This is a genomic window from Cognatundibacterium oligocarboniphilum, from assembly GCF_013377855.1.
Lineage (GTDB): Bacteria > Pseudomonadota > Gammaproteobacteria > Burkholderiales > Burkholderiaceae_D > Undibacterium > Undibacterium oligocarboniphilum.
The window spans coordinates 57,672-115,342 of sequence record NZ_JABXYJ010000007.1 but is presented as its reverse complement, the minus strand read 5'-3'; the positions used below and the strand labels follow the sequence as shown (position 1 = coordinate 115,342).

The 57,671-nt window shown below is 50.1% G+C and carries 54 protein-coding genes and 11 tRNA genes (2 of these 65 cut by a window edge); 20 read left to right on the top strand and 45 right to left on the bottom strand.

All coding sequences use genetic code 11. From position 1 onward, the window contains the following. Positions 1-192 carry the final stretch of an elongation factor P maturation arginine rhamnosyltransferase EarP gene (gene earP, locus HV832_RS13700; protein WP_176804405.1) on the top strand. It extends 1,011 nt beyond the left edge of the window, so the window shows 192 of its 1,203 coding nt (coding positions 1,012-1,203); its start codon lies off the left edge, out of view; the stop codon is at positions 190-192. A 116-nt stretch (positions 193-308) separates the two neighbouring features. Further along, entirely contained in the window at positions 309-884 is a 576-nt protein-coding gene (locus tag HV832_RS13695) for an elongation factor P (protein WP_176804404.1), read from the top strand. A 125-nt stretch (positions 885-1,009) separates the two neighbouring features. On the opposite strand, the gene HV832_RS13690 is transcribed toward HV832_RS13695, so the two are convergent. The 4 genes from HV832_RS13690 to HV832_RS13675 form a co-directional block, all read right to left on the bottom strand. Continuing rightward, on the bottom strand, positions 1,010-1,822 hold the full coding sequence (locus tag HV832_RS13690) for a MetQ/NlpA family ABC transporter substrate-binding protein (protein WP_176804403.1): 813 nt from the start codon (positions 1,820-1,822) through the stop codon (positions 1,010-1,012). A 31-nt stretch (positions 1,823-1,853) separates the two neighbouring features. After that, positions 1,854-2,513: a methionine ABC transporter permease gene (locus HV832_RS13685; RefSeq protein ID WP_176804402.1), complete on the bottom strand. Its 660-nt coding sequence runs from the start codon at positions 2,511-2,513 to the stop codon at positions 1,854-1,856. After that, entirely contained in the window at positions 2,513-3,544 is a 1,032-nt protein-coding gene (locus HV832_RS13680) for a methionine ABC transporter ATP-binding protein (protein WP_176804401.1), read from the bottom strand. Before HV832_RS13680 ends, HV832_RS13685 begins: the two co-directional genes overlap by 1 nt. A gap of 222 nt (positions 3,545-3,766) precedes the next feature. After that, entirely contained in the window at positions 3,767-5,329 is a 1,563-nt protein-coding gene (locus HV832_RS13675; protein WP_176804400.1) for a thioredoxin family protein, read from the bottom strand. A gap of 259 nt (positions 5,330-5,588) precedes the next feature. On the opposite strand from HV832_RS13675, the gene HV832_RS13670 reads away from it, so the two are divergent. Next, positions 5,589-6,629: a sulfate ABC transporter substrate-binding protein gene (locus HV832_RS13670; RefSeq protein WP_176804399.1), complete on the top strand. Its 1,041-nt coding sequence runs from the start codon at positions 5,589-5,591 to the stop codon at positions 6,627-6,629. A gap of 223 nt (positions 6,630-6,852) precedes the next feature. On the opposite strand, the gene HV832_RS13665 is transcribed toward HV832_RS13670, so the two are convergent. From HV832_RS13665 to HV832_RS13575, 19 genes are all read right to left on the bottom strand, one after another. After that, positions 6,853-6,928, bottom strand: a tRNA-Glu gene (locus HV832_RS13665). Between the two features lie 55 nt (positions 6,929-6,983). Continuing rightward, a tRNA-Glu gene (locus tag HV832_RS13660) sits at positions 6,984-7,059 on the bottom strand. Positions 7,060-7,114: 55 nt separating this feature from the next. Beyond that, a tRNA-Glu gene (locus HV832_RS13655) sits at positions 7,115-7,190 on the bottom strand. A gap of 55 nt (positions 7,191-7,245) precedes the next feature. Continuing rightward, positions 7,246-7,321 (bottom strand) — tRNA-Glu (locus HV832_RS13650). 47 nt (positions 7,322-7,368) lie between these two features. Continuing rightward, a tRNA-Glu gene (locus HV832_RS13645) sits at positions 7,369-7,444 on the bottom strand. A gap of 47 nt (positions 7,445-7,491) precedes the next feature. Continuing rightward, positions 7,492-7,567, bottom strand: a tRNA-Glu gene (locus HV832_RS13640). 23 nt (positions 7,568-7,590) lie between these two features. Beyond that, positions 7,591-7,666, bottom strand: a tRNA-Ala gene (locus HV832_RS13635). A 68-nt stretch (positions 7,667-7,734) separates the two neighbouring features. Next, positions 7,735-9,129 carry a glutamate--tRNA ligase gene (gene gltX, locus HV832_RS13630; protein WP_176804398.1) on the bottom strand — a complete coding sequence of 465 codons (1,395 nt, stop codon included), beginning with the start codon at positions 9,127-9,129 and terminating at the stop codon, positions 7,735-7,737. 135 nt (positions 9,130-9,264) lie between these two features. Beyond that, positions 9,265-10,116, bottom strand: a complete 852-nt coding sequence (locus tag HV832_RS13625) for a formate dehydrogenase accessory sulfurtransferase FdhD (RefSeq protein WP_176804429.1) — start codon at positions 10,114-10,116, stop codon at positions 9,265-9,267. A gap of 172 nt (positions 10,117-10,288) precedes the next feature. After that, entirely contained in the window at positions 10,289-10,639 is a 351-nt protein-coding gene (locus HV832_RS13620) for a hypothetical protein (RefSeq protein WP_399311253.1), read from the bottom strand. A gap of 16 nt (positions 10,640-10,655) precedes the next feature. Beyond that, complete coding sequence (locus HV832_RS13615; RefSeq protein WP_223827338.1) at positions 10,656-11,813, bottom strand: formate dehydrogenase subunit gamma; 1,158 nt, start codon at positions 11,811-11,813, stop codon at positions 10,656-10,658. A 15-nt stretch (positions 11,814-11,828) separates the two neighbouring features. Further along, positions 11,829-12,062 carry a lipoprotein gene (locus HV832_RS13610; RefSeq protein ID WP_176804397.1) on the bottom strand — a complete coding sequence of 78 codons (234 nt, stop codon included), beginning with the start codon at positions 12,060-12,062 and terminating at the stop codon, positions 11,829-11,831. Between the two features lie 2 nt (positions 12,063-12,064). Further along, complete coding sequence (fdh3B, locus tag HV832_RS13605) at positions 12,065-12,700, bottom strand: formate dehydrogenase FDH3 subunit beta (RefSeq protein ID WP_176804396.1); 636 nt, start codon at positions 12,698-12,700, stop codon at positions 12,065-12,067. A 17-nt stretch (positions 12,701-12,717) separates the two neighbouring features. Further along, positions 12,718-15,684 carry a formate dehydrogenase subunit alpha gene (locus tag HV832_RS13600; protein ID WP_176804395.1) on the bottom strand — a complete coding sequence of 989 codons (2,967 nt, stop codon included), beginning with the start codon at positions 15,682-15,684 and terminating at the stop codon, positions 12,718-12,720. A gap of 14 nt (positions 15,685-15,698) precedes the next feature. Beyond that, complete coding sequence (locus HV832_RS13595; protein WP_176804394.1) at positions 15,699-15,887, bottom strand: hypothetical protein; 189 nt, start codon at positions 15,885-15,887, stop codon at positions 15,699-15,701. A 236-nt stretch (positions 15,888-16,123) separates the two neighbouring features. Beyond that, complete coding sequence (locus HV832_RS13590) at positions 16,124-16,738, bottom strand: TorD/DmsD family molecular chaperone (protein WP_176804393.1); 615 nt, start codon at positions 16,736-16,738, stop codon at positions 16,124-16,126. Between the two features lie 44 nt (positions 16,739-16,782). After that, positions 16,783-18,855 carry a 4Fe-4S dicluster domain-containing protein gene (locus HV832_RS13585; protein WP_176804392.1) on the bottom strand — a complete coding sequence of 691 codons (2,073 nt, stop codon included), beginning with the start codon at positions 18,853-18,855 and terminating at the stop codon, positions 16,783-16,785. Then, positions 18,830-19,462, bottom strand: coding sequence for a DUF3306 domain-containing protein (locus HV832_RS13580; RefSeq protein ID WP_176804391.1), 633 nt, complete (start codon positions 19,460-19,462; stop codon positions 18,830-18,832). The genes HV832_RS13585 and HV832_RS13580 overlap by 26 nt, the downstream gene beginning before the upstream one ends. Further along, entirely contained in the window at positions 19,452-20,009 is a 558-nt protein-coding gene (locus HV832_RS13575; RefSeq protein WP_223827337.1) for a DUF3305 domain-containing protein, read from the bottom strand. Before HV832_RS13575 ends, HV832_RS13580 begins: the two co-directional genes overlap by 11 nt. Positions 20,010-20,063: 54 nt before the next feature. On the opposite strand from HV832_RS13575, the gene HV832_RS13570 reads away from it, so the two are divergent. The 6 genes from HV832_RS13570 (at position 20,064) to HV832_RS13545 (ending at position 21,815) form a co-directional block, all read left to right on the top strand. Then, positions 20,064-20,999 (top strand): pseudouridine synthase, encoded by a 936-nt coding sequence (locus HV832_RS13570; protein WP_176804390.1) that lies wholly within the window; start codon positions 20,064-20,066, stop codon positions 20,997-20,999. A 21-nt stretch (positions 21,000-21,020) separates the two neighbouring features. Then, positions 21,021-21,097 (top strand) — tRNA-Pro (locus tag HV832_RS13565). Positions 21,098-21,175: 78 nt separating this feature from the next. Then, positions 21,176-21,252 (top strand) — tRNA-Pro (locus tag HV832_RS13560). Positions 21,253-21,352: 100 nt separating this feature from the next. After that, positions 21,353-21,562 (top strand): pseudouridine synthase family protein, encoded by a 210-nt coding sequence (locus HV832_RS13555; RefSeq protein WP_176804389.1) that lies wholly within the window; start codon positions 21,353-21,355, stop codon positions 21,560-21,562. Between the two features lie 21 nt (positions 21,563-21,583). Beyond that, positions 21,584-21,660 (top strand) — tRNA-Pro (locus tag HV832_RS13550). Between the two features lie 78 nt (positions 21,661-21,738). Continuing rightward, positions 21,739-21,815, top strand: a tRNA-Pro gene (locus HV832_RS13545). Between the two features lie 97 nt (positions 21,816-21,912). Here the strand turns inward: HV832_RS13545 and ribD are convergent. Then, complete coding sequence (gene ribD, locus HV832_RS13540) at positions 21,913-23,016, bottom strand: bifunctional diaminohydroxyphosphoribosylaminopyrimidine deaminase/5-amino-6-(5-phosphoribosylamino)uracil reductase RibD (protein WP_176804388.1); 1,104 nt, start codon at positions 23,014-23,016, stop codon at positions 21,913-21,915. 1 nt (position 23,017) lies between these two features. Then, positions 23,018-24,106, bottom strand: a complete 1,089-nt coding sequence (gene apbC / locus HV832_RS13535; protein WP_176804387.1) for an iron-sulfur cluster carrier protein ApbC — start codon at positions 24,104-24,106, stop codon at positions 23,018-23,020. A 353-nt stretch (positions 24,107-24,459) separates the two neighbouring features. Between apbC and HV832_RS13530 the strand changes: the two genes are divergently transcribed. Continuing rightward, positions 24,460-24,765 carry a hypothetical protein gene (locus tag HV832_RS13530; protein ID WP_176804386.1) on the top strand — a complete coding sequence of 102 codons (306 nt, stop codon included), beginning with the start codon at positions 24,460-24,462 and terminating at the stop codon, positions 24,763-24,765. A gap of 72 nt (positions 24,766-24,837) precedes the next feature. Here HV832_RS13530 and HV832_RS13525 read toward each other — a convergent pair whose 3' ends face one another. Beyond that, a complete protein-coding gene (locus tag HV832_RS13525; protein ID WP_176804385.1) occupies positions 24,838-25,824 on the bottom strand; it encodes a glycosyltransferase family 2 protein in 987 nt (328 codons plus the stop codon). Between the two features lie 179 nt (positions 25,825-26,003). Then, entirely contained in the window at positions 26,004-27,245 is a 1,242-nt protein-coding gene (locus tag HV832_RS13520) for a flippase (RefSeq protein WP_176804384.1), read from the bottom strand. A 254-nt stretch (positions 27,246-27,499) separates the two neighbouring features. On the opposite strand from HV832_RS13520, the gene HV832_RS13515 reads away from it, so the two are divergent. The 4 genes from HV832_RS13515 to HV832_RS13500 all read left to right on the top strand — a co-directional run bounded on the left by HV832_RS13515 (position 27,500) and on the right by HV832_RS13500 (position 33,362). Then, positions 27,500-28,558, top strand: coding sequence for a M29 family metallopeptidase (locus HV832_RS13515; protein ID WP_176804383.1), 1,059 nt, complete (start codon positions 27,500-27,502; stop codon positions 28,556-28,558). 232 nt (positions 28,559-28,790) lie between these two features. Further along, positions 28,791-30,941, top strand: coding sequence for a methionine--tRNA ligase (gene metG / locus HV832_RS13510; RefSeq protein ID WP_176804382.1), 2,151 nt, complete (start codon positions 28,791-28,793; stop codon positions 30,939-30,941). 25 nt (positions 30,942-30,966) lie between these two features. Continuing rightward, complete coding sequence (locus tag HV832_RS13505) at positions 30,967-31,446, top strand: GNAT family N-acetyltransferase (protein ID WP_176804381.1); 480 nt, start codon at positions 30,967-30,969, stop codon at positions 31,444-31,446. A gap of 92 nt (positions 31,447-31,538) precedes the next feature. After that, the gene (locus tag HV832_RS13500; RefSeq protein WP_176804380.1) at positions 31,539-33,362 is read left to right on the top strand and encodes an aminopeptidase P family protein; all 1,824 of its coding nucleotides are present in this window, start codon (positions 31,539-31,541) and stop codon (positions 33,360-33,362) included. Positions 33,363-33,395: 33 nt separating this feature from the next. On the opposite strand, the gene HV832_RS13495 is transcribed toward HV832_RS13500, so the two are convergent. Then, positions 33,396-34,310, bottom strand: coding sequence for a LysR family transcriptional regulator (locus tag HV832_RS13495; protein WP_176804379.1), 915 nt, complete (start codon positions 34,308-34,310; stop codon positions 33,396-33,398). Between the two features lie 122 nt (positions 34,311-34,432). On the opposite strand from HV832_RS13495, the gene HV832_RS13490 reads away from it, so the two are divergent. Further along, complete coding sequence (locus tag HV832_RS13490; protein WP_176804378.1) at positions 34,433-35,485, top strand: YeiH family protein; 1,053 nt, start codon at positions 34,433-34,435, stop codon at positions 35,483-35,485. A 59-nt stretch (positions 35,486-35,544) separates the two neighbouring features. Here HV832_RS13490 and HV832_RS13485 read toward each other — a convergent pair whose 3' ends face one another. From HV832_RS13485 to pstS (HV832_RS13440), 10 genes are all read right to left on the bottom strand, one after another. Further along, on the bottom strand, positions 35,545-35,940 hold the full coding sequence (locus HV832_RS13485; protein ID WP_176804377.1) for an Hpt domain-containing protein: 396 nt from the start codon (positions 35,938-35,940) through the stop codon (positions 35,545-35,547). Between the two features lie 838 nt (positions 35,941-36,778). Next, positions 36,779-37,843 (bottom strand): HD domain-containing phosphohydrolase, encoded by a 1,065-nt coding sequence (locus tag HV832_RS13480; RefSeq protein WP_317889339.1) that lies wholly within the window; start codon positions 37,841-37,843, stop codon positions 36,779-36,781. Between the two features lie 143 nt (positions 37,844-37,986). Next, positions 37,987-39,282: a phosphate regulon sensor histidine kinase PhoR gene (gene phoR / locus HV832_RS13475; protein WP_176804376.1), complete on the bottom strand. Its 1,296-nt coding sequence runs from the start codon at positions 39,280-39,282 to the stop codon at positions 37,987-37,989. A gap of 204 nt (positions 39,283-39,486) precedes the next feature. Further along, positions 39,487-40,173 (bottom strand): phosphate regulon transcriptional regulator PhoB, encoded by a 687-nt coding sequence (gene phoB, locus HV832_RS13470; RefSeq protein WP_176804375.1) that lies wholly within the window; start codon positions 40,171-40,173, stop codon positions 39,487-39,489. Positions 40,174-40,181: 8 nt separating this feature from the next. Continuing rightward, positions 40,182-40,892 (bottom strand): phosphate signaling complex protein PhoU, encoded by a 711-nt coding sequence (phoU, locus tag HV832_RS13465; protein WP_176804374.1) that lies wholly within the window; start codon positions 40,890-40,892, stop codon positions 40,182-40,184. A gap of 36 nt (positions 40,893-40,928) precedes the next feature. Then, positions 40,929-41,708 (bottom strand): phosphate ABC transporter ATP-binding protein PstB, encoded by a 780-nt coding sequence (gene pstB, locus HV832_RS13460; protein WP_176804373.1) that lies wholly within the window; start codon positions 41,706-41,708, stop codon positions 40,929-40,931. A 13-nt stretch (positions 41,709-41,721) separates the two neighbouring features. Further along, positions 41,722-42,594, bottom strand: coding sequence for a phosphate ABC transporter permease PstA (pstA, locus tag HV832_RS13455; protein ID WP_176804372.1), 873 nt, complete (start codon positions 42,592-42,594; stop codon positions 41,722-41,724). Continuing rightward, positions 42,594-43,526 (bottom strand): phosphate ABC transporter permease subunit PstC, encoded by a 933-nt coding sequence (pstC, locus tag HV832_RS13450; protein ID WP_399311236.1) that lies wholly within the window; start codon positions 43,524-43,526, stop codon positions 42,594-42,596. The genes pstA and pstC overlap by 1 nt, the downstream gene beginning before the upstream one ends. Before the next feature lie 52 nt (positions 43,527-43,578). After that, positions 43,579-43,737, bottom strand: a complete 159-nt coding sequence (locus HV832_RS13445; protein WP_176804317.1) for a hypothetical protein — start codon at positions 43,735-43,737, stop codon at positions 43,579-43,581. Between the two features lie 19 nt (positions 43,738-43,756). After that, positions 43,757-44,800: a phosphate ABC transporter substrate-binding protein PstS gene (gene pstS, locus HV832_RS13440; protein ID WP_176804371.1), complete on the bottom strand. Its 1,044-nt coding sequence runs from the start codon at positions 44,798-44,800 to the stop codon at positions 43,757-43,759. Between the two features lie 198 nt (positions 44,801-44,998). Here pstS (HV832_RS13440) and ppk1 point away from each other — a divergent pair, with 198 nt between their 5' ends. Further along, the gene (gene ppk1 / locus HV832_RS13435; protein ID WP_223827336.1) at positions 44,999-47,215 is read left to right on the top strand and encodes a polyphosphate kinase 1; all 2,217 of its coding nucleotides are present in this window, start codon (positions 44,999-45,001) and stop codon (positions 47,213-47,215) included. Continuing rightward, positions 47,215-47,694, top strand: a complete 480-nt coding sequence (locus HV832_RS13430; RefSeq protein ID WP_176804370.1) for a SixA phosphatase family protein — start codon at positions 47,215-47,217, stop codon at positions 47,692-47,694. The genes ppk1 and HV832_RS13430 overlap by 1 nt, the downstream gene beginning before the upstream one ends. A gap of 69 nt (positions 47,695-47,763) precedes the next feature. Here the strand turns inward: HV832_RS13430 and HV832_RS13425 are convergent, their stop codons facing one another. From HV832_RS13425 to HV832_RS13415, 3 genes are all read right to left on the bottom strand, one after another. Further along, positions 47,764-48,633 (bottom strand): UDP-2,3-diacylglucosamine diphosphatase, encoded by an 870-nt coding sequence (locus HV832_RS13425; RefSeq protein WP_176804369.1) that lies wholly within the window; start codon positions 48,631-48,633, stop codon positions 47,764-47,766. Between the two features lie 3 nt (positions 48,634-48,636). Continuing rightward, a complete protein-coding gene (locus HV832_RS13420; RefSeq protein WP_176804368.1) occupies positions 48,637-49,398 on the bottom strand; it encodes a GNAT family N-acetyltransferase in 762 nt (253 codons plus the stop codon). 177 nt (positions 49,399-49,575) lie between these two features. Beyond that, positions 49,576-50,004, bottom strand: a complete 429-nt coding sequence (locus HV832_RS13415; RefSeq protein ID WP_176804367.1) for a hypothetical protein — start codon at positions 50,002-50,004, stop codon at positions 49,576-49,578. Positions 50,005-50,186: 182 nt separating this feature from the next. Here HV832_RS13415 and pstS (HV832_RS13410) point away from each other — a divergent pair, with 182 nt between their 5' ends. Continuing rightward, positions 50,187-51,230 carry a phosphate ABC transporter substrate-binding protein PstS gene (gene pstS, locus HV832_RS13410; RefSeq protein ID WP_176804366.1) on the top strand — a complete coding sequence of 348 codons (1,044 nt, stop codon included), beginning with the start codon at positions 50,187-50,189 and terminating at the stop codon, positions 51,228-51,230. A gap of 26 nt (positions 51,231-51,256) precedes the next feature. Here the strand turns inward: pstS (HV832_RS13410) and HV832_RS13405 are convergent, their stop codons facing one another. Then, positions 51,257-52,159, bottom strand: coding sequence for a hypothetical protein (locus tag HV832_RS13405; protein WP_176804365.1), 903 nt, complete (start codon positions 52,157-52,159; stop codon positions 51,257-51,259). A gap of 618 nt (positions 52,160-52,777) precedes the next feature. Between HV832_RS13405 and rpoD the strand changes: the two genes are divergently transcribed. Then, positions 52,778-55,576: an RNA polymerase sigma factor RpoD gene (gene rpoD, locus HV832_RS13400; protein WP_176804364.1), complete on the top strand. Its 2,799-nt coding sequence runs from the start codon at positions 52,778-52,780 to the stop codon at positions 55,574-55,576. A gap of 90 nt (positions 55,577-55,666) precedes the next feature. Here rpoD and HV832_RS13395 read toward each other — a convergent pair whose 3' ends face one another. Together HV832_RS13395 and pnuC are read right to left on the bottom strand one after the other, a co-directional pair. Then, the gene (locus HV832_RS13395; RefSeq protein WP_176804363.1) at positions 55,667-56,188 is read right to left on the bottom strand and encodes an AAA family ATPase; all 522 of its coding nucleotides are present in this window, start codon (positions 56,186-56,188) and stop codon (positions 55,667-55,669) included. Next, positions 56,185-56,772 (bottom strand): nicotinamide riboside transporter PnuC, encoded by a 588-nt coding sequence (gene pnuC, locus HV832_RS13390; protein ID WP_176804362.1) that lies wholly within the window; start codon positions 56,770-56,772, stop codon positions 56,185-56,187. Before pnuC ends, HV832_RS13395 begins: the two co-directional genes overlap by 4 nt. A gap of 183 nt (positions 56,773-56,955) precedes the next feature. Between pnuC and HV832_RS13385 the strand changes: the two genes are divergently transcribed. Further along, positions 56,956-57,444: a pilin gene (locus HV832_RS13385; RefSeq protein WP_176804361.1), complete on the top strand. Its 489-nt coding sequence runs from the start codon at positions 56,956-56,958 to the stop codon at positions 57,442-57,444. Between the two features lie 80 nt (positions 57,445-57,524). Here HV832_RS13385 and HV832_RS13380 read toward each other — a convergent pair whose 3' ends face one another. Further along, a protein-coding gene (locus tag HV832_RS13380) for a TonB-dependent receptor plug domain-containing protein (protein ID WP_176804360.1) crosses the window boundary here: on the bottom strand, positions 57,525-57,671 show its 3' portion. The gene runs 1,971 nt beyond the window's last position; the window shows 147 of its 2,118 coding nt (coding positions 1,972-2,118); its start codon lies off the right edge, out of view; it ends in the stop codon at positions 57,525-57,527.

Sequence of the window (57,671 nt, the reverse complement as noted above, 5' to 3'; positions counted from 1 at the left end):
GCATGGAATGGTGTCACCCAGCCATCCGCTGCTGAATGGAAAAATTTGTGGCAAGAGATGGTGACCGCCGCTGCGCAATCCGGTATCAGCCTGCAGTGGAAGCAGGAGATCTTGAAACATGGTGATCTGTGCAGCAATCTTCTGCAGTTTGTCGCTGCCATTCAGGAAAAAACCGTCATTAATGCGGTATAATGCACGGTTATTTTTTCATGTGTTTTCAGATTCGATCAAACGTCGGCTTGCGTGGCTCTTAAAACCAACAGGCAACAGATGATCTTTATGCAACCACCTTTTTACGTATATTCGCTATGAAATTTGCAAAAGAAATTCGCGTTGGCAACATTATTATGGTTGATGGCAAGCCAATGATCGTATTGCGCTCCGATGTTAACGGCTCCAGCCGTACTGGCTTCACTTACAAATGGAAAATGAAAAACCTGCTGACTAACAGCCCGCAGGAAAACGTTTTCCGTGGCGACGACAAGTTTGACGTTGTTGTTCTGGATAAAAAACCAGTGACTTACTCTTACTTTGCTGACCCTCTGTTTGTTTTCATGGATGAAGAATACAACCAGTTTGAAATCGAAGAAGAAAACCTGGGTGATGCATTGCACTACCTGAAAGATGGCATGGAATGTGAAGCTGTGTTCTATGATGGCAAAGCAATCTCCGTCGAATTACCGACAACCATCGTCCGTCAGGTGATCTACTCCGAACCGGCAGTCAAAGGCAACACTTCCGGTAACGTACTGAAAGAAGCCAAAATTGAAAATGCGATTGAAGCCAATCGTCATATCGTTCAGGTACCGTTGTTCGTGAGCCAGGACGACATGATTGAAATCGATACCCGTACTAACGAATACAAGAAGGTCGTTCGCAACTGATCTGCCAAAGATCTTTTTCTGGCAGCGCAAAGCTGCGTGAACACTGTAAAAAAGACGCTGCCCGGTTAAATCCCGGCAGCGTTTTTTCTTGCCCGCTTTATTGTCACTGTTGCTGGTCAATACGCTCAGAAAGCAGGAACCACTGCACCTTTATATTTTTCCTCAATAAATTTCTTTACTTCCGGGGAATTCAACGCAGCAATCAGCTTTTTGAAAGCCGGACTGTTTTTATTATCTTCACGCGCCACCAGCAGATTAGCGTATGGCGAATGTGCGTCCTCAATAAACAAAGAGTCTTTTACCGGATTCAGCTTTGCCTCAATCGCATAATTAGTATTAATCAGAGCCAGATCAACCTGATTCAAAACCCGTGGCAATGTTGCCGCTTCGAGTTCTTTGAATTTCAGTTTTTTAGGATTATCGATAATATCTTTCTTCGTTGCCGAAATATTGTTGACATCTTTCAGCTTCAGCAATCCTTGTCTGGCGAGCAGCAGCAAAGCACGGCCGGAATTTGACGGATCGTTAGGAATAGCGACTGTTGCGCCTTCCGGAATATCCGCCACTTTTTTGTACCTGGTGGAATAGGCTGCAAATGGCTCAACATGTACCTTGGTAACAGGCACCTCAATATCGTTACTGTGACTCTTTTTAAACTCGTTCAAATACGGTTGATGCAAGAAGAAATTTCCATCCAGGTGCTTTTCATTGACCTGCACTGCAGGTTGCACGTAATCCGTAAATACTTTGATCTTGAGATCGATGCCCTCTTTTGCCAGCTGAGGCTTAATGAATTCCAGAATTTCCGCATGTGGAACCGGTGTCGCCGCAATCGTCAGCGTTTCTGCAGCCATGGCAGAGATACCGGGAACCAGTCCGGTCACGACCAACGCAGATGCCAATAATTGATGCAGTGTTTTTTTGAATTGAAATGCCATGTGAAATATCCTTAAGAGAAATGATATAAATTTATTTTCGGGAAAAATGAATGACGAGCCAGTCCCCGGCGTATTGCAGCAACTGCACCAGCAAAATCAGTATGGCAACCGTGACGATCATCACGTCGGTCTGGAAACGCTGATAACCATACCGCAATGCCAGATCGCCCAATCCGCCGCCGCCAATCACACCGGACATTGCGGCATACGACACCAGAGTAATTGTCGTGACCGTTGCGGCAGCCAGCAAACCGGGCAAGGCTTCAGGCAATAAAGCCTGCAAAATGATCTGATGCGTTTTGGCCCCCATCGCCTGACAAGCCTCAATAATGCCGCGATCAACTTCACGCAACACGTTTTCCACCAGACGGGCAAAAAAAGGTGTCGTCCCAATCACCAACGGCGGAATCGTACCTGCCACACCCAGTGAAGTGCCGACCAGCAGCAAGGTAAACGGGATCAGGACAATCAATAGAATGATGAATGGTACTGAACGCAAGACGTTCACCATCACAGACAGCACCGCATACACGCCACGCTGCTCCAGCACTTGTTTTTTACCTGTCATGAATAAAAATATCCCCAGCGGCAAGCCTAGCAGGATCGTGAAAAAAAGAGAAAAACCGGTCATGGTCAGTGTATCGAGCGTTGCCTGCGCAATATCCTGCCAGTCGATATGAGAGAAATCCATTACGCCACTCCTGTTTCAGTTTCGATGATGTCTGCCGTGACCTGCCAGCTCCGCAGCAAACTCAGCACCTGCGCCACCTGTTCCGGATTCGCTCTGAGTTCGATCAATAACTGTCCATATGGCGTGTCTTTGATACGGGAAATCGTCCCCTGCAAAATCGCAATCTGGGCACTGGTCTGTGCTGCAATGCGGCTGAGTATCGGCGCATAAGTAGCAGAGCCCACATAAGTAAGTCGCACCAGAACACTACCCGGGTCGCGCTCCATTTCGCGCAGAAAGCCGATATCCTGATCCTGATTTTCAGCCACCATGCTGCGCGTCACCGGGTGTTGCGGATGGAGAAAAACATCGATCACCAGACCATTTTCCACAATCTGCCCTGCATCAATCACCGCCACCTGATCGCAAATAGAACGGATCACCTGCATTTCATGCGTAATCAGCACGATCGTGAGTCCCAGCTTCTGATTAATCTCTGACAGCAGACGCAAAATGGACTGGGTTGTTTCCGGGTCCAGGGCAGAAGTTGCCTCATCACATAACAGTAAATGCGGATAATTGGCCAATGCACGGGCAATGCCGACGCGCTGTTTCTGTCCGCCGGAAAGCTGTGCCGGATATTGATGACGCTGCGCTGTCAGCCCGACCAGCTCAAGCAGTTCAGTGACGCGCTGCTGACGCTGCTCTTTGCTGTACTGCCCGGTCAGACGAAGGGGAAAATCGATATTTTCCGCAATCGTTTTGGCATACAGCAGATTAAAGTGCTGAAATACCATTCCGGTACGTTGCCGCAGTGCGTGTAATTGCCGGGAGTCATATTGCGTGATGTCTTCCCCCTCGATCAGAATTTTTCCGGCGGAAGGACGTTCAAGCAGATTCAGTGTCCGCAGCAGCGTGCTTTTGCCGGCTCCTGAACGACCGATAATACCGAAAATCTGCCCTTTCTGAATTTGCAGATGAATGTTCTGCAATGCGTGGATAGTGCGCCCGCCGGCATGGTAATGCTTTTCTAAATGTTCAATCTGAATCACTGCATACAATCGGTTGATTACTCAGCTTGCAATTCTAGCGAATCATGAAAATGCAATCCAATCATATAAAGTCAGTTACTTATACCAATATTATAATATGAAACCAATTCGCGATACGCTTGCACGACAAATCCGATGGGATAAAAAAATGCGGCAAAAAGCCGCATTTTTTGTTTCCGGACTGCTCCGCATACCGGCCAGCATGCCTGGACGATCAAGAATTCAGACCTTGCCCAGAACACCCTGACAGACAGCCTTCTGATCATCTGCTTCAGGCAATCTGGCACAAATACTATTTAACTGAGTGCGCAGCTTCTGGTACGCCGCCTGATGATTACCATCCTTATTCCAGTCGTTCAGCTTTTTACCCATTTTTTCAAGGTAAGCACGGTTGCGCTCATAAAATGCATGTTCAGTTTTGTCCAGCTCATCAAATATGGCAGATGTGACGCTGGAGATTTTCGCATCATCCGCCGGAGTCAGATCTACCAGATTCATCACATAACTGGAACCCCACTGCAGGCGGGTTGCAGGTCCCTTGGATGCCTGATAAGCCTGCTCATACCAATTGACTGCCGCTGTCTTATCGCCACGCTTCTTCGCATTACTCCCCAAGGACGACATGAAATAATAAGGTGAATGGGAACGTTTTAACTCGGCCTTCAACAACTGATCTGCATCGTTCAGCAAACCGGCGTCACTCAACGCATGGGCCGCTGAATTCACCACGGACTGGCGTTCATACGCATCTGTCGTTGCCTGTTCAATCTGATTAACACGTTTGCGGATCTCATTTTGCAGTGTGGCTTGTGGCTTCGCGCCATCCAGAGTAGCCAACGCGATCTTCGCATTCAGCGCCTCCAGTCGGTCAGTACGGGAAAGACGCTGATCATCAGCCAACCGGACCAAAGCGATATTCCATGCTGCAACAAGTTGATTACGCGGCGCTGACTTAGGCAAAGTCAGAAAACGGCTCAGATCAGCTGCGGCACCAGCCACCAGATCAAGATTGTCGCGCGCCATTTTTGCATCGTTCAGGATCTTAATCAGCCGTTGCGTCGCCACTGGCTTATCCAGTTCGGGCATGGTCTGACCGGGTTTAGCTGAAGCAATCGCCAGTAAAGCACGGAAATATAAACGCGCAGCATCCGGGCCCGCCGGGCTGAGTTCCGCCAGCCGATACAAGGTCTGGGGCACATCTTTCGGTGCCACCAGTTTTTGTTCAGGATCATCCCATGAATAGTCTGCCAACAAACTCCAGTCATCATGACGCAACGACTTCCCGCCGCCCAGCGCAATTTTTAACGTGTCATTCACAGACACCGAAGTATTCAGTGCCAGCGTCAGCACTTGCAGGTAACGTCCCGAGTCAACTTCACCCGGCAAACGCGTGATCTCAGTACCATCGGCTTTCAACAAAATCATAGTCGGATAGCCGCGAACCTTAAACTGCGCTCCCAGTTTCTGCGCGCCAGGACTATCGCCATCCAGATAAACCGGAACGAAGTGACGTGATTTATCGATAAATTCCTGTCGGTTAAAAATTGTTGCTTTTACCTGATTGCATGGAGGGCACCATGCAGCACCCCAATAAAGAAATAATGGTCGGCTGGATGCTTTTGCCTGTGCAAATGCTGCATCGAGATTATTATCTTTACGCCAATCTATGCCATCCGTATGCACTGCAGCGCTCGCTTTTTCAATCGCAAGTAAATCCGGGGATGCCACCAGGCCCAACACCAGACCGACCAGCGCAGGAATCAAGAGGAAATCGCTTGTCTTCATGGAATCTCAATTCATTAAATCAGAAGGGTGATCAGTGTAGCATTGATATATTAAGCAAAGCACGTCTGGCAGGTTTTGGATTCAGACTCTTTTCGAGGAAGCTTATACAGTGGGCGTTTTAGATTGCGAAACAGTTTTCCGGGAAAGATTTCAAGATTTCCAGCTCATATCAAAACGAGTCTAAATATAGAAAAATATTGTCGTTCTCCTTCCGAATCTTTTCCCGCAAGATATTCCCATTTTATTGACAGGAATCCATATGTCAGCACCTGCTATCTCTTCTTTCCAGTTGTCACGCTTTATTCCAGCGTACTTATTAGCGTTGACCCAGAGTTTTCTGATTGGTTTACTGCTGGCGCCCTTAGCACATGCTACAGAACCATTGCTCAATGCCTCCTATGATGTTACCCGAGAGTTATTTAAAGAAATCAATCCGGCGTTTATTGCCGACTGGAAGAAAAAGACCGGAGAAACTATTACTATTAACCAGTCCCACGGTGGATCCAGCAAACAGGCTCGTTCTGTGATTGATGGTCTCGCCGCATCAGTCGTCACCATGAATCAGGCAAATGATGTGGATATTCTCGCCGACAAAGGATTAATTCCTGGCGACTGGTCAAAACTATTCCCGAACAATTCAGCTCCTTTTTATTCGACGATGGTATTTCTGACCCGCAAAGGCAATCCCAAGCATATTGCTAACTGGGAGGATTTAGGAAAAGCAGACGTTAAAGTGATTATTCCGAATCCGAAAACCTCCGGAAATGGTCGCTATACCTATCTGGCAGCTTGGGGCAGCGTGATCAAGAGCGGCGGTTCCGAAGCACAAGCGCGGCAACTGGTAGATCATATTTTTAAAAACGTCCCAGTACTGGATGCTGGTGGGCGTGGTGCGACCACCACCTTCACACAGAGAGAAATAGGTGACGTGCTGGTTACATTTGAAAATGAGGTGCAACTGGTGAAGCAGGAATTTGGCAATCACTACGATGTGGTGTATCCCAAAATATCCATCCTGGCAGAATCACCGGTTGCGGTTGTCGATAAAGTCGTGGATAAACTCGGCAACCGCAAAGTTGCCACAGCATATCTGCAATTTTTATATTCGGAACAAGGTCAGGATATCGCAGCCAAACATTATTTCCGCCCCCGCTCAGAATCGGCAGCAAAGAAATACGCGATGAATTTCAAGCCCATCACTTTATTTAGCGTAAATGACGTTTTTGGTGACTGGAAACAAGCACAGAAAAAACATTTTGATGATGGTGGGGAATTTGATCGGCTTTATAGTAAAAAATAAAATTTGATCAATAATAAAAAGAACCGTAAGAAAACGGTTCTTTTTTACGCAGTATTTGAACGCAAAAAAGCCCGTCATAAACGGGCTTTTTCTTGGCATTNCGGCTTTATAGTAAAAAATAAAATTTGATCAATAATAAAAAGAACCGTAAGAAAACGGTTCTTTTTTACGCAGTATTTGAACGCAAAAAAGCCCGTCATAAACGGGCTTTTTCTTGGCATTCTGGCGTCCCCAAGGGGATTCGAACCCCTGTACTCACCGTGAAAGGGTGATGTCCTAGGCCTCTAGACGATGGGGACATATGTCCATTGGCAGTCTTATCTGTGGAATCGGATAAATGACTGATTTGAATCCTGGCGTCCCCAAGGGGATTCGAACCCCTGTACTCACCGTGAAAGGGAGATGTCCTAGGCCTCTAGACGATGGGGACATATGTCCATTGGCAGTCGTATCTGTGGAATCGGATAAATGACTGATTTGCATCCTGGCGTCCCCAAGGGGATTCGAACCCCTGTACTCACCGTGAAAGGGAGATGTCCTAGGCCTCTAGACGATGGGGACATATGTCCATTGGCAGTCGTATCTGTGGAATCGGATAAATGACTGATTTGCATCCTGGCGTCCCCAAGGGGATTCGAACCCCTGTACTCACCGTGAAAGGGTGATGTCCTAGGCCTCTAGACGATGGGGACATATTCTGTCCGTACTGACCTGCACTTGCTGTCCACAATAAATTTATTGGCGTCCCCAAGGGGATTCGAACCCCTGTACTCACCGTGAAAGGGTGATGTCCTAGGCCTCTAGACGATGGGGACATATTCTGTCCGTACTGACCTGCACTTGCTGTCCACAATAAATTTATTGGCGTCCCCAAGGGGATTCGAACCCCTGTACTCACCGTGAAAGGGTGATGTCCTAGGCCTCTAGACGATGGGGACAACAAGTGTTTGTTCTGTTTTTTTGGTGGAGGTAAGCGGGATCGAACCGCTGACCTCTTGCATGCCATGCAAGCGCTCTCCCAGCTGAGCTATACCCCCGGTGCAGAACAGAAGAAAGATTATAGGGGATAGGCGTTATATTGTAAAGCCCTCCCCGGTCAAAATGCTCAGTCGGCCGTATACGTCAGGCGAGCGAGAACCACGTCCCGGCCAAACAGTTCAATCACTGCATCAATCGATGGCGTCTGCAACTGTCCGGTCAACAGCAGACGCAGCGGCATCGCCAGTTGTGGCATTTTCAAACCATGCTCCGCCAGCACCTGCTTCAATGCAGCGGAAATTGCAGCCTTATTCCAATCGACGGTGCGGCACAACTCGATATATTGCGTCAGCGCCGGGCGGATAGCATCGGTCAGATGCTGCTGTAATAGCGTGGAATCAGGAGCCGGCTGTCGATAAAACAGCATTGCCGACTGCGCCAGCTCGACAGTGGTATTCGCTCTTTCCTTCAGTAAGGCGATCACTGCTGGCAATACCGGAGCACCGTCAAAAATAGCACCGTCTTTGAGCATGGCAGGTTGCACCAGATCCGCCAGACGCTGATTGTCTGCGGCTTTGATGTAGTGATTATTGATCCACGCCAGTTTTTCGGGATTGAATTGCGCTGCTGCACCAGATAAATGGGTCAGATCAAACCAGCTGCACATTTGCTCCATGGAGAAAATTTCATCATCTCCGTGGCTCCAACCCAGACGAGCCAGGTAGTTCAGCATGGCTTCCGGCAGATAACCTTTGTCGGAGTAATCCATGACACTGACAGCATCACGGCGCTTTGATAATTTCTGTCCATCGGTGCCGAGAATCATCGGCACGTGGCCATATTGCGGCAGCGTCGCACCGAGTGCATTAAGAATGTTGATCTGGCGTGGGGTGTTGTTCACATGATCATCGCCACGGATAACATGCGTGATCTGCATATCCCAGTCATCGACTGCAACGCAAAAATTGTAAGTCGGTGTGCCATCCGGACGGGCAATCACCAGATCGTCAAGCTCGCGGTTGTTAATGGTGATCTGTCCTTTGACGACATCATGCCAGGTCACATCACCATCCAGAGGATTTTTAAAGCGAATCACAGGTTTGCGGTCTACCGGAATCGCTGGCAGGGTTTTACCGGTTTCCGGACGCCAGGTACCATCATAACGGGGTTTTTCGCCGGCAGCCCGTTGACGCTCGCGCATGGCCTCAACTTCTTCCGGCGAAGAATAGCAATGGTACGCCGTACCTTGCGCCAGCATCTCCGCCAATACGGCACGGTAACGCTCCATACGCTGCATCTGGTAGAAAGGACCTTCGTCGTGCGCCAGCCCCAGCCAGCTCATACCGTCCAGAATTGCCTGTACCGCTTCCGGTGTGGAGCGCTCCAGATCGGTATCTTCGATACGCAGTACAAATGTGCCGCCATGATGACGGGCAAATGCCCAGCTGAACAAAGCGGTGCGGGCACCACCAACGTGGAGATAGCCGGTCGGGCTGGGAGCAAAACGGGTACGGACTGTCATGGAATGGAATGCGGGGTCTGACTGCGAAACAGAAGCAAGCGACCTGAGCATCAAGAAAAGTTAAAAGCGGTATTTTACCGTTTTCGCCCTCATCGGGATACCGGCAGCCAGCGCTAAGCTCGCCGGAACAATAAGTCAGACCCGCTCGGTGACCGTCATTACTTCGGCGAACAACTCTGGCTCAAACACCATCCGCTGCGCATGGGTCAGCAGCAGGAAGTGCCGGCCTGTGCACCGGGAAAACAAACTCATACCGACCTGCTCGGCAACCTGATGTCCCATTTCTGTGGTACCGGAACGGGACAACAGAATAGGGATGCCCATTTGCGCACCCTTGATCACCATTTCAGAAGTCAGTCGGCCCGTCGTGTAAAAAATTTTATCGCCGCCTTCCATGTCATCCAGCCACATCTTGCCGGCGATGGCATCGACCGCATTGTGGCGACCGACATCTTCGACGAAATACAGTAAGTCACCATGCTGAGAAAACAAGGCGCAGCCATGTACGGAACCCGCTTTTTTATAGACGGATTGCTGGGTGCGGATGGTATCGATGATCCGGTACAGTGCCGACTGCCGGATACGTGCCTGATCTGGCAGTACGATCTGATCAACTTCATCCATCAACCCGCCAAATACCGTGCCCTGACCACAGCCCGTGGTCACGACCCGCTTTGCCGTGCGCTCTTCAATACCGGCAACACCGTTTCGGGTCGTAACTGCCGCCGCGCCGACTTCCCAGTCCACCTGCACCGCTGCAATCTGATGAATATCCCTGACCAGACGCTGATTGCGCAGATAGCCAAGCACCAGTGCTTCAGGATTGCATCCCATGCTCATCAGCGTAACCAGTTCACGCTTATCCAGATACACGGTCAATGGTCTTTCTGCGGGAATCGAAATCAGGCTGGAACGACCACGCTCATCCGTCACCTGCACTTCTCTGGTGAATGCGATGGTCGACTGGCTTAGTTCCGGCAAAGGCAAGGTATCAGGCATGAGAAAAATATCTGCCAGCAGGCATAAAGGCACTAAAATATACTCCCCTGGAGTATGTTAAAAACCCTTTTATTCTCAATGATCTCAGGAATAAAAAAACGAAAATCAGGGGGAGTATGTGATTTAGCAGGTGATTTATAGCGTCAATACAGCTTTTACATTACTTTTTTTGAGCAACAGATGAAGGTACTGATGCAGACGTAACCGGAACTGGCGCTGCAGCGGCTTCTGGCGGAACATATGGTCCGGGATCAGCACAGGCCGGGGTCGTCACCGTGGCAGGTTTACTGTTTTTTTCTTTCTGATAATGGGCTGCGACACGATCTTGCGCTTTACACAGCTGAAATGCCGCCACCTTATCCGACCAGGCAGCTTTTGCCTTGGCTTCCTCCGCCTTTGCCTTAGCTTCAGGCGAAGGCTCTGGCAATTTTGCCTGTACGGCACCGCTGCCCACCAGCAGCAGCGTTGCGGCAGCACTCATCAGATGCGCCATATTTTGAGGTACATTCATCCTATTCTCCAAAAAATCAGGCACTGGCACCCGAGTGGGCAACCGGCTCAGGAATGCTTTGTTCTGCGCTTCGTACGCGTGGAATTTTTCCCTGTTCAATATCGGCATACCACAAGTCGTGGTGCTCTTTCGCCCAGACGTCATCCACATAACCGGTGCGCATGGCTTCATAAGCACCTTCCATTCCGATCGTGCCAAGATAAATATGACCAATCACTGCCGATGCTGCCAATACTGCCGCCACCACATGCACGATACTGGCGATCTGCATGTGCGCCCGGGAGTATTCAAATCCAGGAATCAACATATCCAGCACAAATCCGGACGCGCTGACGACCAGACCAAGTGCAACGACCACGCCCCAGAAAACGATTTTTTCACCGGCGTTAAAGCGATGAGAACTCACATGTTCACCATTCATCAGCCCGCCCATTTTGCTCAGCCATTTGAGATCGGAAGTACCCGGCAGGTTATCCCGCACGAACTGAATGAAAAACAGGATGATCGACAGAGTGAATACCGGGCCGGCAAAATTGTGAATGTTCTTGCACAGGAAAGCCAGCCAGCCAAACAAAGTCAGACCAAAAAACGGCAAGAGAATGTGCTTACCAAATAAAATAATTCCACCAGAAACTGCCAACGTCACAAAGCTGATTGCCATACTCCAGTGAATCGTTCTTTCTGTTGGTGTAAAACGTTCAATCAGCCTGCCGGTACGCGGGCCATCCAGCTTGATCTGTCCACGGAAAAAGTACATGGCCGCCACCGCTGCCAATGCCAGCAGCAATAGCGTACCGCCGATCATCGTCAATGGTCCGTTGCGATACTGACGCCAGGCTTCACCCGCTGTCGTGGCACGGCCCTGACCGGGAAATTGCGTTTTGCCCTGTATTAGCACACCGGCCTCCAGCGCAGGCAGGCTGGAATAGTGCTTTGTGCCATCCGCCACACTGCGGAACACAGGTGCCAGATTACCCGGCTGGGTCTGGCTGCGTTCCGCCTGATTCTGTTTCAGGATATCGACCGACTCAACACCGGGCAATGTCGCCGGCGGTTGCGCTGAAGGTGTCTGGACAGACTGAGCCTGCGCATCTCTGCTTCCGGCATTCGTCTGCTGCGCTATGCTGAACTGGGACGCCAGCGCCAGCGTCATAGCAAGTATGAAAGCTTTCATGCCAGCTCCATGTCTTTAGTTGGTTTTGAGATACTCGTTCTGGTATTGACCACGAACACGCACCTGATTTTCCCAGCTGGTTTTATCGCCCTTGCTCCAACCCTTGGCGACAAATTCATTGTGTGCGCCATTCCATGCTTTTTCATCGACCAGTCCACGCTTAGTCGTTGTGGACTGATCGCGCTCCCCACAGCCGGAAAGCAGCACGGATGCGACAACCAGCATCATGCTGAACGAAATGGTTTTCATAATTATTTCTCCGTTCCAGTCTGCAGTTCCAGTTTTGCATCGGCATGTGGTGCCTTGCCGTAAGCGGTTCCCCAGCCCCAGACCTCACTGCCTTTACCTCGCTTGACCACGCGGTTGCGGAAAATTTCAGAGATCACGTCACCATCTCCACCCAGCAAAGCCTTGGTGGAACACATTTCGGCACACAAAGGCAGTTTGCCTTCCGCCAGACGATTACGTCCGTATTTTTCAAACTCTTTCTCGGAACCGTTTTCTTCCGGCCCACCGGAGCAGAACGTGCATTTGTCCATTTTGCCGCGCAGGCCAAATGTACCGTTCGATGGAAACTGCGGTGCCCCGAATGGGCAGGCGTAGGAACAATAGCCGCAGCCGATACAGATGTCCTTATTGTGCAAAACAACGCCTTCATCGGTGCGGTAAAAGCAATCCACCGGACACACTGCCATGCAAGGCGCATCGGAACAATGCATACAGGCGACGGAGATCGATTTTTCCTGACCGATCACACCATCATTCACCGTCACCACGCGACGACGGTTCACCCCCCACGGCACTTCATGTTCATTCTTGCAGGCCGTCACACAACTGTTGCACTCGATACAGCGCTCTGCATCACAGATAAATTTCATTCTTGCCATTTTCTTCTCCTGTGAAATTACGCTGAGAACCGTTCAATATTACAAATTGTGGTCTTGGTTTCCTGCATCATCGTGACCGAATCATAGCCATAAGTGGTGGCCGTATTCACGGCTTCTCCCCTGACAATCGGCATCGCACCTTCAGGATAGAATTCTTTCATATCTTTGCCCTGCCACCAGCCGGAAAAATGGAAAGGGATAAATGCGGTGTCTTCCGCGACACGAGGCGTCACCAGCGCACGTACCTTGATACGCGCCCCGGTCGGAGTGGAGACGATGACAAACTCGCCGTTACGGATACCGCGATCGGATGCCGCTTTGGGATTCAGCTCGACAAAATTTTCCTGTTGCAGCTCTGCCAGCCAGGGATTAGAGCGGGTTTCTTCACCGCCACCTTCATATTCAGTCAGACGACCGGACGTCAGGATAATCGGGAATTTTTCATACAGTCTGGCTTCCACATTTTTCTGCTGAACAGATTTATACAAGGTCGGCAAACGCCAGAAAGATTTTTTATCATCATGCGTCGGATACTTCGCCACCAGATCAGGGCGGGTACCAAACAAAGGTTCGCGATGCTGCGGGACCGGGTCAGGGAAATTCCAGACCACGGCACGCGCTTTGGCATTACCAAACGGATGGCAGCCATGCACTTGCATGACCACGCGCTGAATACCGCCGGACAAATCGGTTTTCCAGTTTTTACCTTCAGCAGCTTTTTTCTCGGCTTCGGTCAGATCATCCCACCAGCCCAGCTTCTTCAACAACACGTGATCAAACTCCGGGTAGCCCGTCGTAATATCAGCACCAAGAGAATGCGAGCCGTCTTCCGCCAACAGGCTGACGCCATCGCGCTCCACCCCGAAATTGGCACGGAAGTTACCCCCTCCCTCCATTACGTGTTTAGACGTATCGTATAAATTTGGTGAGCCAGGATGCTTCAGTCCCGGCGTACCATAACAAGGCCAGGGCAAACCAAAATAGTCGCCTGTCATATCGTAACCACTGACCGGATCCTTACCACCTTTGCATTTGAGTGTTTTAACATCAAACAGATGCATATTGCGCATGTGCGCTTTCAAACGCTCAGGTGACTGACCGGTATAACCGATCGTCCACGTACCGCGATTAATCTCTTGTAGCATGGATTCCGGCTCAGGTTCCATCATGCCGCCTTTACCGGGCACCATTTTCAGTTTTGCCACCAGTTCTTTTGCAAAACCGAGTTTTTCTGCCAGTTGATACATGATCATCTGATCGGTACGGGATTCAAACAGCGGCTCGATGACTTTTTCACGCCATTGAATCGAACGGTTAGACGCAGTGACCGAACCGGAAGTCTCAAACTGCGTAGCTGCCGGGAGCAGATAGACCTGACGCTTAGGATTCAGCTCCTGTCCATCGACTTTCATGGCAGCCATCGCTGCCGTAGCGGACGGATATGGATCAATCACCACCAGCATGTCGAGCTTATCAAACGCTTTTTTCATTTCCAGACCACGGGTCTGGGAGTTTGGCGCATGACCCCAGAACACCATCGTCTTGACGCTGTTTTCCTGATCAATCAGTTCACTCTTTTCCAAAACTGCATCGATCCAGCGCGATACTGTAGTGCCGGATTTTTCCATCATGGCCTGAGAGGCAAACTGTTTCTTGACCCATTCGTAATCCACACCCCAGACATTGCACCAGTGTTTCCAGGCACCCGCTGCCAGACCAAAATAGCCCGGCAATGAATCAGGGTTCGGCCCTACATCGGTCGCGCCTTGCACGTTGTCATGACCACGGAAAATATTGGTGCCGCCGCCGGATTTACCGATATTACCGAGCACTAGCTGCAGCAGACAGGACGCACGCACGATCGCATTGCCGATGGTGTGCTGGGTCTGTCCCATGCACCAGACGACGGTGGATGGGCGATTTAACGCCATGGTTTCGGCGGCCTGATAGACCTGTGCTTCCGGAACGCCGCAAGCCTCTTCAACTTTTTCCGGTGTCCACTTCAACGCTTCTTCCTTAATTTTTTCCATGCCGTACACACGGTCGTGGATGTATTGTTTATCTTCCCAGCCATTTTTAAAGATGTGGTACATCATGCCGTACAGGAAAGGAATATCGGAGCCGGAACGGATGCGGATGTATTGATTCGATTTTGCCGCAGTGCGGGTATAACGCGGATCAACCACGATCACCTTGCAGCCGTTTTCTTTGGCGTGCAACAGATGCAGCATCGATACGGGATGCGCCTCGGCGGCATTGGAACCGATATACAACGCGGCTTTCGCATTTTGCATATCGTTGTAGCTGTTGGTCATTGCACCATAACCCCAGGTATTGGCCACACCCGCAACCGTGGTGGAGTGACAAATACGTGCCTGATGGTCAGTATTATTCGTTCCATAAAAAGAAACGAATTTACGCAGCAACATTGCCTGCTCGTTATTGTGCTTGGATGAGCCGACGAAGAAAGCAGAATCGGGGCCGGAAGTTTTCTTAATCTCCAGCAGCTTATCGGCAATTTCTGTCAGCGCCTGATCCCAGCTGATGCGCTGATATTTGCCATTCACCAGCTTCATCGGATACTTGAGGCGATATTCACCATGTCCGTGCTCGCGCAGTGCAGCACCTTTGGCGCAATGTGCACCGAGATTGATAGGTGAATCGAAAACCGGCTCCTGTCTTACCCAGACGCCGTTTTCCACTACAGCATCCACCGCGCAGCCGACGGAACAATGGGTGCAGACTGTGCGACGGACTTCAATCTTGCTGTTAGCGGATTTTTCACCAACAGCACCGGAGGCGCGCGCCCTCTGAATCAACCCCAGCTGCGAAGCCGCAATCCCGGCGCCGACACCGATACCAGAACGTTTCAGGAATCCGCGTCGGTCCATCGTGGGCAACGCACGCGACAGCGTATCAGCCAGACCGGACGAAAAACGGTTGTTTGTGCGCGATGCAGCATCGCCTTTGCGGGTTAATAGCATAGCTCGCCTCGCTATCAGATAGTGGTGGTACGGTAGTATTTCTTAATGTGTTCAGTCAGGCGATAGCCATCGCCTTCGGGTTCTGCAGCAACTGCTTCCGTGATTTTTTGCTGTACGACCGGTGCCGATTTGAATGCCAGCAGTCCGGCAGCGGCCACGCCCAGCCCGCCCAGTAAATTACGGCGTTTTATTTTTTGTTCCATGTCCGTCTCCGGTAAGGTAGGCTGATCGGCAGAGATTGCAGAAAAGACATGCCCGTGCCGCTTCTGCTCCTGTGAATATTTCTTTATTCTGGCAACGGGCTGACGTCTCCGTGGTCTGATTATTCAGTCTACTCGAAATTTAAAAAATCACCTGCTTTTGATTTTTCAATTTAATATAAATTTTCATTTCTTTGGTGTAAAAATTTTCATTGGGACATGAAAATACGTGTTGTCCCTTATTCCATGTCGAATGATTGCGCTTCCACTTCCAGAAAGGTTTTCGTGAGTTGCGCCAGTGCCGCATAAAACCGTGCCTGCGGATGCACAATTATCGTCCCGCACAGATCACCCGCCCAACTTTGCAGATGGGTCGAAAAAAACTGCTTTTGCGTCCCGAGATTGGCTTGCAGTATGTCTTCCGAAGCAATCAGGTAACGCATTACCTCACACAATGACGCAATATGATCCTCCGTTTCCATCACCTGATCTGCGCGTTGAAGACCAAGCTGCTGAAGGTCACTGCGCAGCACAGCCAGTGGTTTTTCCATCAGAAATCCACTGAGGTAATAAGATCCGTACAACAAAATCTCAGGCTTGCCGGTACCGATGAATAACTGCGCATATTCGTCGCTGATGGTTTGAGCATCCAGCTGGTTCGCCATATTTACCATGTCTGTCCACGCCTGCCCGAGCACCCCCTCGCCAGTTACCGCCGATGACCGCAGTGTCTGTAATAATTCCGGAGAAGGTGGCGTATAAAACAAGGCGGCCAGCAAACCGTACAAATCAGCACGCGCCGTTTCCTCGCCCTGATCGGGAGTTTCAAATTTTATCTGTGTCGATTTTTCCATATGCCTGTCTATGTGGGGGAAAAGCGAGCGCACACCGGCAGCAGTCATTGCGGGCGGCGCACTTCCTGCGTGCTCATCATATCAACCACCCGACAATCTGCGCACATGCGGATACGATCCAGATGTCCCGCAAAAGCCTGATGGCCGGAGAGCTTCAACAACATGCTCTCAATCATCTGAGCAGTCGCAAACGGCTTGCTGCAACGAATGCAATGATAGGGCTGCGCCTCATTCAATATTCTGGTTTGTTTTGCCTCTTCCCCCAGCAACAGACGCGGCGTCAGGACAATCGCCCGTTCCGGGCAAGTCTCTTCACACAAACCGCATTGCACGCAGTTACGCTCAATGAAACGCAATTGCGGCATCGAGGCATTATCCATCAGTGCAGAAGACGGACAGGCACCGACACAGGACATGCACAAGGTACAGGCATCCTGCTTGACTGTCACACTACCGTACAACGCTCCCTTGGGTAAGGCTACTTCTGAAACGGCAACAGGGGCATGCAACAATAAATGGCCGAGTGCAAAGTCCAGCGCTTCCCGCTTATCCTTCGCGACATGAAAAGTAGCCGCCGGCGGAGTATGGGCGGCACTCATCGCGTACAACTGCTGTGGCAGACGACTTGCTGAGGATTCCGCCAGCAACAATATGTGCTTCCCCTGATATCCCATTCCATTCAATATCGTCTGCGCAACGCGGATTTCCTTTTCCAGGGCAGCTCGGTATTCGGGTGCTTCTTCGTCAGTCATCAGAATCACGATCTGGGTCGCGCCATAGCAGACGGCGGACAGCCACAGATCCATACCAGTCGAAGCCGTGTGATGCAAAGCCAGCGGAATCATACGTGCCGGTAACCCGCGGCCGCCTGCCCGTGCCAGTTGGCCAACCTCCATTAACAATGCTGCACCTGCCTGCTTACTATGCAACAGGAGCGCAGCATCCTGTCCGCCGGCACGATGATAAGCCTGCAGCATGGTACGGATATGCGACCCCGTATCCGGTGCACGCATATATGCGTAGCTCATGGCGCCGGTCGGACACACGGTCGTACAGGCGCCACAGCCGGCACAAAGATTCGGATTCACGGAAACTTTGTCACCGACCGAAGAAATCGCCTCCGTGGAACAGACATCCAGACATGCCGTGCAGCCTTGTTTTCCACTACGACTGTGCGCGCAAAGTTTGTCCTTATAATGAAAAAATTTGGGCTTTTCAAACTCTCCGGTCATTTGCGTCAGGGTCAGCACAGCCTCAAACTGCGCTGCAACATCCGCGCCGGGGGCAAAATATCCCTGCGGCTTATCAGACATTTTCAGTAAAGCATTGCGCGACAGGTCGAGCACCAGATCGGCCTGTGTATCGCGTCCGGTTGCGAGACGTTCAAAACCAATCGCACCGATCGGACCGCAGGCTTTGACGCAATCTCGGTGATCCCGGCATTTATTCAGATCAATCTGATAACTGAAATCAATCGCATTTTCAGGACACGACGCAATACAGGCATTGCAGCGCGTGCAGACTTCCAGATCAATGGGGTTCTGCTGCTGCCAGCGAATCTCAAACTGCCCCAGATAACCGCTGACGGTGATTGCATGACCAGACCAGACGGGGAATGTTCTTTCCGTCAGCCGCGCACCATGGGCGGCACCTTCGGTCAGCAACACGTTCACCGTCATTTGCGGGGCCAGTTTGTCGGCCCAGGGAATCGCCACATCGGCCGGTCCAATGATGAGTAAATTACCATCCGATGTGTAGTTAACCACCGGTACCGGCTCCGGCTCCGGTAGTGTGGCAGCCGCCAGAAGCGCCGCCATCTTGGGAATGGTGCGGGGAGCCTCTTCTGACCATCCGGCCTGCTCCCTTAAATTCACAAACCGCAGCGGTGCCACTGATTCACGGCCAAGTTCGGAAAACAAGGCCCGTTCCTGGGTGCAGCCGACGATGACATCTTCCACGCCTTGCATTGCCTGCAAAAACTGTCCCGCTTCGCGACGACACAGCATATCGCTATGCTGCACAGCTTCTGCTCCAACAGCTTCTGCGATTTTTCTGGCTGAAGCCGCATTGATCGGTAATGTGTGATTACAACTACAAATTTTGATCTGTGGATTCATTCTTGGAATCTTTTTCTATCGGTATTTCTGCTGATTTTAAAACCGGGATCACTGACTGAGCCAAAATGCCGGCGTCATCCGGATCGCCGCTTGTGCTTTCCTCGTGAAGTGTAGCGCATGATGCGGAGGTATCCGGGACTGCCTCAGATACCCGAGGCTGCGGCTCAGGCTCCAGCAACTGCTGCAAGTGCTGCCCGATTACTCCCAGCGGGTTAAGCAAATTTTTTGCGTGCGCCAGAGACTCCAGCATCCCCTCCGGTAATGGATCGGGCTGGCTATAGTCATCGATATAAATATCCAGCCCATCCATCACATTAAAATGAGGATTGGTAAATAATTTTTTCATTGCGGAACGCCGCACAGACTCGTCCACATCCTGCGCCATGAATCTGGAAAAATCGGATTCATCTGACAGCGTCTTTACATCTTCCATAGTCAAGGGCCTGGGTTCTGCCTCTGCCTGTGACACTGCCGTGGTACTCTCATCTGACTGGGACCCATCCTGGTGCGCCAGATTTTCACCGGAAACTGCTACCGGTGGTTCTGCAATCCGCTCTCTGACGACTTGCTTCTTGCTCCAGCGGCTAAAAAAATCTTCAGCGGCCATGGCGGTCTTTTTCCGGAGCGACTAATCTGGCAACAGAACTTTTTTCCGCATCAGCCATTTTCTGTACACCTTCCCCACCCTCAAAGGATGGACGCTTGCGCGGCTTTTTACCTTCATATCGAAAATGCTGCTGCGTATATTCAGCCAGCCAGGCCGCTACTTCTGCAGAAAGCGGCAAGGTATCAACCTGCTCACCACCATCTACTTGCCGCGCCGCTTCATCATAGGACAGGGAAATTGTCTTGGGTACTGCAACTTCAGCACCATTGATTTCTTCGATACGCCACATGACAAACCAGCAGGGCATTTCAGAACTCAGATTCAGAAAATAACCGGGCGTTTCATCGGTAAATAGCTGCACTGCAAATCCTGGAAATATCCAGCGCTGTTCATGCTCGTCCGCCATCAGCAGACGGACTCCGGCATCAGACATATCCGGCAGAATTTCAATGGGTTTCCACTGAAATGGTTGCCAGCGATTGTTGATTGATCTCCGCTGCATAATGATGCTGAGTGTCAGGGGCAAGGTCGTGTTTTTTTCCATCATGCTAGTATTACAGAGTAATAAAAGTTTCGTCCAGCGATTAAAAATCATCTTCCCATGCATGCACCACTTCCGGCCCGCGATGGCGTTGCCCCCAGCTATATCTGGATCCCGGAAGGGAAATGGCACAACATACTGGATTTCCTGACCAGTTATTTTCCAGACGTCAGCGCAGAGACATGGCGGTCGCGGATAGCCAGAAATGAAGTCGTCGATGCGCATGGTGCCCCTTGTCAGCCCGACACACCAGCCAGGCGGGGAATGTGTATTTATTATTATCGTGAACTGGAAAACGAAACACCGATTCCTTTTGAGGCATCAATCCTGCATCTGGACGATCATTTGCTGGTCGCCGACAAGCCGCATTTTCTTCCGGTGACTCCCGGCGGCCGTTTTTTGCATGAAACGCTGTTGGTAAGACTAAAAAAAGAAACCGGGTTGCCGCATCTGACACCGATTCACCGGCTCGACAGGGAAACTGCCGGCGTGATTCTGTTTTCGCACAATCCGGAATCCAGGGGCCGGTATCAGGCATTGTTTCAGCAACGCGCAATCCGTAAAACCTATTACGCCCTGGCACCGGCGTTACCGGGAACACAATTTCCCTGCATTCATCAAAGCCACATGTGTGACGGTGAACGTTTTTTTACCATGCAGGAAGCGCCCGGTATCATTAATTCTGAAACATGGATCGACATTGCAGGATCGCACGGTGCATACAATTTATATATTCTAAAACCGGTAACCGGCAAAAAACATCAGTTGCGGGTTCATCTTGCGAGTATGGGTGCTCCCATCGTCAACGACAGTTTTTATCCCGTTACTCAGGCCTGCCGGGGCGACGACTTTTCAGCGCCATTGCAGTTACTGGCCAAAGCAATCGCATTTGATGATCCTCTGAGCGGAGAAACACGCGAATTCATCAGCCAGCGCAGTCTGCAGACCGGTGTCGCACACGACAGAACCGGCCCGACTATTGACAGTGCCTCCTGATAAGGCTAATATGTTGGTCTTCGGAGTGTAGCGCAGCCCGGTAGCGCATCTGCTTTGGGAGCAGAGGGTCCAAGGTTCGAATCCTTGTACTCCGACCAGTTTTGAAGGGATCGTGAAAACGATCCCTTTTATTTCTGAATAATCAGGCTAAACTGATTGCAGAAAAGTCCGTTTTTCGGAGTGTAGCGCAGCCCGGTAGCGCATCTGCTTTGGGAGCAGAGGGTCCAAGGTTCGAATCCTTGTACTCCGACCAGTTTTGAAGGGATCGTGAAAACGATCCCTTTTATTTCTGAATAATCAGGCTAAACTGATTGCAGAAAAGTCCGTTTNAGTTGCGGGTTCATCTTGCGAGTATGGGTGCTCCCATCGTCAACGACAGTTTTTATCCCGTTACTCAGGCCTGCCGGGGCGACGACTTTTCAGCGCCATTGCAGTTACTGGCCAAAGCAATCGCATTTGATGATCCTCTGAGCGGAGAAACACGCGAATTCATCAGCCAGCGCAGTCTGCAGACCGGTGTCGCACACGACAGAACCGGCCCGACTATTGACAGTGCCTCCTGATAAGGCTAATATGTTGGTCTTCGGAGTGTAGCGCAGCCCGGTAGCGCATCTGCTTTGGGAGCAGAGGGTCCAAGGTTCGAATCCTTGTACTCCGACCAGTTTTGAAGGGAACGTGAAAACGATCCCTTTTATGTCTGAATAATCAGGCTAAACTGATTGCAGAAAAGTCCGTTCTTCGGAGTGTAGCGCAGCCCGGTAGCGCATCTGCTTTGGGCGCAGAGGGTCCAAGGTTCGAATCCTTGTACTCCGACCAGAAAAAAAGCCGCTGAAAGTTCAGCGGCTTTTTCGTTTTCAGCCCATCGTTCCAGCCCTACATTTTTTCTGACGAGCGCCGATGACATCCCGGCAATTCAGATAAAGCGGGCCAGAATCCGCATATCCGCACCGAGCGGAGTAACTGAATGAAAAACCAGCTGTGTTGCCTGATCCACATGCGTCAGTTCAGGAATAGATACCAGACCAGCGCCCATTCCCAACAGTCTGGGGGCGAGATACAACAACAATTCATCAGCCAGTCCAGCCCGAAGCAAAGCGCCATCCAGCGTTGCTCCAGCCTCAACATGCATCTCATTGATCTGTCGCCGGCCAAGTTCCTGCAATAATTTTTGCAAATCAATCTGTCCTGAAATATCCGGCATGCATAGCACCTCGACCCCTTTTGCTTCCAGCAATTTTCGCTTTTCCTGATGATCAACGGCACAGACAATCAAACTGCGCCCTGAATCAAACAGTCTGGCATTCACCGGAATCTGCAGTTGTGAATCCAGCACTATCTTCAGCGGCTGACGCGGCGTTTCCACATCGCGAACATTCAGTTGAGGATCATCCGCCAGAACAGTTCCGATACCCGTCAATATGGCATCGGCCCGCGCACGCCAGTGATGACCGTCACGCCGCGCCTCGAGTCCGGTAATCCATTGGCTCTGACCATTCGGCAAGGCAGTTTTTCCATCAAGGCTGGCAGCGATCTTGATCCTGACCCACGGCCTGCCACTTTCCATGCGCTGAAAAAATCCGAGATTCATTTCACGGGCAGCCTGCGCGATATCAGGATAGAGGTCGCACTCGGTCTGGATACCGGCTTCCTGCAAAATACGGATCCCATTCCCCGCCACTTGTGGGTTGGCATCCCCGATCGCCGCCACTACGCGGGCTACTCTGGCCTGTACCAACGCATTCGCGCAGGGTGGCGTCCTGCCGTAATGGCTGCATGGCTCCAGTGTCACATAGGCAGTTGCCCCCTCAGTATCATGCCCTCTGGCTGCGGCATCGTGCAACGCCTGCACCTCGGCGTGCGCCTGGCCGACTGGTTGCGTCCACCCTTCACCGATCACCTGCCCCGCTTTGACCAGCACGCATCCAACCCGTGGATTTGGCGAAGTTTCAATCGTTGCGCGCTGCGCCAATGCCAGAGCGCTTTGCAGATAGCGCCGGTCAGTCTGCGTATCGCTCATCTCAGGTATGCTGAATGGTGATGCTAGGGAATTTACTGGTCATGTCTTTGGCTTTTTCCGCGACTTTGACCGCGACTTTGCGTGCGATTTCACGGTAGATTGCAGCAATTTGTCCATCAGGGTCAGCGACGACGGTCGGCTTGCCGGAGTCAGCCTGTTCCCGGATTGCCATCGTCAATGGCAATCCACCCAGGAAATCAACGCCGTAATCCGCACACATTTTCTGCCCGCCACCCTCCCCAAAAATCGCTTCCGCATGGCCGCAATTCGAACAGATATGGGTACTCATGTTTTCGACGATACCGAGAATCGGGATACTGACTTTCTCAAACATCTTCAACCCCTTACGCGCATCCAGCAGTGCAATATCCTGTGGCGTCGTCACAATCACTGCGCCCGTGACCGGCACTTTTTGCGATAAGGTCAGTTGCACGTCGCCGGTACCCGGTGGCATATCTACAATCAGATAGTCCAGATCACGCCAGTTAGTCTGCTCCAGCAATTGTTGTAACGCCTGGGTGACGATAGGACCGCGCCAGACCATCGGTTCATCCGGATCAATCATGAAACCAATGGAAGAAACTTGCAGACCATGATTTTCCATGGGTTCCATGGTTTTACCATCAACGGTCTCAGGACGACCATGAATTCCCATCATCATCGGTTGTGACGGACCGTAGATATCTGCATCCAGTATGCCGACTGCAGCACCTTCTGCCGCCAGCGCCAGCGCCAGATTGACAGCCGTTGTCGATTTACCGACACCGCCTTTGCCAGATGCCACCGCAATGATATTTTTCACATTCGGCATCAGTTTGATACCGCGCTGCACCGCATGCGCAACGATTTTCGAGCTCACATTGACGCTGACATTGCCAACACCCGGTAACGCACGGATTGCTGCGATGACGCTTTTACGGATCAGCTCAAACTGGCTTTTTGCCGGATAGCCCAGTTCAACATCCAGGCTCACATCTGCACCGTCAAATGTGATGTTTTTGGCTGACTTGCTCCGGATCAGATCAAGCTGGGTATTCGGATCCATCACCTGTGATAGTGCGTTTTTAATATCGTCAACGGTAAGTGTCATGTATTTCTCCATTCAATGTCCGCAAGTCTAGCGCAAAACATCAGCAGAGACCTGAATAAGCGGAAGCAATGAAGGGTCATATCTTTGTCGCTTCGGTACTGACACAGTGTTGAGAAATGCAGTACCCACTTCTCCGCATGTATGAAAAACATCAAAATGCAAATAAAATCAGCTTATTTTTATACAATTTTGTCGATATTTATCACTTCCACATAAAGCGTTACAAGACTGTACAACTCTCTTTAAAAACCGTTCTATTCCTCGCTTTGAAATGCCGTGACTTTATAACGATAAAGGCTATCAGTAACAAAGGCCTGTAGTTCAGATTACTGTCACAATCAGCGAGGAAAATTATGTCAATTTCATCCATTGGTGGAAGCTGGAATATCAATCTGAAAACAGGTCTGCAAAACATGATCCAGCAACTGTCATCCAGCGCATCGGCATCTTCTGGCAGATCAGGCAGCACTACCGGTAGTAGCACATCTTCCGGCACCAGCAGCTCGACGCTGGATGTGTTACAGCAAAGCTTTTCCAATCTGCTGACTGCAGAAGGTAAATCCGGCAGCAATGTCAATCTCACGACTTTTCTGCAGACCCTGAATAACGGTCTGCACGGTGCCGCACAGACCGGCAATATTGTCGCCAGCAGCGCCTGAGTTCTGACCTGAGCCGCATCCTAGAAAAGAGATTAGTTTCCCGCCAGCATCTTCAATGAGCGTCACCGACTTTTAACGCAGAGAGTGCGATTGTGATGATTGTGATGTCACTGGCATGAACACTGCCACGGCATACAACAGCACCTGTCCCCAGAAAGTCGGGCTGACCAGCATACCGCCAGCCAGTTTGCGGATGCGCTGCCAGCGCGACAAAGATTCAAATTGCGCAATACCTTCAATGACGGCTTTATTGTGACTATCCACACCCGGAAACTGCGTCAGGAATAAACCGGCCTGACGACTGGCATCCTGTAGATTTTTTTGTGCCAGCCGGTATTTTTCTAATGGGGCAAACAGTTTTTCCCAAAAACTGCTGACTGTTGCACCGATCTGATTATTCTGGTGCTGACGGTAATACATCGTCGCCCGCTCAACATAAGCGATCTGCCCAAAAACCGCCGCCACCTGCATCAGCCACCAGTCGTGCATGACGGCTCCTGACGGTACAGGCAATGCCATATCCAGCAGGCGTCGATTGGCCATCATGGTGCAACCGGGAGCGATGTTATACAAAAACATCCGCTCAGCTCCCCGGTATTGCGCCGGCAGGATTTTCTGAAATGCAAAGAAAGAAGGCGCGGTCACATTCAGGCCGTCATCAGTCACCGCCAGATCAGTGAATACCAGAAGCGGCACATCCTGCCCGTATTCCCGTTCCAACTGTTGCATACGCTGAAATGTCAGCTGAATTTTATCGGGCATCCAGACATCATCCTGATCGGCCAGCATGACATAGGGGGCAACGGTCGCTGCCAGTGCATGATTGAAATTGGCGATCACGCCTTTTTCCGGATTACTCAGCAAACGCAGGTTCTGATACCGCGCGCTCAATTCACGAACAATTTCGCTGGTCTGATCTGGTGACAGATTATCCGAAACAATGACATTCCCCAGAAAAATATCCTGATCAGAAAACTGATTACTGAAAATCGAATGGAGTTGTTCAGCGATATAGTGATCGCCGCGGTAAGCAGCAAGTGCGATGTCGATAACAGGCATAAAAACTAAAAAGACAGAGATTGAATTGGAGACAGAATGCAGATGGCATTGATCTGGTTAGACCGAACATGGTTGGCCGTGCGCCTGACAAACCCGTTATGACGAACAGCAATGGCAACACCTCTGGAATATTGCATGAGTACGATAAAAACCATCTTATCAGACCCTGTAAGCGATACTCACCACAGCCGCATCCCTTTTCTCTTGGCAGCCACCATCATTGCCAGCGTAATCATGATCTCCGTCAGGTACAAACTGGCAATCAGTCCTGTCGACTGCCATTTCCAGGTCAGGTACGCAGCATACAGCGCATGCGCTGGTCCGGCGAACACATAAATACGGCTCAATATACGGCTTTGCCCCAAAGCAAGGAAACGCCATTGAGAAATAATCGTCGCCACGCCAATCACCAGCGGCAGAAATGCCAGTGCTTTGAGATAAATTGCCGCTGGTTGAAATTTTGCCCCCAGATAATGCAGTGCAATCATATCCGCAAAACAGAACAAAACCAGTCCGCCAGCCAGCTGTATCCCAAGCAAAAACAAGGCGCCACGACGAATCAGTCTCCGTACCTCGGGCCATGCCTGCGGCTCCGCACCAAGCGCGGCAATACGCGGAAACAGTGCTGATGCCACCGGCTGGATAAAACCCTGCGCCGCCACACGCAGTTTATCCGTTGCGGCGAAATAAGCGACTTGCTCTGCACCGGCAAAAAATTTGAGCAGAATAATATTGATAGTCGTATAAAAACTGGTAGAAATATTCGATAAAAAAACTGGCCATCCCTCTGTCAGCATCGCTTTGACACTGCTGACACTGATCGGCGCGCTGCTCACCAGGTGATTTTTCTGAACATATGCATACGTCAGCAATGCCGCCAGTATGCCTGGGATATTTTGCAGCACAGCAGCGGTTACCACATCTTCCGGCCGCTTAACCAGCCAGAATACGAACGGCAAGGGCAACAGGCGGGAAAGACTGGTGATGATGGCGAGTACCCGCATTTTTTCCAATCCCTGAAACAGCCAGACAGGAAACAGCGCATTCCCCAATACACCGACAAAACACGCCAGCAACAACATCCTGTAATGCCGCACATCAGCAAACGATATACCCAGCAGCAGGCAAATCAGCGCAGACAAACATGCCAGTAACAGTTTGACCGCCAGTGTGTTCGCAACCACATCGGACACAGCCTGTTTATTGGAGCTGTCTAGCGCAATCAAACGAGTTGCCGTAATGCCGAAACCGTAATCCGTCAGCAAAATAAAATATTGCACAATCGCTTGCGCAAAACCCAGCGCAGCAAAATCATCCACATCCAGCGTCCGGGTCAGATACGGCAGAGTAATCAGCGGTGCCAGGTAAATCAGCCCCTGAACCATGACAAGATAAATAATATTTTTAGTCGTTGTTTTCATTGTCCGGAGGCACAATGCAGCACGCACCCAGCTTCCTGTTTTCATCAGTCCGAGATCATACCTGCAGATCAGAGCAGATGAGTATAAAGTTATCTGATCACGCAGTACGCCATCCAATATCTGACGAAAATCATGCCTACACAGAGAAATATGCAATCAGACCGGGTGTGCTTGTTAAAATGATGAATAACTTTATCAGCACTCCTTGCAGTCCTTTCGTCACTAACCAGGCTGTTTTTTGTATTTATCCTGCCATGAACACCCATCCGCTCCCTGCACCTGCTATCTCGTCTGCGACGTACACTGACAATCAGGTCATCACTGCGACAAGCTATCTGGACACCGTAATCAGAACAGTCTTCGGACATACCAGCTCACAAAAGGCGGTCGTCGTCTACGATCAGGCTTGCCCTCTGGCGTGCATACTGACTGCAGCCTATCGTGCCTGCCTGCCGGATGCCAGCTTAATCGATTTTCAGGCCAGCTCTGGCGCCGAAGTGCTGAATACCTTACATGGATTGCATGAGCACGATCTGGTGATCCTCGTACAGTCCACCAATTTCAGGCTGGAAGCCTACCGCCTGCGGGTTGAACTGTTTAAAAAAGGGCTGAAAGTCATTGAACATCCGCATCTCGCGCGTATGACCGGACAAGAAATCGATTATTACATTGATTCCCTGGCTTATGATGCCGGGTATTACAGAAATACCGGGTTGGCGCTGAAACAAAAGATCGATCATGCATCGCATGGACTGATCGACAGTGGAGGCGAGCAGCTCATTTTCAGCGGCCGTTTCGAGCCTGCCAAAATGAATATCGGTGATTACAGCGGTATGAAAAATGTGGGTGGACAATTCCCCATCGGTGAGGTGTTTACCGAATCGATAGATCTGGAAGCTGTACATGGCAGTATCCGGATTTTCATCTTTGGCGACACCACTTTCCGCATCAATCAGCCGCCACAGCCGATCACCCTGATTGTAGAAAAAGGCCAGGTTGTGAATGCCAGAAATTCCACACCTGAATTTGACACGGTTCTAGCCAATATACGAAAAGACGATGGCGTTGTCTGGGTCAGGGAACTTGGCTTTGGCATGAACCGGGCATTCAGCCGGGAACGCACCGTGCAGGACATCGGAACCTATGAAAGGATGTGTGGAATCCATTTGTCACTGGGATCAAAACATGGCAGTTACGCCAAGCCGCATATTAAACGCGGAGAAGGAAGACATCATGTCGACGTATTTGCCATTACAGAAACAGTCCTGCTGGATGGAGAAAATATCTACCGGGATGGTCGCTGGCTGGTGTAGCCATCTGGTACCTGTCACCGGATTTACACAAAACCGCCCTGACGTTGTTGCTGCACCTGATCGCACCGATGCGCTGCTGGCTGCACTCCCTGGGCAAGAATAATTTTGCGTAAATTTTATGAATATGGATTAAAAGTAACGCAAAAGACGTCGAACGCCTTCCATCAATATCGCAAGGGGATTTCACTGTTAAAATAACAGACTTGTCCCTTCATTTTCAAAGTGCATCAACATGACCCGTAAGCTGTTCGTTACCACCGCCCTCCCTTACGCTAACGCGCCCTTCCACCTCGGTCACATCATGGAATACATCCAGGCCGACATCTGGGTCAGACATCAGCGAATGTCGGGTAACGAAGTGCATTTCGTAGGTGCTGATGATGCGCACGGTGCGCCGATCATGATTGCCGCTGAAAAAGCAGGCATCACGCCACAAGAATTCGTGGCGCAGATCGCCGCCGGCCGTAAGCAATATCTGGATGGTTTCCATATTCAGTTTGACAACTGGCATTCGACTGACGGCCCGGAAAACCACGCGCTGTCGCAGGACATTTACCGCAAACTCAAAGCTGCCGGTTTCATCACCAGCAAAACCATCGAGCAATTCTACGATCCGGTCAAAAACATGTTCCTGCCGGATCGTTATATCAAGGGCGAATGCCCGAAATGCGGCGCCAAAGATCAGTATGGCGACTCATGCGAAGTCTGCAGCGCCGTGTACGCGCCGACCGAAGTCGTCAATCCTTACTCTGTATTGACTGGTGCCACACCAGTCATGAAATCGTCAGAACATTTTTTCTTCAAATTATCGGACCAGAAGTGCGTAGACTTTTTGCGCGGCTGGGCGCTGCAAGACGATCGGCTGCAATCCGAAGTCGCGAATAAATGCCGCGAATGGCTGGACGGCGAAGGCGAAGGCTCAGGTTTGGGCGACTGGGACATCAGCCGCGACGCGCCTTACTTCGGCATCGAGATTCCCGATCAGCCGGGCAAATATTTTTACGTCTGGCTCGATGCGCCGGTCGGATACCTGGCCTCGCTGAAAAATTATTTCGGTAAGACTGGACGGGACTTTGATGCGTTCATGGCCGATCCGACCACCGAGCAAATCCATTTCATCGGCAAGGACATCACTTACTTCCACACGCTGTTCTGGCCTGCGATGCTGAAATTCTCCGGCTACAAAACACCGGATAACGTGTATGCACATGGCTTCGTCACAGTCTCCGGCGAAAAAATGTCGAAATCGCGCGGCACCGGCATTTCGCCTTTGCGCTACCTCGATATCGGCATGAATCCGGAATGGCTGCGTTACTACTTCGCCGCGAAGCTGAATGCGAAAGTCGAAGATCTGGATCTGAATCCCGACGATTTCGTGGCACGCGTGAATTCCGATTTGATCGGCAAGTACATCAACATTGCAAGCAGATCGGCAAAGTTTTTAAATGAATACTTCTCTGGAAGTGTGAGTCGTGGGCGAACTATGCACATCAACTCAGAGGCTTTTTCGGCTTATCGCGGAGATGGGACTAGTATTTTGGAAAGCGGCCTAGCACAAGCCAAACTAGTTCAAGATCTTTATGAGTCTCGTGAATATGCAGCTGCAGTTAGAGCAATCATGAGTTTCGCGGACAAAATCAATGTCTACGTAGATACTCATAAACCGTGGGCAATGGCAAAAGAGTTTGCGAAAAATACGAACGACGCCGATTTGCTCGGACAATTACACGAAGTTTGCTCAGTTGCGATCATAGGATTTAAATATTTAACAGTAATGCTGACACCTATTTTGCCTAAATTAGCAAATACCGTTGCGACACAATTATTTGGTCAAAATGAGGAATTTACGTGGAATGATTTATCAATTTTCCCACAAAAAATAAATTCATTTGAACATCTGATGCAGCGGGTTGATCCTAAGATTTTCGATCAATTATTCGATGCACCGACAGCCGCTGAACCTGTGAAAGCGGGTGATAAAACAATCGCTGCTGCGACCGAAGCGCAACCTCAGGCGGATCGAGCGATCGAAGAACTGGCGGCGGAAATCAAGATCGACGATTTCGCCAAAGTCGATCTGCGTATCGCAAAGATCGTCAATTGCGAACACGTAGAAGACTCGGACAAGCTGCTGCGCCTGACACTGGATGTGGGTGAAGGTAAAACCCGGAATGTGTTTTCCGGCATCAAATCGGCTTACCAGCCAGAACAGCTGATCGGGAAATTCACCGTAATGGTTGCGAATCTGGCGCCACGCAAGATGAAATTCGGCATATCCGAAGGCATGGTCTTGGCCGCGTCAGCCGCCGATGAAAAAATCAATCCCGGCCTGTACATTCTGGAAGCCTGGCCGGGTGCGCAACCTGGTATGCGGGTAAGGTAACCCCTTCAGCACTTCTCCCAGCGCAATGACCTTGACGATACGGGAAGCCGCGATTGCAGATGCAGCATTAATTACAGCACTCACCCGCTCGTGCTGGGCGGGAAGTGTAGCGCCCAGCTCGGCTGCGCATCGTGAGATACCAGTTATCGTGGCGCAGGATTTATCTGGCGGCGGAGCATTTTTACTGTTCGCCGGTCAAGAGCCGGTCGGTTCTGTGCGTTGGGCCGCGCCGGATACAAATCCTCATCTGTGGGAAGTACGCCGCATGGGCATCCTGCCGGCATACAGACAGCAGGCACTGTCGCGGCTGTTGTTGGAAGCGGTGATCACTGCTGCCGGTATTCGCTCTATCGCTGAACTTCGCCTCGCGGTGCGGCATGATCAACCCCATTTCCTGCAGCTTTATGCCGGCTATGGATTTGAACTGGCTCCGGGGCTGGCATATGCGCATGCCAATCCTGAGGAACCTGCGCCTTACGTTATGCGTCGTTTTCTGAAAAGCTGACGAAATACGCACAGTTTCAACGCACTAATATATTTACAGTATACTCACCGGACTTGCTTAATCCGTCTTTCCCCTGATCCGGAATACTTTTCATGAATAATCCGACTATTGCCCACGCAGTAACTTCCCCGATCCCTGCACGTCTGTTGCAACTCCGTCATGCAATGCAATCTCGCGGACTGGATGCCTGCATCATTCCATCTGCCGACCCGCATTTATCAGAGTACCTGCCAGACCACTGGCAAGGCAGAACTTATTTTTCAGGTTTCACCGGGTCGGTCGGCACACTGATAGTGACTGCAGATTTTGCCGGATTATGGGTGGACAGCCGTTACTGGAGCCAGGCGGAAAAAGAGCTGGCACCAACCGGCATCCAGGTGATGAAAATCGCATCGGCGGCGGCAACCCTACATATTGACTGGCTGGCCAACCATCTGCAACCAGGTCAGACTGTTGGCGCAGACGGCATGGTTCTGGGACTGGCAACGGCAAGAACCCTGGAAACTGCCCTGCAAAAACGCGGGATACGGCTCGATACCAGCCATGACCTGCTGCAGGCAACCTGGGCTCAGCGACCAGCACTGCCGCAGTCCCCGGTCTTTGAACATGTCGCACCGTTTGCCGTCACTAGCCGCCGGGAAAAACTGGCACTGATTCGTGAGCAAATGCAGATCAGGGGAGCCAATTGGCATTTTGTCTCGACCGTGGATGACATCGCCTGGATTTTCAATCTGCGCGGTTCAGATGTCAGTTACAACCCTGTATTTGTGGCACATGCGCTGATCGGTAAAAACGGTGTCACACTGTTTGTTTCTTCCGGAAAAATCAGTCCCGAACTGGCTGCCCGGCTGGCAGAGGATCAGATCACGGTGCAGGATTATTCCGATGCCCAGAAAGCCATCAGCAGCTTGCCGGACGACGCTTGCCTGCTGATCGATCCACGGCGCATAACTGATGGCTTCAGAAAAGCCGTGCCGCCTCAAGTACACGTCATTGAAGCCATTAATCCTTCGGTCTTTGCGAAGTCACGGAAAAATGCACAAGAGATCGCTCATATAAGGGAAGCCATGGAACAAGATGGTGCGGCGCTCTGTGAATTTTTCAGCTGGCTGGAGTCTGCACTGGGAACAGAAACAGTGACCGAACTCACGATCGACGAAAAAATCTGCGCGGCTCGCGCCCGGCAGCCCCATTTCATTTCACCCAGTTTTGGCACAATAGCTGGTTTTAACGGTAACGGAGCAATGCCGCATTACCGGGCAACGCCTGACTCACATACCGTGATTGAAGGCGATGGTTTATTACTGATTGATTCGGGCGGACAATACTTGAATGGCACCACTGATATCACCCGCGTCATGCCAGTCGGTAAAGTATCGGAAGCACAAAAAAATGACTTTACACTGGTCCTGAAAGGTATGATCAACCTGTCGCAGATGCAATTCCCGCGTGGAACCCCTTCACCGGCGCTCGATACGGTCGCCCGCGCCCCCATCTGGCAAGCAGGAATCAATTACGGCCACGGTACTGGTCATGGCGTCGGTTATTTCCTGAATGTCCATGAAGGACCACAATCCATTTCCGGCGCGCTGGCAGAAGCGCATACTGCCATGGAAGAAGGCATGGTCACTTCTAATGAGCCGGGTATCTATCGCTCTGGGAAATGGGGTGTACGGATTGAAAATCTACTGCTGACGGTTCCGGCAGTGAGCACGGAATTCGGTGATTACCTGAAATTTGAAACCCTCACCTTGTGCCCGATTGACACCCGCTGCATTCAGGTTGCACTGATGAGAACCGACGAAATCGCCTGGCTGAACGATTACCATGCAACGGTCCGGCAACGCCTCGCATCCAGACTTTCCGGCGCTGCCCTGAGCTGGCTGCGGGAACGTACTGAGCCCATTTCACATTAATCCTGCATGTCGCATCATCATGTGGCATCCTCTTTATACCCATTCCCTGCAATAACCGAGAAAGTGCTGCAAACGGGGAGAAAGCAATTTATGCCGGTGATAAACCAGATAAAAATGCCTTCTCAACGCAGGTAACTCCGTTTGCAATTCGCATAAACGTCCAAGGGCCAGCAAATCCTCCACAACGATTCTGGAAATGCAAGCCAGTCCCAGACCTGCGGCAGCTGCATGTTTGATCGTTTCCGGATTGCCAAACTCCCCCGCAACTTTCAGGAAAGACAAGTAGGGCAGCAACATCTGCTCAACATGTTCTCGGGTGCCGGAACCGGATTCCCGCAACAGCCACCGGGCAGACTGCAGGTCATGATGAGTCACGCGGCCATGATTGCGCGTTGCCAGGGGGTGATCTGATGAGCAGACGATCACCATCTCATCTTCCAGCCACGGCTCCACGGATAATTCCGTATCGTGGCAGGCGCCTTCGATAAAACCGCAATCCACAGCGTACCCTGCAACTGCATTCACGATCTCTGCCGTATTGGCAATGTATAACTGTGGATAATCCGGCAAATCAGCCTGCTGCCGTGCGGATGAGCGCTCTTTCTGACTATCCGCCAGCAATGCCGGTAAGCAGTAACTCCCGATCGTCATGCTGGCACCGATCCGGATGCCGGACCAGAGATCATCTCCCTCCGTAAATAATTGCTCGACGGAAGCGGCGGTATCCAGCAGTAAACGCGCTTGCGGTAACAGTAACCGTCCATTGTCATTCAACACCAGACGTTTACCGATACGGTCAAACAATTGATGGGACAGGACATGCTCCAGCTCATTTAAGGCCGCACTGGTAGCCGATTGCGATAACGACACCACTTCCGACGCCGCGACCGTGCTGCCAGATTCAGCAACTGCGAGAAATACTTGTAATTGGCGGAGACTTAATTTCATTTAATCAAACTTAATCAAATTCAATCAACCTGTTTTTTAGGTTAATTATACAAAAACAATCCGTTTTTTAATTTTAATATATTCCCCTATGCTGCACAGCATCTTTATTGGATACAGAGATCATGCCCGCATACACCACCTTCAACACTGCCTTTCGTTTCCGCAAAAATTTCTCTCTTTTTTCCCCTGGTGTGTTTTTATGCGCTTGTTTCGCATTGGGTGCGTTGCTGCTGGCTCAGCAAGCATGGATGCAGCAACACGGTCTCAGCGCATTGAGTATCGCGATGTTTGCCGGAATTTGCCTCGGCAACAGTCTGTTCAGAAAGCATGCTGCCCAATTCAGCAAGGGTATACAATTTTCACGCCAGGAATTGCTGCGTGCAGGCATTGTTTTATATGGATTACGTCTGAGCCTGCAGGATATTGCCCATATCGGTCTGCAGGCTGTGTTGATTGATGCATTGATTGTCTGCAGCACGTTTGGAATTGCTCTCTTTCTGGGAACCAAAGTATTCCGCCTGAACCGGGAGCTGAGTATGCTGATCGGCGCTGGCAGTGCGATTTGCGGGGCTGCAGCCATCATGGCAACGGAGCCGGTCGTCAAAGGTAAATCGGAAGAAGTCAGTGTGGCAATTGCCGGGGTTGTCCTGTTTGGCAGTTGCAGCATGTTGCTCTACCCCATATTCCCCTTGCTCCTGGCTCACCTGAGTCCGACAGCGTATGGAATTTACGCCGGCTCCACCATTCATGAAGCAGGACAAGTGATCGTCGCAGGTAAAGCCGTCAGCGATCTGGCGGCAGACACAGCGATCGTCACCAAAATGGTCAGAGTGATGATGCTGGCGCCATTTCTTCTTTTATTGCCCGCCGGTTTGCGCCACTTTCATACGTCATGCGAGAAAAATGGACAGCCCTCAGTCCGGATGCCGTGGTTTACCGTGTTATTTATCTTGGTCGTGGGGATCAACTCTACTGGATGGATCAGCGGAGCGTACCGGGCCAGCCTGATTCAGGCGGATACTTTTGCCTTGTCCATGGCAATGTTTGCACTGGGAGTCAATACACAGATCGGCACCGTGCTACAGGCCGGTTGGCCGCCGTTTCTTTTATCCGCCAGTTTATGGATATGGCTCATCGCAGGCGGCGCATTGGTGAATTATCTGCTAGCCATCTGAGCCCGCTGAAATGGCAGTGCGGTGACAGCGCGTCACCACACGATGCCGTTCAATCATTGTTATTCCTGCGACGCCAGAAATTTTCTCAGAGCGAGATTCATTAAAGCCAGCTCACTCAACAAATGCTGCAGTGTGTCTGTCACGCCTTCAAAGCGATTGTTTTTCCCGGATAACTCCAGGTCTCGCGCCAGGAATTCCACTGGATCCGCCCCGAAATTCCCCACTAAACCTTTCAAGGTATGCGCGGAACGATACAGCAATTCGCTGTCCTGTCGCTGGATGGCCTCCACGATTTCATCCTGATACTGCGGACAAGCCTCTAAAAAACTGTCGCCAATAATTCTGACGATTTCCACATCGGCACTCAGCAATGCTTTATCGTAATCAAATTCCTGCACATGTTGACCTTGCTGCAGACTCGCGGCAAATTTCATTTCCTGTGATTTTTCATTCATATTCTTTTTAAGTTCTGTCTGAAATTGAATTAACAAATCCCTGAGTAATTCAGCCTTAATCGACTTGGAAACATACTGCTCCATTCCTGTAACCTGACATGTTCCCAGTCACCCGGCGTCGCATTCGCGGTCATCGTAATAATGGGAATCTGTGGTAACGGCATTCTGCCTCTGTTTGACGAATACGCCGAGTCGCCTCAATGCCACCCCATTTTCGGCATCTGCATATCCATCAGAATCACACAAACGGTTTTTGCAAAAATTTCGCTAAAGCGCTCAAACTGTTTTCAGCAACAATAGCAACACATCCTCATTTACACAGCAACGATAACACCCGTTTCTGATTTTTTAGCAATTCGTACTGGTCGTGCAACCGTATCCAGAAATCGAATCGATTCATTTCAGGCACACAGACATCCAGCAATACCGCATCAAATTGGCTGCCTGAAGCCTACTGCGCTATCAATGCCAGTGCTTCTTGTCTGGGCGCTGCAAGCCTTATCTGTATTTCCCATTTTCTGGGTGTATCGAAAAAATAGCCGGTTAATTGCATGATCATCGACGATCAGTGCAGGCAATCCGGGCGGAGTCCGCTTTTTGCACAGGTAAACCGATTGGCCATAATCTGACGCAACCATCCCGGATTTCCGGAATGGCCGGATCACTTTTATAAACCAACCCAATATTTTTCAGAGAAACGGATAGCAATTCCCTTCAACGTTGGGGTGATCATCACGTAAGGAAAATATCATAAAGCCCGACCAGTCCACTGGGTTCAGATCAGGTCAATCAGAAACGCAGGCAGATGGGGGGCTTTTTGGGGTACAGCTAAAGCCACTTAGGATAGAACACCGCTTCCTGTGGTTTCATCTCGATAACGGTTACGGATTTCAAGCACCTGCTCCCAGCCAGCAATGAAGGCATTGATGCAGAGCGGATCGAAATGTTTTCCAGCCCCCTCTTTCAAGAAAGTTAGCGCATCATGCACATCCCAGGCTGCTTTATACGGGCGCTCGGATGTCAGTGCGTCAAACACATCTGCTACGGCAACAATCCTGGCGAATAAGGAAATTTCTTCCCCTTTCAAGCCTTCCGGATACCCCGTACCATCGTATTTTTCATGGTGCGACAAAGCAATCTGCGCTCCTGCCTGCAACATTTCCGATGCGCTTCCGGCAAGTATGTCGTACCCCATCCGGGCATGCCGTTTCATGATCTCGAATTCATCCGCGGTCAGTTTTCCGGGTTTGAGCAAGATGCTGTCGGGAATGCCGACTTTTCCAAGATCATGCATGGGTGCCGCTTCCAACAACAATTGTTGTTCCTCCTCGGATAATCCGAGATGCTCCGCAATAATCCGTGAATAGTTTGCCATACGCAGAATATGCGCCCCTGTTTCCGGGTCTCTGGAATCTGCTGCTTTGGACAGGCGAAAAATGGTTTCTCTTTCCCTGGCGCGAATTTCCGTAGTCGCTTTTTTTACCTCGACGGCCAGCCAGCTGGCTCTGTCCTGCAAAAAACGCTGGCTTTCGCGCAAGGCAAGCATATTTTTGGTTCGTGCCAAAAATTCAATTTTATCAATCGGTTTGATCAGAAAATCATTGGCCCCCACATCCAGCGCCTGGTAACGGAGCTCCAGCTCGCTGTTAGCAGTAATCATCAACACCGGGATATCGTGACAGCCGGGAAGCAGCCGGAAGCGGCGGATAAACTCTACACCATCCATCATTGGCATCATATAGTCCACCATCACCAGGTCTGGTACATGACTATTGCACCAATTTAAAGCTGACTCTGGCTCAACAAAGCTGACCGCCTCACATTGATCGATTTTCTTGAGTAACAGACACAGTAATGTGACATTAATCTGTGCATCATCGAGCACTAAAACGCTCATTTTCATCGAACATTCCCTTCAGGCTTACTCTCGTCAGCAGTAAACCCACCATCTTTAGCAGCAATTTTTTGAGTGTACCGCATTACAACCAGGGGGATGATGGGAATAACAAAATTTATCGTTTGCTATTCCACCGGAAGGGAAGATAGTCAGGCTTCAATGACTGCATTAGCGGGAAATTGGACAGAAAATTTACTCCCAACATTAGGTACGGAGTCAATCAGTAATGTGGCCTTATGGCGCAACAAAACATGTTTGACGATCGCCAATCCCAGTCCTGTTCCCTGTGTTTCTCTGGAACGGCTTTTATCCACGCGGTAAAACCTTTCCGTCAGCCGTGAAATATGTTCTGGACTGATACCGATTCCATTATCAGCAACGGTGAATTTAGGACCGGCATTTCCATTTGTCCAGCTGATTTGGATGGTACCTTTTTCAGGCGTATAACGAATGGCATTCGTCACCAGATTCGTCAGCGCACTACGGATTTCATCAGTACTGCCGCGGATATCCGGGCCATTGAAATCCAATGTCACCTGATGATGCCCAGCGGACAGCGCATGCGCCTCCTGCAAAATCTGCTCCAGCATGACGCGCATATTGATCGTTTCCGTGCGCAGCAGATGATCCATAGATTCCAGCCTGGTCAGCGTCAGCATATCCTCAACCAGTCTCTGCATACGCGCCCCCTGCTCTGACATCAGTTTCAGATGCGCGCTCCGGGTTGCCGCATCCAGTTCCGGTTGCAGCGATGCAATTTCGAGAAAACCGTTTATCACTGTCAGCGGCGTTCGCAATTCGTGCGAAGCATTGGCAATAAAGTCTCGCCGCATCATATCAATGCGTTCTGATTCGGTAATATCATGCGTGACCAGAATCTGGCGCCGGTTTTCAAACGGAATGATATGAGTGATCAGTTTGCGATCCCGGAACGACAGTGTGAGAGGCGTGTCGTAACGCCCGAGAATAATGTAGTCCATGAATTCCGGGCTGCGCACCAGATTCGTGACGCGCATGCCTTTATCCTGTATCAAACTGAGCCCAAGATGGCTCTCCGCAGCTGGATTACACCATTCCAGAAACAAAACATCATCCATGATGACCACGCCATCCGGCAGTAAAGTCATTGCCTGCCTGAAGCGCGCCAGCCACTCGGTCAGCTCGGTCTGATTCTTTTCATCCTCGCGGCGCAATTTATACAGACGCGAAAAAATATCGGTCCATGCTCCCCACCCATCTGGCAGACGTGAACTCCTCGGATTATCTAACCAGTCAGCCAATCGCTGCAGGTAAAACAACTGCATCAGGATCAGTACAGCCATTGCCACTAACCCAAGAAATAACCCCCACGTAATGCCCCACATAGAAGAGGCAATAACCGTTCCAATGATGACGAGTAACATCCGTACAGAATTGGAAATCCAGAATATAAGGCGCGGAGACATGAAAATCCCTGATATTTTTATTGAAATGGGGTAGGCAGAATCAGTGTGAACGGCTGGTCAGACTATTAAAAACAGCAACGGATTTCATTTGTTTTTTATGAAATTGATCGCATGATCCGAAAATTTTTCTGACAACTTTTTTCATGTAATCAATGGTGCGATAAATCGGGTTCCAGTACAGGTTGTCACCGGAACCGGTGTCGATTATTTTTCCGATAGCATGTAGCCAACGCTGCGGACGGTCTTGATCAGTGACTCGGCAGATTTCAATACTTTACGCAAACGCAGAACATGAACATCCACCGTACGCTCTTCAATCACCACATGGTCACCCCATACTTTATCGAGTAACTGGCTGCGTGAAAAAACGCGCTCCGGGTGCGCCATGAAAAACTTCAGCAGCTTGTATTCGGCATGGCCGATGTCGACCTTCTGATCATTGATCTTGACCGTGCAGCTGACCGGATCCAGCACCACACTGCCGACAGTCAAGGCAGTCTGCGCATGTTCCGGGCTCTTGCGGCGCAACAGTGCCTTCATTCTGGCTGTCAGCTCACGGGGTGAAAACGGCTTAGTAATATAATCGTCGGCACCATGATCCAAGCCGGCAATCTTGTCTTCTTCCATGCTCTTCGCCGTCAGCATGATCACGGGAATTTCATTGAACTGCCGATCGGAACGAATCCGGGATAAAAGACGCAGACCGCTCTGGTCAGGCAGCATCCAGTCAAGCAGGATCAGTTGCGGAGTCCGGCGCTGGATAAATTCCCATGCTTCAGCCGTATTATTTACCGCAAAGGTATTCCAGCCAGCAGCGCGCAAAGTGAAACTGACCAGCTCGACAATTGCTGGTTCGTCTTCAACAATCAATATAGTGGTATCGGCAGCCATTGTCTTTTTTAGTTTTTCTGATCCTGTTTGACGGCGACATAATCTGAATGCCGGATATCTTTACCTTCGACAATATAGATGGTATGTTCCGCGATGTTTTTGGCATGATCACCGATACGCTCGATAGCCTTTGCCACCCATAATGCATTCAGTGCGTAAGAAATCGTGCTTGGATCTTCCATCATGAAAGTAATCAGGTTGCGCATGATCGAACGGAAATCGTTATCGATAATGGCATCCTGTGCGATCAGTTGCACCGCTTTGGCATCATCCAGGCGGGCAAATGCATCCAGCGATTGATGCAACATATCTGCCACGCTGCTGGCCAGGACGCGCACGGTTTCATGACCATTAAACATGGAGTTAACCCGGCGGCCGTTTTGTGATTCTTTGGCAATCCGTGCAATTTTGGTGGATTCATCGCCAATGCGCTCCAGATCGGTGATTACCTTTCCGGTTGCCATGACAGTGCGCAGATCATTCGCTGCCGGCTGACGTTTTACGATCAGATGGCTGCACATATCGTCCAGTGACACCTCCAGCCGGTTTACTTCCAGATCTGACTGAATGACTGCTTCAGCCTGCTCTGCATTGCCAGTCCGGAAGCAGGACATGGCGTCATGAAAATGGCTTTCAACCAAGCCGCCCATCATCAGCACCTTGGAACGAATGGTTTCAAGATCCATATCATATTGTTTTGAAGAGTGTTCGCCTGTCACGGGGTTCTCCTGTCTTTCTGATCTTTGAGAAATCAATTAACCGAAACGACCGGTAATATAGTCTTGGGTTTCTTTTTTCACCGGATTCATGAAAATATGATCGGTTTCCCCATATTCGACCAGTTCTCCCAGATACATGTAAGCGGTATAGTCCGAACAACGTGCCGCCTGTTGCATGTTATGCGTGACGATGGCAATCGTGTATTCCTCTTTCAGTTCGTTGATCAGCTCTTCGATCTTGACGGTGGAAATCGGATCCAGTGCCGACGTCGGTTCATCCAGCAGCAATACATCAGGCTTGACGGAAACACCGCGTGCAATGCACAAACGCTGTTGCTGTCCACCGGACAGGCTTAGGCCGCTCTTGTTGAGCTTGTCTTTGACCTCATTCCAGATCGCCGCCTTCTTCAATGCCCATTCGACGCGTTCATCCATTTCCCCCTTGGACAAATTTTCATACAAACGCACGCCGAAAGCGATATTGTCATAAACCGACATTGGGAACGGTGTCGGTTTCTGGAATACCATGCCAACCTTGGCGCGCAGCAGATTAATATCCTGATCGGTATCCAGAATATTTTTTCCGTTATAAATAATCTGTCCTTCGGCGCGTTGACCAGGATACAAGTCGTACATGCGGTTCAATGTACGCAATAAGGTCGATTTACCACAACCGGATGGTCCGATAAAAGCGGTGACTTTTTTATCAAAAATATTCAGATTAATATCGCGCAGACTGCGTGTGGCACCATAATAAAAATTCAGCCCGTTGATTTCGATTGCTTTTTTCTGTGTCGTTGTTGGATTCGTAGTCATATCGATACTCAGATTAGTGCTGTGATTTTTGGTTAAACAAGGTACGCGACAAAATATTCAAGCCCAGTACACTGAAAGTAATCAGCAAGGCTCCGCCCCATGCCAGCTCACGCCAGTTGTCATAAGGACTCATTGCATACGAATAGATGACGACCGGAAGATTAGCCATTGGCTTATTCATGTTGCCATTGAAAAATTGATTATTCAGCGCGGTGAACAGCAAAGGTGCTGTCTCGCCGGAAATCCTGGCAACGGCAAGCAAAATACCCGTGACCACACCCGCTTTAACTGCGCGCAGACGCACCAGCAATGCGACCTTCCAACGTGGTGCGCCGAGCGCAAATGCGGCTTCACGCAAACTTGCAGGTACCAATCCCAGCATGTTGTCTGTCGTACGCACCACCACAGGAATGGCGATCAATGAAATCGCCACACTGCCAGCCCAGCCGGAAAAATGCTTGACGTTAGCAACATAAATTGCATACACAAACAAACCAATCACGATCGAAGGAGCCGACAACATAATATCCGTTACAAACCGGGTAATGCCGCCAAACCAGCTTTTATCTCCGTATTCCGCCAGATAAATGCCGGCAAGAATACCGATCGGCGTCGAAATCAGCGTGGCAGAACCCACCATCATCACACTACCGACAATCGCATTCATCAGGCCACCACCATCACTTCCTGGTGCGGGAGTCGTCTCGACAAACATAGCCAGATTGATGGCAGAAAATCCTTTGATTAACAATGTGAATAAAATCCACATCAGAAAGCCGATACCAAAAGCCATCGCAATCGATGACAATGCAATGCCCATACGATGTATCAGCAGACGGCGTCGATAGACAGGGTTCTGTGCAGATTGCAGAGCGGTATTTTCCATTATTTGGCTCCTTCTTTACGGCTCAATCCCAGCAGTAAAAGCTTCGCCGCAGCCAGCACAACAAAAGTGATTACAAACAAAATCAGACCTAATAAAAACAGGGAGGAAGTGTGCAGTACTGATTCAGCCTCGGCAAACTCATTCGCCAGCGTCGATGCAATACTGTTTCCGGCGGAGAACAAAGACCAGGAGAGTTTGTGTGCGTTACCGATTACGAATGTAACCGCCATCGTTTCGCCCAGCGCACGTCCCAGACCGAGCATCACGCCACCAACCACACCGATTTTAGTATAAGGCAGCACAATTTTTCGGACCACTTCCCATTTGGTGCAGCCGAGTCCGTATGCGGACTCTTTCAACACCGGCGGCACCACTTCAAATACATCCCTCATCACAGAAGAAATAAAAGGGATGATCATAATCGCCAGAATGACACCTGCCGACAAAATACCCAGCCCGATCATCGGACCGGAAAACAGCACACCAATAACGGGCAGCTTGCCGAGCGTCATCGCAAGGAAAGGCTGAATATAGGTCGAGAATAAAGGTGCAAAAATAAACAGCCCCCACATGCCATAAATAATACTCGGCACACCTGCCAGCAATTCGATTGCTGTACCCAAAGGACGCTTGAGCCAGGCAGGGCAAATTTCAGTCAGAAATAAAGCAATGCCAAAACTGACCGGGAACGCAATCAGAAGCGCAATGATGGATGTGCTCAAGGTGCCTGCAATGGCAATCAGGCCACCAAACTTGTCATTCACCGGATCCCACTCTATCGTGGTAATAAACGGCAAACCAAATTCCTGCATGGCCGGTATGGCGCGCAGAAAAAGAGAAATGATAATCCCCAGCAGCACAACCAATACCAGTGCGGCAAAGCCGAGGGTTACTTTATGAAATAAGAAATCTTGCCATCGTTGACGACGCATAACAGCAACCAGCCGCTCATGACTCAACTGCGACGATTCATTATTTTTATGCTCAGAGGCTGCGTGACTTACGGATGATGCGGTCATAGTGACGGAGGACATTGATGTAGGCATGGGTGTCATTTCCACCGAAAGGCAGTCCGGCAACACGTACCGGACCGCCCCCTGTTTGTTGCAGACCCACCTTAACTACCGACCAAGGCAGGTACATCTTACTGAGTAAAAACCAATTACCAGATTGCTTTACCGGAAGCATCCTTGATTTTTGCTTTCCAGCCATCTTCGATCAGTTTCACAACCGGAGCCGGCAGAGAAACGTATTCCAGTTCAGTTGCCATTGCGCCACCGTTCTTGAATGCCCAGTCAAAGAACTTCAATACTTCTTTGCCTTTTTCTGCTTCAGCCTGGGACTTGTGCATCAGGATGAAGGAAGCACCAGTGATAGGCCATGTCAGCTTACCTGGCTGGTTGGTCAGCACCAGGTACATGCCAGGAGCCTTACTCCAGTCAGCGCCAGCTGCAGCGGCTTTGAAGTTTTCATCATCAGGTTCAGCAAACTGACCATCTGCATTTTTCAGCAGTGTGTAAGTCATTTTATTTTTCTTCACATAAGCATATTCCACATAACCGATGGAATTCTTAATACGCTGAACGTTGGCAGCAACACCTTCATTACCCTTGCCACCCAGACCGACTGGCCATTTCACTGCAGTGGAAGAACCAACTACTGTCTTGAATTCAGCACTCACTTTGCTCAGATAATCAGTCCACAGGAATGTAGTACCGGAACCATCAGAGCGGTGCACGACTGTGATGTCTTCTGCAGGTAATTTAACGCCAGGATTGATCGCAGCGATTTCTGCAGCATTCCACTTGGTGATTTTGCCCATGTAGATACCAGCCAGGACTTCGCCTGTCATTTTCATCTTGCCTGGAGCAACACCATCCAGATTCACCACAGGAATCACACCACCGATAATCGCCGGGAACTGAGTCAAACCTTCAGCATCCAGCTCTTCCAGTTTCAAAGGCATATCGGAAGCACCAAAGTCAACGGTCTTCGCCTTGATTTGCTTGATACCACCACCGGAACCGATCGACTGATAATTCAGGCCATTACCTGTTGCCTTCTTATAAGCCTCAGCCCATTTTGCATAAATCGGATAAGGGAAGGTCGCACCTGCGCCAGTGATATCTGCTGCCTGAGCAACAGAAAATGCAGCCACTGCACCAATTGCAGCAACCAGGGATTTAACGACACGATTGATTTGCATGTTCACCTCAAGGTTAAATTACATGTATTCGTTACTACGCTGCGCACTCTACAAGCCAATTATGACAAGATAATGACACTTTTCACACGTTATGAAATATTTTATTTCTTGTCATTTTTTTTGTCATAAACTTGTCATTCAGCCTCATTAAAATGAACCTCCTATATATAGGATAGCCTTTGTGACATGCGGACCCTTATGCCAAACCCAGAAATTAAAAACATGCCATCGGAAACTGAGAATAAAAATTCAATCGATGAGAATGCGCTCAAACCGGTTCAAGCTGCCAATCCGCCTCATAAAACACTCGCCTCTTCTTCCAGTGCTAAAAATAATACCGATCTTTCTAAAACCGTGATCTTTCTGGATCGGGAAATGTCGCAGATTGCTTTTAACTGGCGTGTGCTGGCTCAGGCCGAGGACCGCAGTATTCCGTTACTGGAACGTCTGAAATATCTGTGCATCGTCGGCAGTAATCTTGATGAATTCTTTGAAGTGCGGGTTGCCAGTTTACTGGCACAGAACACGGTCGATGGCGAACTGGTCGAACATCCGGCATTTCTGGCCATGCTGAAACGAATCAGCAACGAGTGTCACCAGTTAACAAAACGTCAATATGAACTACTGAATCAGGAAATTCTGCCGCAGTTGTCCAAAAAAGGTGTTCATCTGTTGCGTCATTCTGAACGGAATGAAGCGCAGCGTGCCTGGGTGAAGTCTTATTTTGAGCGAGAAGTCAGACCCTTGCTGACGCCAATTGGTCTTGATCCAGCACACCCGTTCCCGCAAGTGGTGAATAAGAGTCTGAATTTTATCGTATCTCTTGCGGGCAAAGATGCGTTCGGCCGCGGTACGGGCATTGCGATTGTCAAAGCTCCCAGGGTACTCCCGCGCATCATTAAACTACCAGATGAAATCTCCCCGAACGGACTTTCTTTCTGCCTGCTATCATCAGTCATACACGCACACATTGAAGACCTGTTCAATGGCCGGGAAGTCATTAACTACTCGCAGTTCCGGGTAACGCGTGACAGTGATTTATGGGTGGATGAAGAAGAGGTTAAAAATTTACGCCAGGCTCTGCAGGGTGAACTGCAGACCCGCCAGTTTGGTGCTGCCGTTCGCCTTGAGGTGGCAAAAAACTGTCCTGAAGATTTAGCTCGCTTCCTGCTTGAGCAATTTGCTCTCGACCCTGACCGTTTGTATCCGGTCGATGGTCCGGTCAATATGGTCAGACTGGGAGAAATCGTCGATTACGTCAAACAGCCAAACCTGCGTTTCCCACCGTTTTCGGCCAAAGCTGTCGCCAAATACTCACACAACGATATCTTCACTTTGTTGCGCAAGCAGGATATCTTGCTGCATCACCCATTCCAGCCGTTCCAGACAGTCATCGATTTTATCCGCTCTGCCTCGCTCGATCCTAATGTAGTCGCCATTAAACAGACCATTTATCGAACCGGCATGAACTCCGATCTGATGGAGTCGCTGATCACGGCATCCCGTCTTGGAAAAGAAGTCACCGTCATCGTGGAACTGATGGCCCGTTTTGACGAAGAAGCCAATATCAACTGGGCAGATAAATTGCAACGTGCCGGTGCCCAGGTTGTGTATGGCGTGGTCGGACTGAAAACCCACGCCAAACTGGCACTCGTGATCCGTCGGGAAGAAGGCGGGATCCTGCGCCATTATGCGCATATGGGAACGGGCAACTACCACCCTTCGACAACCCGGTTTTACACCGACTTTGGCCTGCTGACCGCACATCCGGCAATGGCTGCTGAAATTAACGAGGTCTTCATCCACCTGACCGGCCTGACCAAACCCAAGAAATTTGAACACCTGTGGCTGGCGCCATTTGCGCTGCAACCGCAAATCATCAAAGCCATTCGCAACGAAGCGCGCATTGCCCGCGAAGGCAGACCAGGCCGTATCATCGCCAAAATGAATGCCTTGCTGGATGAATCAGTGATCCGCGCCCTGTATGCAGCCTCGGCAGATGGCGTCAAAATTGATCTGATCATACGCGGCGCCTGTGCGCTACGCCCCGGCGTGCCAGGTTTGTCTGAAAATATCCGGGTGCGTTCCATCATTGGCCGTTTCCTGGAACACAGCCGTATCTACTACTTCCGTAACGATCTGGAACACAATGTTTATCTGGCCAGCGCAGACTGGATGAATCGAAATTTATTCCGCCGCATTGAAGTCGCCTTCCCAGTTCTGGAAAAATCGCTGAAAAAACGCGTCATTTCCGAAGGACTCGACCCTTATCTGAAAGACAATTTGAATGCCTGGTTACTGGACTCAGAAGGGCATTATGAACGTAAAAAAGTACGCGGCAACCAGCCACGTTTCTGCGCCCAGCAATATCTGATGCAACAACTCGGCTCCCTTTCCGATTCGGATGAAGAATAATGGATCTGATACTCTGGCGACATGCAGAAGCAGAACCGGTCAGCGAAACAATGACGGATGAATTCCGGAAACTGACCGGCAAAGGCTTAAGGCAGGCAAATAAAATGGCTTACTGGCTTGACAGCACGCTGCCGGATACCTGTCGCATCCTGGTCAGCCCGACTATCCGCACCAGAGACACTGCTGAAGCGCTGGGAGTACGCGGCCGGAAAATTAAAATCATGCCTGAATTATCGCCGGAAGCGACCGCGATCGATATCCTGCGTGCCGCCAACTGGCCCAACAGCCGGGAACCCGTTCTGATCGTTGGGCACCAGCCTTACCTTGGACAAGTTGTCGGGGAATTGCTGGATCAACCGCTGCAGGAGCACAGTGTCAGAAAAGCCAATGTCTGGTGGATTTCTCAGAAGCAGCGGGATTCGGAAAATCTGATGACTTACCTCAAAGCAATCATGTCGCCAGATCTGGTGGTGAAATAAGACGTTGACTGATAAAGAAAAAATATTTTGAGCTAAACAGCCAAGGCTACGTTACAGGTGACTCCCTGATCATATCACCACTTCCGCATCGAGTTCATGCTCGATTTCCTGATCGGGATCCGGTACTTCCATGCGGTTTGCATGCGGTACCACGTCATGCCAGGTAATCAGTCGCAGCTGGCCTTGCGCATCCTCAACCAACGCCGACAGACTTTCAACCCAGTCGCCATCATTACAATACAAAACGCCGTCAATCTCACGAATTTCAGGCTTATGGATGTGACCGCAAATAATGCCATCCACCCCTTTGCGACGCGCTTCTTCTGCCAGGGCGTCTTCAAATTGGGTAATATAACTCACCGCATTTTTAACTTTCAGTTTGAGGTACTGAGACAAAGACCAGTAAGGCAAGCCAGCACGTGCTCGCCACTGATTGAATATCTGATTAAATTTCAGAATTACCGTATATAGACTGTCGCCGACATATGCCAGCCATTTGGCACAGGCAATCACACCATCAAACCGGTCACCATGCAGCACCAGCATACGCTTACCATCCGCAGTAGTGTGCACCAGTTCGTCACGGACTTTGATACCGCCAAAATCGAGGTCAATGAACTGTCGTATCGACTCATCATGATTACCGGGAACAAAAATGACATTGGTTCCCTTCTTGGCTTTTTTCAGAACAGTCTGCACCACATTGTTATGCGTCTGATCCCAGTACCAGCGCCGCTTTAATTGCCAGCCATCGATAATATCTCCGACCAGATACAGAGTTTCAGATTCCGTCGCTTTTAAAAATTCAAGCAACTTGGTCGCTTGGCAGCCGCTGGTTCCCAGATGCAAATCAGAAATCCAGATTGTCCGGAAGCGGGTTACTTCCTTTTTTCCGGTTTTATATAACTTCTTGCTCAGGAACTGATCAGCGGCTTTCACGGTTTATTCCCCTGTGCCGTAATGGCGAGCATAGCGCCCGTCCAGATTGGCGAGAGGCAGCATGACAAACAAATCAGCGCTGTGGAAATCAGGATCCCACGCAGGATCGCCACAAACCCAGGCGCCGGCGCGCAGATAGCCTTTCAGCAGCGGAGGGATTCTGACTTCTACATTACTGGTGTCAATTTCATCCAAAGGAAATGGTACGTGCGGTGTCACACGATATTCCAGCGGGCAGAAATCGCGCTCTGTCAGGCTGCGGTAAATCGCTGCAGCGTTTTGCCCGCCGTCAGTCAGGCTGATACTGGCGCAGCCGATCAGGTGCGAGCAGCGCTCACGACGCATATAAGCCGCCAGACCAGCCCATAACATCATGATCACAGCGCCGCTGCGATAGTCCGGGTGAATGCAGGCGCGCCCGGCTTCCGCAATGCTGCCACGGATATGTTGCAGGCGGGATAAATCAAATTCTGTTTCAGAGTAATAACGTCCAATCTCGCGCGCCGCATTCGGGCCGAGAATACGGTAGGTGCCGACTACCTTCAATGTCTTGCTGTCACGAACAATCAGGTGATCGCAGTATGCGTCGAAGTCGTCCTTATCCAGACCTTCCGGATTCGACAGCGCAGAAAGTCCCATGCTCTCAATGAACACTTTGTAACGCAGGCGCTGAACTTCAGTCACTTCTTCCGGGGTGGTTGCCAGACTCAGGCTCAGCTTGGAAAAACTGGGATTCGCATCTGCTGGTATCGTGAGTAATCGCATTCATCGTCCTCTTGTAATCGCTGGATGTCGTTAATTCGACAGGCGAAGAATAGAGGACGATTACTTCAGCAAGATGACAGTTGTATGTCGGTTTTGTGACAGACAAAAATACAACAAAACCCTTTCTCTGCAACGAATAGAGAGTGAAGTGGGTTTTCCTGCCCTTCCGTTACCGGATTACTTTTCTTTCTTAGGGCGGCCGGCCTTCAGAGGTGCCAGCTCGGCAATTAGTTTCTTTAAAGCAGGAACATCTGTTTTATTCAGCAAAACCAGGCCCAATCTTAGTAGCTGGCTTTTTTTGACTTCAATACCGGCTTTCAGGCAGGCTTTCTTCACCTGCCCGAGAACGGCATACTCTGCTTCCGGCATCGTAAAGCTGTCACGCACCAGTTTGGGTTTACGGATCTTAATGTCGGCAACCACCTCCGGTTTTGCCGGAGTCGCTTTTGTACGTACGACAGCCTCCGTTTTACCTACTCTTGCAGCAGTGCGCACCGGTGCCGCTTTTTTTGCCGCAGTAACTGGGGCCGCTTTTTTAGCGACCGGCTTTTTCGCAGCAGGGCTTCTGGTCGTTACCGTCTCTTTTTTAACCGCAGTGGTCGCCATGTCAATCTCCAATAAAAATGAAAACAATATAAACCATATACGCTTCAGCAATTGACGTAAACAGTAACGTGATCAGATGACAACGGCATTACGAATACTTCCCGCCAAGCAATCCTTATAGACATCGTGAGATAATCACGCCTATTTTTCCGCCAACTGCATCGAATATTGCCTAAATCATCATGAAATACCTTCATTACATTACATCATCGCTACTTTTATTTTCCATCGCTTCGCAGGCAACTGAGATCAAAGGTGCCGGCTCCTCTGCCGCCGCGCCCTTATATCAAAAATGGGCGGAAGCTTACGCCAAATCCACCAGCGATAAAATCGATTATCAGGCTGTGGGCTCATCGGCCGGTATTAAAAAGATTAAAGAAGCCAGCATTGACTTTGGTGCCAGCGACGTCGCACTGCCACAAGCAGAGTTAAAAAAATCGAAACTGATCCAATTTCCCTCCGCTATTTCAGGCGTGGTGATCATCACCAATCTGCCAGGTATCAAGTCCGGTGAATTGCACATGAACGGTGAACTGCTGGCAGGTATTTTTTCCTCGCGGATCACACAATGGAATGCCGCAGAAATTCAGGCATTGAATCCCAATCTCCGCTTACCGTCGAAACCCATCGAAGTCATTGTCCGCCAGGATGGTTCGGGGACGACGTATAACTTTACCGATTACCTCAGCAAGGTAGATAAAGCATGGCAAACCGCTTTCGGAAAAAATTTCACGATCAACTGGAATCAGAAACTCAATCAGGTCAAAGGCAGCAGCACAATTTCTGCGACAGTCAAAAAAACACCTTATTCCATCAGCTATATTGACTATAACTATGTGGTGCAAGATAAGCTGGATGCTGTTCAACTGCAGAACCGGGATGGGAAATTCCTGATGCCGTCAGCAGAAGGATTTTCGACAGCACTGGCAAACAGCAGTTGGAAAAATCAGGGTAATTTTGAGGAAATGCTGACTGATAAGGCTGGTGCAAAATCCTGGCCGATTACCATGGGCACGTTCATTATCCTGCCGCAAATGACATCGCAGCCGGAAAAAACCAGCGCCACCCTGAAGTTCTTTACCTGGGCATTCATGAATGGTGATCGCTTCGTCAACAGCGTCGATTTTGTCCGTTTGCCTGATGCGCTGCAAGCGCGTGTTTTTAAAGAAATGACCACGGTGACCGATACCGCCAATAAACCACTGAACTGGCGCATACAGCCTTAATACCGGCTGCTTTCCTGATGACAGGATTATGGCGCTGTATGTGGCAGCACATCAAATGTCTGGGCTGGTACTGCATTGCGCCAGCCCTGTAAAGTGCATTGATCCCATTTTGTCCCAGGCAGATAGAACAATGCTGCCTGACTACGCGACAGCTGATGAAACGATGGCTGCTGCACCACCTTCACAATGCCGTTACTGACGAAATACTCCAGTGAAAAACGGGGATAGGCCATGATCAGTCCGCCATTCACAAAGGAAACATCCTCAGGTTTGATGATTTCCGCGACTTTTTTTTCTTCCATGCCGGTAGTAACGCCGATCAACCGCTGCAAAGTTTTTTGATAATAATCGTGCTCGACCAGCGTATCCCGGGCAGAACTGAGCTTTCTGAAGATACCGAGCGGATTGCTACCCAGATCAATCAGGGAACTAACCTGTGATAAAGATGGGTCATTGACCACTTCGACAATACTACGCAAACTGGATTTGCCTGTCAGGTGCAGGGTGATGCTATGCGTTTCCTGCGATGCTGCCAACAAGGTGTCCACCCACCGTGCCGCCTCTTTAGCCCAGTGCTGCTGAACAGCCGTGACATAACCACGACAGCTGTAAAAAGCCAGCGCATCCTGTCTAGATACCGTTGCCCATAAATGATTATCGATGAATATCAGGCCGCCAGTATCTCCATCGGTCAGAGCGACATAAATGATGGTGCGTCCCGCATTCCGTGTTTCAAAACGCTCCATCACAAATTGCGGCGACAGGCTGGTAACAAACTGACGGCCATCCTGCGTGCGCTCAACGCTGATTTCCTGAATCGCTGCTCCTGTATAAAAACCGTCTGACTGATGTTTCCTATCCGAAAAAACCGAACAGGAGCACAGAGTCCAGGCTGTCAGAAAAATCATGGGTAACTTATTTGTTTTCATGACCGTCTTCCCGGTTATGTCCAATTGCCCCGACTCAGTGAATATGTCTGCATACGCCTACCTACATGATAGGCTTTATCTGCAACCATGCCTATGCTCATCATTTAGCCGGATTCATCGTTCGGCTGCAGCTGTCCGGCAGGTACGCGCCCTGACTTGAATGACTCTGAGCGATAGCACGTATTTCAGTAGATCCACTCTCATCACAAAATCTCAATAAAGATATAAATAATTTTAAAACAACATACTGTTTTGACTTAAATTTTTGATTGCATAAATAAAAAATAACGGTGATCTATCTGCAGATCGTAACGGGATACCGCAGCGCCATGTCGTACGCGATAAATCGCTACAATAACGCCTCATTAAATTTTCAGGAAACGAATACAAAACTTGTCAAGAAGTGTCAACCCGAGGATAATTCTGCCCTCGCGTCTCTTCAGATAAGTCGTGGTGCGAGGTAACCGAATCGCTTTTACCAGCGCAGCCCGCTTTCATCAGCGGGCTTTTTCGTCCGTACCGGTCGTTGATCTGAAACGTTTGATTGTCAACAGCCTGTTGCTATTGCCATCACCATACACTCTGACAAGCTTTTGTTGTCGTACTCGATTTTGCTACATGAAAAACAGCTTAACTGATTCAACTATTTCTATTCCCAAGACAGGCTCCACACTGACCTTAGGCAAAAAACCAGCCAGCCGCCCGGCACTGCCTGCATCCGCACAGGTTCAGGAAAATGAACATGTCACGCAGGCAAATACCAGCGCAGCATCCCCGGTTACGGTCGTCACCCGACGTCGCTCCCGTCTTCAGCCTGTGATGGCAGAAGCGATTGTTACCCCAGTCAAAGCGTTCACTGCGGAAGAAATAGAAGCCATCAGCAACATGACTGCAGATGAAACAGTCTCGCCTCCAGCCGAATTAGCGGTACAACCGGAAAACTGCAACAGCACAGACAAACCGGACAGCGATTCGGACAATATCGCCACTGCTGTCGAAGAAACTATTAAGACAGAAAAGACAGATATCCGTGCCGATTTAAAAGCGGAGTTACTGACTCTGACCGGCGCAGATATTGCCAAACCACGGGCCGCCGTCATCAGGAAAACTACCCCGAAAGTTGCCAAGAAATTGCTGTTGTCTGACCAGGAAAACAATTCCGTCTCTGTCGCAAAACGTGAAGTCCGTTCCGTGACAGTCAAGACAATTGTCCCGACACCGGTCGTAATACCAAAACCGGTTGCCCCCCAGGCGATCTCCTCAGTGCCATCACAGGTTCAGGTATCTGCCCAGGTTCCACCTCAGACTGCCAGATCAGCACAAATCACGGCAAGCACGCCAACCCGCATCGCCGAAACAACTACGTTGAAATCTTCGCCTCCAAGCAGCGTGATTGACACGTCCGGCTATGTTTTGCCAGAAATAAAAGAACCGGCAAAACGCGGACGCAAAGCAAGCGAATATGCTTTTGAGAATGATGAAATTCAGGCGCTCAATGCGGCAGAGTCTGCCGAACTCAAACGGGCTGCCCGCGCAAAAACCAAAAAGCCCGGCACTGTGAATAACGAAGCACAGCTGGAACAATATCGCAAGCAGCTTACCAAGCTGATCCGGCTTGGCAAAGACCGTTCCTATCTCACGCATGCGGAAATCAATGACCATCTGCCGGAAGAAGTGGCCGATCCTGAGATGATTCAGGAGGTGATCAGTACGCTGAATGATATGGGGATTGCTGTCTACGATCAGGCTCCGGATGCAGCCATGATGCTGTTGACCGATACCACCAATACCGCCGTCAGTGACGATGAGGCAGAGTCGGTTGCCGCAGCGGCACTGGCGACTGTTGATTCCGACTTTGGCCGCACCACGGATCCTGTGCGCATGTATATGCGCGAAATGGGTGGCGTTGAACTACTGACGCGTAGCGGTGAAATTGAAATTGCAAAGCGTATCGAAGAAGGCCTGAAAGACATGGTTCAGGCGATCTCTGCCTGCCCTGTGACGATCAAAGAAATCCTGCTGATTGCTGACAAGGTAGAAAAAGACGAAACCCGTATTGATGACGTCATTGATGGTTTGCTGAATCCCGAAGAAAGTGATGCGTCGGCATTGATGTTGAATGATGCCGACGATCATGAAGAAGTTGAAGATGACGACGATGCCGTCTCGGAACAGGTCACCGGAATCAGCGATGAACAGTTGCAGCAACTGAAAACTGCTTCGCTCCAGAAATTTACATTAGTTCGCCGCTATTTCGCGCAGATGCAATCTGCGCGGGAACAACATGGTTATGTATCTGCTGAATATACGCGCGCACAACAGGCCGTGTCGCGTGAATTGCAAGGCATGCGTTTTACCGTGAAAGCGGCTGAAAAATTATGCGATACACTGCGCAAACAGATGAAAGAATTGCGTCAGACAGAAAAACAGATGCTGGAATTGCTCGTGAATAAATGCGGCATGCCCCGTGCTTATTTCATCGAAATGTTGCGCATTCATGCTGCCAATCCGGCATGGCTGGAACAAGAAATTCTGTCTTCGCAGCCTTATGCTGCTGTTCTGTCACGTCAAATTCATGCCGCCCGGGAATTACAGCAAAAACTGATCCGGCTCGAAGAGCACGTTGAACTGCCACTGAATGCACTGCGTGAAATTAACAAGCAAATGATTGCCGGTGAAAAGCGTTCCAGCGAAGCCAAACGCGCAATGACCGAGGCTAATCTGCGACTGGTGATTTCGATTGCCAAAAAATATGTCAATCGCGGTCTGCAATTCCTTGATCTGATCCAGGAAGGTAATATTGGTCTGCTCAAAGCCGTGGATAAGTTTGAATACCGACGCGGCTATAAATTCTCCACTTATGCAACATGGTGGATACGCCAGGCCATTGCCCGTGCGATTGCCGATCAGGCGCGCACGATCCGCGTGCCGGTACATATGATAGAAACTATCAACAAAATGAACCGCATCAAACGTCAGTTGTTGCAAGCAAGCGGACTGGAACCAGAGCCGGCAGCTATTGCAGAAAAAATGGGCTTACCTGAAGTCAAAGTCAGAGAAATCCTCAAGATTGCGAAAGAGCCGGTTTCTCTTGATGTACCGATCGGGGATGATGGTGATTCCCAATTGGGCGACTTCATTGAAGACAATGCCACCATGTCGCCTATGGCCTCCGCCATGCAGGCATCCGTACAGGCAAAACTGAAAGAAGCACTGGATTCGCTGAGTCCACGCGAAGCCAAGGTGTTGCGTATGCGCTTTGGACTGGATACCGCCAGCGAATTCACACTGGAAGAAGTTGGTAAGCAATTTGAAGTGACACGCGAACGAATTCGTCAGATCGAAGCCAAAGCCATGAAAAAATTGCGTCATCCGGGCAAGGCAGAGCATCTGAGAAGCCTGATGGAAAGTCAGTAACAGAAGAAGATCGCCTGGAAATAACCGCATCCGTAAACCGGCGAGATACGGCCAAGAAAAAAGCCATTGATATCAAATCAATGGCTTTTTTTACATACTCAGAAATGATAAGGCAAATTCGACCTGTTCCACGCGTTGCGACAAATTTCCCGCAATCAGCAAATGAGGAATGCCACGCTCCTCCAGAATATCCATCAGGCGTTCATGGATTTTTGCCCTGACGACAGGAGATTCGCGCTGTAAACCGTCGGGTACCCACGGCAAATCGGGAGCAGTTACCAGCGTAAAGTCATAATTGTGTGCAGCTGCCAGCGCGACCAGTTCAGAGTCCGGCGCAGAAAAATAATGTTCGCTGTATATCGCCGTCATGAGCGGTGTGGTGTCGCAAAAAAGCCAGTGATTCGCCTGTTGCAGCGCAGCCGCTTCGCGCACCAACTGTATCCGGGCGATGCCAGCCTGTTCGCTGGCAAGCGGAACTCTCTGCTGCTGCTCAACGAATTCCCGCAGATACTCTGGAACCCATACAGTCTGGTAGCGTATCGCCAGTGCCTCTGCCAATGCAGATTTACCGGATGATTCCGCGCCCAGTATCGCGATTTTTTGCACATTCATACCTTGCCTGCCCCGCTCCATACGCGCCATCCGGCCATCGCCATTATCACAAATACGGCATATAAAACCGCAGTTAACACCAGATTCTTGTACAGATATAAACCCACGTACAACAGATCAACCAATATCCAGATCAGCCAGTTTTCTATTTTTTTCCTTGATAATAAAACCTGTCCCAATAAGCTGCCGGCCGTCAGAAAACCATCCATCTGAGGCACATCGGTATCGGTCTGCACTTTCAGAAACCAGGCCAGCAGCACAAATCCAGTCGCCCATGCCACAACCGAAGCCCCCCATTGCTGCATCGTCAAACGGGATACAGGCAGAGAAACTTCTCCGATACCGCGTAACCAGCATACCCAACCCCACACTGACACCAGAATAAATACCAGCTGCAAACCCATGTCGCCGTATAATCTGGAGTGAAAAAAAACGATGCCATATAAGGCGGAGGACAGGATAGAAAACAGCCAGGCCCAATGTATCTGACGGATATTTAATCCAACTGTGCATACCGATAAAGCAAAGGAAAAAATTTCTAGCGGCGTCGAGCTAACGCCCCAGAAAAATATCGGTTCATTCATCAATTCAGTCATCGGATTATTGGTTTATCAGTTCTTATCTGTTCCGGATTGAGCAGCGTGCGCATAACGAAACAGCATTATCAGTGATCGCGGTGATGATGTCATGCTCTTGTCAGGGATGTTGCAATCGTGTCGTGTCAGGATAACAGTCCGCGCTCGCTCCTTCTGCATTTTTGAATTCATATGAAAACAAAAAACGGTTTTTCTTTACTTGAAGTTCTCGCAGTGATTGCCATCATCGCCATACTGGGCACAATGGCAGCACCATCCCTGCTCTATAAGATGGTAAAAGACCAGATTGAGGCATCAATACCATTGACTGCTTTCGTCAAAAAGCCGGTTCAGGCTGCCTGGGTCAGCAATCAGGATTTACCACTGAATAACCTGTCTGCCGGTTTGCCCGTGCCTGAAAAAATTGTCGGTGCCTATGTCAGCGCCGTCACCGTAGATAACGGTGCAATACATATCACCTTTGGAAACAGCGCCAGCAACGCTATTCAAAAAAAAATACTGACCCTGCGTCCAGCGGTGATTGAGGATGCACATATCGTTCCGGTTACCTGGGTATGCGCCGGCGGTGCCGTGCCGGATAAAATGACCGTCAAAGGGGAAGACAAAACTACCCTGCCGCCGGAATATCTGCCATTAACCTGCCGCAAACGAACTAAATAACCACAGTACGTTTCCTGAGTCAGCGTTAATGACCATAAAAAAGCCAGCACCTGCTGGCTTTTTTCGGTACGACACTCTGATTAAAATTTATGCTCAAACATGGCACGGACGGCGATGGTTGTCGGCGTTATATTTGTCTGCGTGACAGAGCCGCTGTTGTCGGCATACGTACTGGAAGAAATATTATCCTGATGTAGCATGTTCGCCAGTGAAATCCTGAGCGTGGT

Bases quoted from the DNA above. Each gene is read 5' to 3' on its own strand.
- apbC (WP_176804387.1), bottom strand. From the start codon at position 24,106: ATGACACTTACCGTTGACGATATTAAAAACGCACTATCACAGGTGATG.
- pstC (WP_399311236.1), bottom strand. From the start codon at position 43,526: ATGCGTCGTCAACGATGGCAAGATTTCTTATTTCATAAAGTAACCCTC.
- HV832_RS13490 (WP_176804378.1), top strand. From the start codon at position 34,433: ATGCCCGCATACACCACCTTCAACACTGCCTTTCGTTTCCGCAAAAAT.
- HV832_RS13530 (WP_176804386.1), top strand. From the start codon at position 24,460: ATGTCAATTTCATCCATTGGTGGAAGCTGGAATATCAATCTGAAAACA.
- phoR (WP_176804376.1), bottom strand. From the start codon at position 39,282: ATGTCTCCGCGCCTTATATTCTGGATTTCCAATTCTGTACGGATGTTA.
- HV832_RS13610 (WP_176804397.1), bottom strand. From the start codon at position 12,062: ATGAAAACCATTTCGTTCAGCATGATGCTGGTTGTCGCATCCGTGCTG.
- HV832_RS13695 (WP_176804404.1), top strand. From the start codon at position 309: ATGAAATTTGCAAAAGAAATTCGCGTTGGCAACATTATTATGGTTGAT.
- HV832_RS13620 (WP_399311253.1), bottom strand. From the start codon at position 10,639: ATGAATGTACCTCAAAATATGGCGCATCTGATGAGTGCTGCCGCAACG.
- HV832_RS13595 (WP_176804394.1), bottom strand. From the start codon at position 15,887: ATGGAACAAAAAATAAAACGCCGTAATTTACTGGGCGGGCTGGGCGTG.
- fdh3B (WP_176804396.1), bottom strand. From the start codon at position 12,700: ATGGCAAGAATGAAATTTATCTGTGATGCAGAGCGCTGTATCGAGTGC.
- pstS (WP_176804371.1), bottom strand. From the start codon at position 44,800: ATGCAAATCAATCGTGTCGTTAAATCCCTGGTTGCTGCAATTGGTGCA.
- HV832_RS13525 (WP_176804385.1), bottom strand. From the start codon at position 25,824: ATGCCTGTTATCGACATCGCACTTGCTGCTTACCGCGGCGATCACTAT.
- HV832_RS13395 (WP_176804363.1), bottom strand. From the start codon at position 56,188: ATGAATGTGCAAAAAATCGCGATACTGGGCGCGGAATCATCCGGTAAA.
- gltX (WP_176804398.1), bottom strand. From the start codon at position 9,129: ATGACAGTCCGTACCCGTTTTGCTCCCAGCCCGACCGGCTATCTCCAC.
- pstS (WP_176804366.1), top strand. From the start codon at position 50,187: ATGAAATACCTTCATTACATTACATCATCGCTACTTTTATTTTCCATC.
- HV832_RS13415 (WP_176804367.1), bottom strand. From the start codon at position 50,004: ATGGCGACCACTGCGGTTAAAAAAGAGACGGTAACGACCAGAAGCCCT.
- HV832_RS13500 (WP_176804380.1), top strand. From the start codon at position 31,539: ATGAATAATCCGACTATTGCCCACGCAGTAACTTCCCCGATCCCTGCA.
- HV832_RS13575 (WP_223827337.1), bottom strand. From the start codon at position 20,009: ATGATGGAAAAAAACACGACCTTGCCCCTGACACTCAGCATCATTATG.
- HV832_RS13405 (WP_176804365.1), bottom strand. From the start codon at position 52,159: ATGAAAACAAATAAGTTACCCATGATTTTTCTGACAGCCTGGACTCTG.
- HV832_RS13430 (WP_176804370.1), top strand. From the start codon at position 47,215: ATGGATCTGATACTCTGGCGACATGCAGAAGCAGAACCGGTCAGCGAA.
- HV832_RS13505 (WP_176804381.1), top strand. From the start codon at position 30,967: ATGACCTTGACGATACGGGAAGCCGCGATTGCAGATGCAGCATTAATT.
- HV832_RS13670 (WP_176804399.1), top strand. From the start codon at position 5,589: ATGTCAGCACCTGCTATCTCTTCTTTCCAGTTGTCACGCTTTATTCCA.
- HV832_RS13585 (WP_176804392.1), bottom strand. From the start codon at position 18,855: ATGAATCCACAGATCAAAATTTGTAGTTGTAATCACACATTACCGATC.
- HV832_RS13685 (WP_176804402.1), bottom strand. From the start codon at position 2,513: ATGGATTTCTCTCATATCGACTGGCAGGATATTGCGCAGGCAACGCTC.
- pnuC (WP_176804362.1), bottom strand. From the start codon at position 56,772: ATGAATGAACCGATATTTTTCTGGGGCGTTAGCTCGACGCCGCTAGAA.
- HV832_RS13675 (WP_176804400.1), bottom strand. From the start codon at position 5,329: ATGAAGACAAGCGATTTCCTCTTGATTCCTGCGCTGGTCGGTCTGGTG.
- metG (WP_176804382.1), top strand. From the start codon at position 28,791: ATGACCCGTAAGCTGTTCGTTACCACCGCCCTCCCTTACGCTAACGCG.
- HV832_RS13385 (WP_176804361.1), top strand. From the start codon at position 56,956: ATGAAAACAAAAAACGGTTTTTCTTTACTTGAAGTTCTCGCAGTGATT.
- HV832_RS13485 (WP_176804377.1), bottom strand. From the start codon at position 35,940: ATGAATGAAAAATCACAGGAAATGAAATTTGCCGCGAGTCTGCAGCAA.
- HV832_RS13690 (WP_176804403.1), bottom strand. From the start codon at position 1,822: ATGGCATTTCAATTCAAAAAAACACTGCATCAATTATTGGCATCTGCG.
- phoB (WP_176804375.1), bottom strand. From the start codon at position 40,173: ATGGCTGCCGATACCACTATATTGATTGTTGAAGACGAACCAGCAATT.
- ribD (WP_176804388.1), bottom strand. From the start codon at position 23,016: ATGAGCGATACGCAGACTGACCGGCGCTATCTGCAAAGCGCTCTGGCA.
- HV832_RS13420 (WP_176804368.1), bottom strand. From the start codon at position 49,398: ATGCGATTACTCACGATACCAGCAGATGCGAATCCCAGTTTTTCCAAG.
- HV832_RS13515 (WP_176804383.1), top strand. From the start codon at position 27,500: ATGAACACCCATCCGCTCCCTGCACCTGCTATCTCGTCTGCGACGTAC.
- pstA (WP_176804372.1), bottom strand. From the start codon at position 42,594: ATGGAAAATACCGCTCTGCAATCTGCACAGAACCCTGTCTATCGACGC.
- HV832_RS13570 (WP_176804390.1), top strand. From the start codon at position 20,064: ATGCATGCACCACTTCCGGCCCGCGATGGCGTTGCCCCCAGCTATATC.
- HV832_RS13590 (WP_176804393.1), bottom strand. From the start codon at position 16,738: ATGGAAAAATCGACACAGATAAAATTTGAAACTCCCGATCAGGGCGAG.
- rpoD (WP_176804364.1), top strand. From the start codon at position 52,778: ATGAAAAACAGCTTAACTGATTCAACTATTTCTATTCCCAAGACAGGC.
- ppk1 (WP_223827336.1), top strand. From the start codon at position 44,999: ATGCCAAACCCAGAAATTAAAAACATGCCATCGGAAACTGAGAATAAA.
- HV832_RS13615 (WP_223827338.1), bottom strand. From the start codon at position 11,813: ATGAAAGCTTTCATACTTGCTATGACGCTGGCGCTGGCGTCCCAGTTC.
- HV832_RS13600 (WP_176804395.1), bottom strand. From the start codon at position 15,684: ATGCTATTAACCCGCAAAGGCGATGCTGCATCGCGCACAAACAACCGT.
- HV832_RS13445 (WP_176804317.1), bottom strand. From the start codon at position 43,737: ATGTACCTGCCTTGGTCGGTAGTTAAGGTGGGTCTGCAACAAACAGGG.
- HV832_RS13580 (WP_176804391.1), bottom strand. From the start codon at position 19,462: ATGGCCGCTGAAGATTTTTTTAGCCGCTGGAGCAAGAAGCAAGTCGTC.
- HV832_RS13520 (WP_176804384.1), bottom strand. From the start codon at position 27,245: ATGAAAACAACGACTAAAAATATTATTTATCTTGTCATGGTTCAGGGG.
- HV832_RS13480 (WP_317889339.1), bottom strand. From the start codon at position 37,843: ATGAAAATGAGCGTTTTAGTGCTCGATGATGCACAGATTAATGTCACA.
- HV832_RS13555 (WP_176804389.1), top strand. From the start codon at position 21,353: ATGGGTGCTCCCATCGTCAACGACAGTTTTTATCCCGTTACTCAGGCC.
- pstB (WP_176804373.1), bottom strand. From the start codon at position 41,708: ATGACTACGAATCCAACAACGACACAGAAAAAAGCAATCGAAATCAAC.
- HV832_RS13495 (WP_176804379.1), bottom strand. From the start codon at position 34,310: ATGAAATTAAGTCTCCGCCAATTACAAGTATTTCTCGCAGTTGCTGAA.